The organism is Megasphaera sp. An286, from assembly GCF_002163455.1.
In the GTDB taxonomy this organism is placed as follows: domain Bacteria; phylum Bacillota; class Negativicutes; order Veillonellales; family Megasphaeraceae; genus Megasphaera; species Megasphaera stantonii.
This window is the reverse complement of record NZ_NFIY01000005.1, coordinates 1-57671: the sequence shown is the minus strand read 5'-3', so window position 1 is coordinate 57671 and position 57671 is coordinate 1. Positions and strand designations below refer to the sequence as shown.

Genomic DNA, 57671 nt, shown 5'->3' with positions numbered 1-57671 from the left:
ATCGGCAGCCTGACGGCCCTGCTGCCGACGGCGGAAGGAGCCGGCGCAGAGGAAAAAGAAAGCTTGCCCGTTGCTGACGAGGAAGAAAAAGAATCTCTCGGCTGCATGAAGGCCCTGGCCGTAGCGGAGCTGCAGAAAGCGGCGGCTATTCTGAACGGCACGGCGGCCGAGCCTGAAGAAGAACCAGAAGAAGACGCGGCAGACGAGGATATGCCTCGACGGCCCAGGGGCCTGTCCCTGCGGCGGCGGCGCGACCAGTCTGCAGCTTGGCGACATTATCGCCGATAGGAGTTCCTATATATGTTGAAACGAGAATGGAAAAATTTAGATAAAGTGCTGCTCATCATAAGCTTCCTCATCATAGGCGTCAGCTTATGCATTATCGGCAGCGCCACGCACATTAACAAAGGCATCATCAATTACGATTTCGTCATTCGTCAGGGCATAGGGTTTATTATCAATTTAGCCCTGGTCCTGTTTTTCTGCCACTACGATTACACGCGGCTCAAGCGCTTCGCCAAGCCCTTGTACGTCGTCAACCTGCTCATGCTGCTGGCCGTCATGTTTGTCGGCACGTCGGCCTTAGGGGCCCAGCGGTGGATTCAGGTCGGGCCGATTACGGTGCAGCCGTCGGAATTTGCCAAGATCATCATGATCGTCTGCACAGCGGCCCTGCTGTCGGAACGGGTCGGCCAGCTCAATACGTTCCGCAGCGTCCTGCCTGTCGGCTTATTTATCGGCATCCCCTTCCTGCTCGTATTGAAGCAGCCCGACTTGGGGACGAGCCTCGTCTTTTTAGCCATCGGTTTGGGAATGGTATTTGTATCGCGCATCAATCTGTCCCTGCTGCGCAATATCGCCGCCGTCGGCGTCATCCTGGCGCCTATTGGCTGGCACTTCCTGAAGGATTACCAGAAGGCCCGCATTACCGTATTTTTGGACCCCAATGCCGACCCCTTCGGCGCGGGCTATCATATCATCCAGTCTAAAATTGCCATCGGCTCGGGCATGCTTTTCGGCAAGGGCCTGTTTCAGGGCTCCCAGAGCCAGTTGAACTTCCTGCCGGAAAACCATACGGACTTCATCTTTTCCGTTATCGGCGAAGAGCTGGGCTTTTTAGGCTGCGTATTTCTGCTGTTTTTGTATTTCGTGCTCATTTACCGCGGCCTCATGATCGCCAAGGAGTGCAAGGACCCCTTCGGCATGCTTTTGGCTACAGGCGTCATTTCCATGTGGACCTTCCAGATTCTGGTCAACGTCGGCATGACCTGCGGCATCATGCCGGTCACGGGGATTCCGCTGCCCTTTATGAGCTACGGCGTCAGCGCCCTGACGACTAATATGGTAGGCCTGGGTATTTTGCTCAGCGTGTACATGCGCCAGCAGACTATGATTTTTTAGCGATTAGGAGGAAATTCAGTGTCCCGTACTGTTTCGATAGATCCGATTTTGCTCAGCAAGGTCAGCAAGCCGGCTCGATACGTCGGCGGCGAATGGAACAGCGTCGTCAAGAACCACGACGACGTAAAGCTGACCGTTGCCTATTGTTTTCCCGACGTATATGAAGTAGCCATGAGCCATTTAGGCCTGCGTATTCTCTACGCCCTGCTCAACGAGCGGGACGACGTGGCGGCCGAGCGCGTCTACGCGCCGTGGCCCGACATGGAAGAGGTCATGCGCCAGAAGGGCTATCCCCTCTTTTCCCTGGAAACGAAGACGCCTGTCGTCGATTTCGACATGGTCGGCTTCACCCTCCAGTATGAAATGAGCTTTACCAATATCCTGAATATGCTCGATTTAGCCGGTATTCCCCTCTTTTCCAAGGACAGGGGAGAGGATATGCCCCTCGTCGCTGCCGGCGGCCCCTGCGCCTACAATGCCGAGCCTCTGGCCGATTACGTCGACGTTTTCTTCCTCGGCGAATCGGAAGAGTCGACGCAGCTGACGGCCGATACGATCATCGCCTGGAAAGAACAGGGCAAGCCCGGCGGCAAGAAGGGGCTGCTGAAACAGCTGGCCCAACAGCAGGGAAACTACGTGCCGGCCTTTTACGACGCCCGGTATGACGAGCAGGGGAATTTCCTGGGACTCGTGCCGACGGAGCCGGAAGCAAAGGAACACATTGAAAAATGCGTCGTCGCCGACATGGAGCACGTCTTTTTCCCGACGAAACCCCTCGTTCCGAATATCGACATCGTTCACAACCGGGCCGTCCTCGAACTGTTCCGCGGCTGCAGCCGGGGCTGCCGGTTCTGCCAGGCCGGCATGCTGTACCGTCCCGTCCGGGAAAAATCGCCGCAGCGCCTCGTACAGCTGGCAAAGGAAATCGTCGCCAACTCCGGCTATGACGAAATCTCCCTCATGAGCCTCAGCTCGGCCGACTATTCCTGTCTGCCCGAGCTGGTCGACATGCTGCTGGATGAGTTTAAGGATCAGAAGGTCAGCGTCAGCCTGCCGTCGCTGCGCGTCGACAGCTTTTCCGTCGATATTGCCAAGAAAGTCCAGCAGGTCCGCAAGAGCGGCCTGACCTTCGCGCCCGAAGCGGGGACGCAGCGCCTCCGCGACGTCATCAACAAGGGCGTGACGGAAGAAAATCTCCTGAAGGCCTGTGAAAACGCTTTCCAAAACGGCTGGTCTACCGTCAAACTATATTTCATGATGGGTTTGCCGACAGAGACGGACGAAGATTTGGCCGGTATTGCTGACCTGGCATATAAGGTGCTGAATTTGTACCGCACGGTGACGAAGAAGAACAACGGCAAGGTCACCGTGTCCGTGTCGAGCTTCGTACCCAAGTCCCACACGGCCTTCCAATGGTTCGGCCAGCTTCCCGTTGAAGAAATTCAGCGCAAGCAGGCCTATTTGAAGAGCCTCATCCGGGATAAGCATATTTCGTACCACTACCACGACGCCAAGACGGGCTATTTGGAAGCGACCTTCGCCCGCGGCGACCGCCGCATGGGTCAGGTGCTCTACGAAGCGTGGAAGCTGGGCTGTAAATTCGACGGCTGGACGGAGCTGTTCGACTACGACAAGTGGATGGAAGCCTTTGCCAAAGCCGGCGTCGATCCTGATTACTTCGCCGCCCGCCAGCGCGATGTGAACGAGCCCCTGCCGTGGGACCACCTGAGCAACGGCGCGTCCAAGGCCTTCCTCCAGCGGGAATGGCAGAAGGCCGTCGGCGGAGAGCTGACTCACGACTGCCGTCATCTGAGCTGCACGGGATGCGGCGTATGCCCGAATTTAGGCGTAGAAATCATCGACAGAAAGGAAGGTGCCGGCCGTGGAAAGACTGCGTTTAGCTGTTAAGAAGGACGGGGCTCTGCAATTTTTGTCCCATCTGGATTTTGCCCGGGCCGTCCGCTACGTCATCATCCGGGCCCGCCTGCCCATCGCCTATTCCGAAGGCTTTAATCCCCATATGAAGCTGAGCTTCGCCTCGGCTCTCGGCGTCGGCGTAACGGCCGACGAAGAATATCTGGACATGGAGCTGCGCGAGCGCCTGCCTGTAGAAGACGTCGTCAAGCAGATGAACGCCCAGTCGCCGGACGGCTTTGTCGTCCTGGGCGGCAAATACGTCGACGCCAGGGCGCCTAAGCTCATGGCGATGGCCAATTATGCCGTGTACCGCCTGACCGGTCCCGTACAGGCCGGATACGGCGACGACGCCCTTCAGAAGGCGCTGCAGGCCTTCAACGAGGCTTCCGACGTCATGTACGAGAAGGTATCGCCTAAGGATGCGCGCAAGGTTCGCCTTATCAACGTGAAGCATCACGTCGTCGAACCTCTTTCCGGAGAGACCGACGGCGAAACGCTGACCCTGCGCGTCGGTATCCTGCAGACTGACGAAGGGGCCGTTAAGCCCCAGCAGGTCTGGGAAGTGCTGGGCAAGCAGTTCGGCATTCCCTTGGATGCGGATATGATGCTGGCCCGCCGCATCGGCATATACCACCGCCGGGGCCGCAAAAACCAGTCCCTCTTTGAAACGATATAACCTCATGAAAAAAGCGCCCTGCCGGCAGCTCCGATACGCTGCGGCGAGGCGCTTTTGCCTATTTATATCTATGTCATTTTGCTTGAAGAACGCCGTGCAGTTCGGCGACGGACAGTCTGTCTTCCGTTTCTTCCGGTGCGGCGTAGAGGATAGGCGACGAGAAGGTGTTGCCGTTTTTGAGGGCTTCTTTCCCGTAGGAGCCTCTCGTTTCGATGATGAACTGCGTGTCCTCATGGACGGCCTCACAGCTGTGCAGGCATTCCATGATTTCCGCCAGCTCTTCGTCCGACTGGGGAGAGCAGATGATGTGGTAGGCGAAAATATCTTCCGATACGGCGGAGAACAGCTTGTCGGCAAAATCCGATTCTGAGAAGGGGCCGTCGCAGCGGATGGTGAGGATAGGCATGATGTCGGCTTCCGTCGCTTCGTCGGCCAGCTCGTCGATCTTGTCTATGTCCAGCGTCGATTCGATTTCCACGGCGTCGATGAGGCCCGTGCGGATGGCGAAAAATAAGATGTCGTAGTAGTCGTCCTGGGTCTGGTAATATTCCGGCAGCTCGGCCATGGGGCAGGAGAAGACGACCCGCTGGTCGCGGAGCGGACTGGTGATGAGGAGCAGGGCGTTGCCGATTTGAGAGAAATTGCTGACGCCGTTAAAGGTTGCGGCATTGAATTCGATGACGTCGGCCGGATATTCCGACAAGGCGCGGACGGCGTCGCTGAGCTCTTCGATCGTTTCGCCGCGCAGGGTGAGGCAAAGCTGCGGATGGGACTCGCGCAGGTGCAGGCCCGGTAATTGAGACATGACGATAACCTCCTTTTAAATGGCGGGATATACAAAAAGCAGCCTTTACGGCTGCTTCATAGGTGGTGCGCCTAGTAGGATTCGAACCTACGCACCCGGTTCCGGAGACCGGTGCTCTATCCCCTGAGCTATAGGCGCATGTATGGCTCTCGGCGAATACTTTACTAGTCTATCACGTTTTGCCGGAAAATACAAGAGACAGATTTGTTTTTTGCAGAAACTGTCATTTTTACGGTTGAATACCTAATATATCTGCAATAGTAAAAGGTTTAACTTAATAATTTTTTGTAAAATTTAAGAAATTCCCTTGCCAAGACGTTTTTCTTGTGATAACATACACATCAACAAGTCAAAATAAAAAATGCGTTGAAGAGAAATAGTAGGTTCCAGAAAGTTTGCAGAGAGCTGCTGGCCGGTGAGAAGCAGCAACGGAATGGAAGTGAACTCGTCTCTAAGCAGCTCGCTGAAATGACAGTAGGTGGAGCCGGGGCCTGGCCGTTAACAAACAGGAGGGTATCGACGATATGTCCGTACCTATAGAGAGCATGCCTTTGGGCATGAATGAGAGTGGTAACGCGTAAGGATATCTTTCGTCTCTTAACGAGGCGGAAGATTTTTTTATTTTGATTATGTTATATTTGCCGTATGTATTTCATGATCAAGGAGAGATGGAAGTATGAGAAACGTAGAACATTACAAAAAAGGGTATTACATGCCCCCTGTCGTCGATATGTCGTGGGCATACAAGGATTGCCCCGACAAGGCTCCCGTGTGGTGCAGCGTCGATTTGCGCGACGGCAACCAGGCCCTCATCATTCCTATGAGCCTTGATGAAAAAATCGAATTTTACAAGACCCTCGTAGCCATGGGCTTTAAGGAAATCGAAGTAGGCTTCCCGGCAGCGTCGGAAACGGAATACGAATTCCTGCGCTACCTCGTCGAACACGACATGATTCCTGATGACGTGACCGTCCAGGTACTGACACAGGCTCGCGAGCACATTATCCGCAAGACCTTCGAGGCCCTGCAGGGCGTCAAAAACGCCATCGTCCACGTCTACAACTCGACGTCCTTTGCCCAGCGGCAGCAGGTCTTCCGCATGTCCAAGGAAGAAATCAAGCAGATTGCCGTCGACGGCGCAAAATTGCTTCAGCGCCTGACAGACGAAGCCGGGGCCGACTACCGTTTCGAATATTCGCCGGAAAGCTTCACCGGCACCGAGCCGGAATACGCCCTGGAGGTATGCAACGCCGTTCTGGACGTATGGAAGCCCACGGCCGACCGCAAGGCCATCATCAACCTGCCGTCGACGGTGCAGATGTCCATGCCGCACGTTTTCGCCGCCCAGATTGCCTACATGTCGCAGAACCTGAAATACCGCGACAACGTCGTCTTGTCCGTCCATCCGCATAATGACCGCGGCACGGGCGTAGCCGACGCGGAAATGGCCCTCCTGGCCGGGGCGGACCGCGTCGAAGGGACATTGTTCGGCAACGGCGAACGGACGGGCAACGTCGATATCGTCACCGTCGCCATGAACATGTTCGCCTTGGGCGTCGACCCGCAGCTGGATTTTTCCAATATGCCCAAGCTCGTTGACACGTACGAACGGGTGACGCGCATGCATGTTCATCCCAGACAGCCCTACGCAGGCCAGCTGGTCTTTGCCGCCTTCTCCGGCTCCCATCAGGACGCCATCGCCAAGGGCATGCATTTCCGCGAAGAAGGAAACGAGCAGTACTGGACCTGTCCGTATCTGTATATCGATCCCCACGACGTGGGCCGTACCTACGACTCCGACGTCATCCGCATCAACAGCCAGTCCGGCAAGGGCGGCGTAGGCTTCATCATGGAGCAGAACTACGGCATCGACATGCCCAAGAAGATGCGCGAAGATTTCAGCTATTTCGTCAAGAGCGTATCGGATCACAAGCATCAGGAGCTCAAGCCGGCTGAAATCTATGACGTATTCGAGCAGAATTACTTGAACGTAGGCTGGCCCTTGAAGGTTGAAAATTTCTTCGTACAGAAATTCGGCGGCCAGTGGGTCGGCAAGATTTTAGTCAAGGCTGACGAAGAAGAGGTCATCCTGGAAGGGCGGGGCAACGGCCAGCTCAACGCCATCAGCAACGCCATCTGCGAGGCTTACGGAATCGAAATCGACAACCTCGTGTACAGCGAACACGATTTGGACCGCGGTTCCGACTCGCGCGGCATCGCCTACTTCGGCCTGACAGACAAGCAGGGCCGCACGACCTGGGGCGCCGGCGTCGATACGGATACGATGACCGCTTCGATTTTCGCCTTTATCACGGCAATCAACCGCATGGAAGGCATGGCCCAGCGCGTCCGCTTCCGCCACCTGACGTCCGATCCGGCGGCGGTCAGCGAATTCAAGGCTATTGCAGGACAACACTAAACCGACAACGCAGGGGTGCGCCGGCGACGGCGCGCCCAATATATTGATATCAGAGGAGGAATAGACTCACATGGGAATGACGATGACGCAGAAGATACTGGCAAAGCACGCCGGCCTTCCTTCTGTCAAAGCAGGAGATTTGATTACATGCAAGTTAGATATGGTACTGGCCAACGACATTACGGCGCCGCCGGCCATCGCCGAATTCAATAAAATCGGCCGGCCCGTTTTCGACAAGGATAAAATCGCCTTGGTACCGGACCACTTTACGCCGAACAAGGACATTAAATCGGCAGGTTTAGCGAAAATCGTCCGCGATTTTGCCAGGGAACACGAAATTACCCATTACTTTGAAGTGGGCCGCGTCGGCATCGAGCACGTCCTCTTGCCCGAACAGGGCATCGTAGGGCCGGGCATGCTGACCATCGGCGCTGATTCCCATACCTGTACGTACGGCGCATTAGGCGGCTTTGCCACAGGCGTCGGCTCAACTGATTTGGGCGTGGCCATGGCCACGGGCGAAGCGTGGTTCAAGGTGCCCGAAGCCATCAACGTCCACCTGACGGGACAAAAGCCCGATGACATTACGGGCAAGGACGTTATGCTGACTCTCATCGGTATGATCGGCGTTGACGGCGCGCTGTACAAATCGCTGGAATTCACCGGCGAAGGCGTGGCGGCCCTCACCATGACCGACCGCCTGACCATTGCCAACATGGCTATTGAAGCCGGTGCGAAGAACGGGATTTTCCCCGTCGACGAACAGACGATAGCCTACGAAAAAGGCCGCATCGCCTACGAATACGACGTCGTCACAGCAGACGAAGACGCCGAATACTGCCGGACCGTCGACATCAACCTGTCCGAACTGAAGCCTGTCGTAGCTTTCCCGCATCTGCCGGGCAATACGAAGGTCATCGGTACCTTCGGCGACATCGCCATCGATCAGGTCGTCATCGGCTCCTGCACGAACGGCCGTCTGGAAGATTTGGAAATCGCCGCGTCGATCCTGAAGGGACGCAAGGTTCATCCCCGCGTCCGCTGCATCGTCATCCCCGGCAGCCAGCAGGTCTACATGGACGCTATGAAGGCCGGCTATATCGAAACCTTCATTACGGCGGGCTGCGCCGTGTCTACGCCGACGTGCGGCCCCTGCCTGGGCGGCTACATGGGCATCCTCGCCGCCGGCGAAAAATGCGTGTCCACGACGAACCGCAATTTCCGCGGCCGCATGGGCCACGTCGACAGCGAAGTATATCTGGCAGGGCCGCAGGTCGCCGCTGCCAGCGCAATTCTCGGCAAGATAGCCGCACCGAAGGAGGTTCAGTAACATGAGTTTAGAAGGAAAGGTTTGGCGCTACGGCGACAACATAGATACGGACGTCATCATCCCGGCCCGGTATTTGAACAGCTTTGACCCGAAGGAATTGGCGTCGCACTGCATGGTGGACATTGACGAATCCTTTGCAGATAATGTCCGGGAAGGGGATATCATGGTCGGCGGCCACAACTTCGGCTGCGGCTCGTCGCGGGAACACGCGCCCATCGCCATTAAGGCCTCCGGCGTGCCCGTCGTCATCGCCGCCAGCTTCGCCCGCATTTTCTACCGCAACGCCATCAACGTCGGCCTGCCCGTACTGGAAATCGGCGACGACGTGGAGAAAATCAAGGCCGGCGACGTGCTGGACGTCGACTTGTCCACGGGGAAAATCGTCGATAAGACGACAGGAGACGTCTTCCAGGCGCCGCCCTTGCCGGGCTTTATCCAGGATATCGCCAAGGCCGGCGGATTAATCAACTATGTGAAGGAGTATAAATAAGCATGTCTAAGCATATCGTAGTCATTCCCGGCGATGGGATAGGCAAGGAAATTACCGACGCAGCCGTCAAGGTGCTGCAGAAAATAGACGACAAATTTCATATCGGTCTGACCTTTGAAACGAAGGACGCCGGCGGCACGGCTTATGATGCATGCGGCACGCCCCTGCCGGAAGATACGGTCGAAGCGGCGAAGAAGGCCGACGCCGTCCTTTTCGGAGCCGTCGGCGGCGACCAGTGGGACAACGTGGAGCCATCCCTTCGCCCCGAACGGGCCGTCCTGGGCCTGCGCAAGGCCTTGGGATTGTACGTCAACCTCCGTCCCGTCAAGGTATCTCCCGTATTGGCCGAGTATTCGCCCTTAAAACCTGAAATCGTCACCGGCACGGACATCGTCATCGTCCGCGAGCTCATCGGCGGCATTTACTTCGGCGACAAATGCGAATCGGAAATCCATAACGGCGTCGAACGAGCCTGGGACTTGGAAAACTACAGCGTGCCCGAAGTACAGCGCATTACGCGCTTTGCCATGGAAGCGGCGCGGAAACGGCGCGGCAAGGTCACGTCCGTCGATAAATCCAACGTCCTGGCTACGTCCCGCCTGTGGCGGCGCACCGTCGTAGACGTCGCCAAGGACTATCCCGACATCGTCCTGAATCATTACTACGTCGACAACTGCGCCATGCAGCTGGCCCTGAACCCGACGCAGTTCGACGTCATCGTCACGGGTAACCTCTTCGGCGACATCCTGAGCGACGAAGCAGCCGTATTGGGCGGCTCCATCGGCATGATGCCCTCGGCCTCCATCGGCGAGCTCACCAGCCTGTACGAGCCCATCCACGGCTCGGCGCCGGACATTGCCGGCCAGGGCATAGCCAATCCCTGCGCTACCATCCTGTCGGCAGCCATGCTCCTGCGCTATTCCTTAGACGAAGACGCCGCTGCCGCTGCTATCGAAGCCGCTGTCGACAAAGCCCTGGCCGACGGCTGGCGTACAGCCGACCTGTATAAAGAGGGCTTCAAAAAAGCAGATACCCATACGATGACCGACGTCGTATGTCAGTATATCTGATATATCATCCCCAGTAGACAAAAGGGAAACGACCTGTTCGCAGGCGTTTCCCTTTTGTTCTATATACCTTTATATGGGCTTTTTAAAACCACTGGTCGTGCTGCTGGCAGGCCTGAATGACGGCTTGCAGGGGCGGCGTGATGAATTTGTCCTTGTGGCGGACGACTTTGAAGATGCGCTTGAAGGCGACGCGGTCTACTGGCAGGAGGGCGAGGCGCCCGGCGGCGATGTCTTCGTCTACGAGGCGGCGCGACAGGATGGTAGCGCCCAGGCCGGCCATGACGACCTTTTTCAGGGCTTCCGTATTGTTGAACGAGCCGGCAATGTGCACGGCGGCGTGGTGCTGCTCCATGGTCTGGAGAAAGAGGTCCCGCGTGCCGCTTCCTTCCTCGCGCAGGTACATGGTCAAGCTGCACAGCTCTTGTACCGAAAGGGAGGTGCGCTGGGCCAGGGGACAGGACGGCGGCGCGACGACGACCAACTCGTCGACCATGAAGGGCGAAGACAATAAATAGGGCGACGAAATGTCCCCTTCGACCAGGGCCAGGTCGATGTCGTCGCGCAGGAGCATGTGTTCCAGCTCGCTCGTGTTGTGGATTTCCGACAAGATTTCCTGCGCAGGATGACGGCTTTTTAGCTGTTGGAGCAGCTCGACGAGGAATATTTCGCCGATAGTCACGCTGGCGCCGATGCGGACGGGAGCCGTGCGGCTGAAGGAGTGGAGGGCCTGTTCGGCCTGGGCTGTCAGCGACAAGATTTGCCGTCCATAGGCCAGGAGGCTCTGTCCGGCCGGCGTGATGTGCAGCCGCCGCCCCAGCCGCTCGAAGAGGCAGACCTCGTAGGCCTCTTCCAATTCCTTGATAGTTTGGCTGACTGAAGGCTGGGTCATGTGCAGCCGTTTGGCCGCGCCGGTCATGCTGTTTTCCTCGCAGACGGCGAGAAAGACGGACAGATGGCGCAGCGTCATAGACATATCCATAATGAATCACCTATTAAAACGATAAAATAATACAATTTTACATATACATAATACCATGATACACTTCTTTCATGACGTTTTCAAATACGATATGAAGGAAGTGTATCTGCATGAATGTATGGAAAGGCTTGGCCTTTACCCTCGTGTTTGCTGTTCCGGCCTATTTTCTGGGCCAGTATTTCCCCATCATCGGTGGGCCCGTATTCGGGATTCTGCTGGGGATGGTCTTCGCCTCTGTCCGGCGGCCTGCTGTGCTGGAAGAGGGTATTGCCTATACGGGCAAGAAGGTGCTCCAGTATTCGATTATTTTGCTCGGCTTTGAAATGAACTTATACCATGTGCTGGATACGGGAGCAAAATCGGTGTCGGTAATGGTATGCACCTTGGCAACGGCCTTTCTCGTAGCCATCGTCGTCGGCAAGCTTCTCCACCTGGAATTTAAGACGACGACCCTCATCGGCGCCGGCACGGCCATCTGCGGCGGTTCGGCTATCGCCGCCGTAGCGCCGGTCATCGAAGCCAAGGAAAAAGACGTGGCCTTTTCCATTTCGACGATTTTCCTGTTCAACATCGCTGCCGTCTTTATCTTTCCCTTTTTGGGCCACCTCATGGGCATGAGCGACGCCGGCTTCGGCATGTGGGCCGGCACGGCCATCAACGACACGTCGTCCGTCGTCGCCGCCGGCTATTCCTACAGCGACGCCGCCGGCAGCCTGGCGACCATTACGAAGCTGACCCGGGCTCTCATGATCGTGCCGGTCTGCCTGGTCATGGCGATTATCGTAGCCCGCCGCAAGCGCGACGCCGCCCAGGGCAGCACGTTCAGCTTGAAAAAAGTATTTCCGTACTTTATCGCATGGTTTGTCGTAGCCTCCGTCGTCAATACGATCGGTATCCTGCCGGCGGACGTATCTCATTTTCTGGGCCAGCTGGGGAAATTCATGATCATCGCAGCCATGGCGGCTATCGGTCTGCGCACCAACCTGCGCTCATTGCTTCGCAATGGCCTTCGTCCTATCCTGCTGGGCTTGGTCTGCTGGTTCAGCGTGTCTGTAGTCAGCCTCATCGTGCAGCATGCTGCTGGGCTGATTTAAGGTCTTAACGGCCTATCGTTATGAAAATCTGTCTTCTTGTCAGATAGCCTCTGCAAGGAGACAGATTTTTTGCGTTGCGGCAGCTTCCGATGTGAGCCTGGCCTTTGGCGATGCGCCGTTTGTATATTATATGTGAAACGCTACCGGTAGAAATCGGCAGATTTCTGTTATAATACAGGTATAGACCGAATGCCTGCAGGGGAGGGTATGGATATGAAGATTGTATTGGCATATGATAGACTGGACGATATACGGCAGCTGTTTTGCGAATATACGGCTATGCTGGTCGAGACAGACGAGACGGTGAAATCCTGTCTGGCAGCGCAGGGCTACGGCGATGAGCTGGACCATGTAGAGGAAAAATACGGCCTGCCCGACGGGCGGCTGTACGGCCTGTGCCGTGACGACGGGCAGCTCGCAGGCTGTGCGGCCATTCATCGTCTCGACGAAAGGTGCTGTGAGCTGAAGCGGCTGTATGTCCGGCCGGAATACAGGGGACAGGGACTCAGCCGGCTTCTCATGGAGCAATGTATCGGCGATGCCAGGCGGATTGGCTACCAGTACATGCGCCTGGACACCTTGCCGTTTATGACGGCGGCAATGAGCCTGTATAAAGAATATGGATTTTACGAAATCCCGCCGTACTATGACAATCCTATTCCGGCTATTTTCATGCAGAAGGACTTGTAAGAAACGGCTTGACTTAAAGTGGACTCTATATGCTATGCTTACAACATTAGGAAAGGATATAGTCAGGAGGTAGGATAGGATGAAATACAGAGTATTAGGACGGACAGGCCTTTCCGTCGGAGAAATCGGTTTTGGCTGTGAAGGCATGGTAGAGCATCCCGAATGGACAGAAGACTTTATCAATGTTATGGAAGAACAGGGGGCTAACTGCATCGACTTGTATGCGCCCCATCCGGCATTTCGCGACGCGTTGGGCAAGGCCTTGCAGGGGCGGCGAGACAAGTTCGTCTTGCAGGCTCATTTGTGCACGATTTGGAAGGATGGGCAGTATAAGCGGACCCGTGATATAGAAGATGTCAAAGCAGGCTTTGAAGACCAGCTGAAGCGGCTGAAGACGGATCATCTGGAAATCGGCATGGTTCATTACGTCGATTCCCTGTCGGATTGGCAGCGCATTCAGGAGGGAGACGTCATGGCATACGCCTTGGAGCTGAAAGCAGCCGGCGTCATCGGCAGCATCGGCCTGTCGAGCCATAACCCGCAGGCGGCCCTGGCAGCTGTTGAAAGCGGTCTCATTGACGTGCTTATGTTCAGCGTCAATCCCTGCTACGACCTGCAGCCCGGCAACGAAAACTTGGAGCTCCTGTGGGCTCCCGAAAGCTATGAAAAGCCCCTGCTCAATATGGACCCGCAGCGGCAACTGCTGTATGAAACGTGCCAGCGGCTGGGCGTAGGCATTACTGTCATGAAAGCCTTCGGCGGCGGAGACTTGCTCCGCGGCGATATTTCGCCGGCCGGAAAGGCGTTGACCCCGTTCCAGTGCATGAGCTATGCCTTGGACCGGCCGGCCGTGGCGTCTATTATGAACGGCGCGCGGACTGTAGAGGAAATGAAGCGGAATCTGGCCTATGAAGACGCGTCAGATGAAGAAAAAGACTATGCCGCGGCCTTGGCGTCCTTCCCGAACATCAGCTGGAAGGGCCAGTGCATGTATTGCGGCCACTGCGCACCCTGCCCTCAGGGGATTGACGTGGCGGCAGTGACAAAATTCCTCAACCTGTGCAAGGCTCAGGGCGATATTCCTGAAACGGTACGGGAGCATTACGCCGTACTGCCTCATACGGCATCGGAATGCATCCAGTGCGGCGCCTGTGAAACGCGATGTCCCTTTGCCGTCGATATTCGGCAGAATATGGCCGACGCGGCGGCCTTGTTTGGCAAGTAATCGTCCTTCATGGTATAATGAACCCTGATTATACCATAGGAGGGGTTATGAATTGGAAAGTGTATACAAGCTTGCCGAAAAATATCATTTAGAAGGAAATAACTGTGTCGAATCGGTCGTCAAGGCCTGCAATGACAGCATGAATCTGAATCTTCCCGACGTGGCCATCCGCATGGCCTGCGGCTTAGGCGGCGGTATCGGCCGCTCAGGCTGCGTATGCGGCGCACTGAGCGGTTCCTGTCTGATTATCAGCTCTCTGGTCGGCCGTCTCGACCCGTCGGAAAAGGAATTGCCCGAAGTATATCAATATACCCATGAATTTCACGACCGCTTTAAGGCTCATTTCGGCACGACGTGCTGCCGCGCTCTCAACCGCCTGAGCTTCGGTACGCCGGAATACCGCAAGCAGTGCATCCGCATTACGGCGACGGCTGCCGATATGGTGTCGGATTTTATTGAAGAAAAGGGCCTGCTGAAATAAAAGAGAAAAAATACTAATATAGTGAGCGTAGTTTCTTCAGAAGCTGCGCTCTTTTTTTATAGTATTTCCGCTGGCTGGTAAATATACGAAAGTATATTTATGTGTATTAGAGATGGGAATTTTTCATAGGGGATATTGCCAAATAATGGGGTGGTGATATATTATATATCTGTAATTATTTATTAATGATCATATTTTATATGGTATTAGAGGGGTGTATTTATGACAAAAACTCTTCATTTGACGATTGTCTTAGGACTGCTGATGAGTTGTTCGGCTTGGGCCCAGTCGCCAATTCCGACGTTTGATAAAGAAGCAGTGACGACCCATCCATATTATCGGACGGGCCGGCAGGACGTTGTCGTAGATCAAGCTGTGCCGGACGGCTATCAGCCCGGTAATACCGGTACAGAAGAAGTGCCGGCTTTTTATGTGCGGAAAATTACTCTGACAGGATTTATTCTGCCTGATAAGCAAGGGCAGTTGCAAGAAATATTACAGGCATATAGCAACCGCAGCGTAAAGGTATCGGAGCTGCAGAAGCTGACCGATGAGATTACGGCTTACGCGAAAAACAACGGCTATACCGTAGCGCAGGCCGTCGTGCCGCCGCAGGAGATCGCTGACGGCAGCTTGGAGATTAAAGTATATGTAGCGAAATACGATGAAATCCGCGTGACCCAGAACACGTCCGACGTGGCAGATTCCGTTCTCGAGGGATATCTGCACAAGCTCAAGGCCGGCGACGTTATGACCGACCGCAATCTGGAACTAGCCATGAACAACCTCAACGATCTGCCCGGCGTGACGGCCCGCGCCGTTCTCCGTCCCGGAAAAGAAGCAGGGACGACGGCTGTCGACGTACAGGTACAAGACCGGCCGGTGTGGAACAACTATGTCTTTGTTGATAATGGGGGTGGCTACTATTCAGGCCGCTACCGTTACGGCTTCAACACGGAAATCAACAACCTCAGCCATAACGGCGACAAGATTACCCTGAGCGGCATGCTGTCCAGCCATGACGTCAAGAGCTACAGCGTCCGCTATGAAACGCCTGTAGGCTACGACGGCACGCGCGTCGGCATCGCTTACAGCCAGAGCATGTACGAGCTCCATACGAATGATTTTTACAATTCCTTGGGCAAATCGAGAGGCATCAGCATCTACGGCATGACGCCTTTGTACCGCGACCGCATGAACCGCCTGACGGCTATCTACGGCTACGATCGCCGCCGCATCGAAGACCGGTTAAATTTCAATAACTGGTTTAATGCGCCCGAATATAAGACGGAAAAAGACGCCGACGTATGGCATGTCGGCATCAGCGGCAGTCAGTATTATCCCAATGAGTTCACTCAGTACGACCTGATTTACTGGTACGGCGATATTCAGAGCGATGGCGACGGAGCCGGCGCATACTACGACGGAGCCTATCACAAGCTGACGGGCAGCGTCCTAAAGATATGGTACGACGGCCTGTGGAACTACCGCGTCCGCTTCCAGGGGCAACTGGCGAACCGCGCTTTGGACGGCAGCGAGCAGTTCTACCTCGGCGGGATTAACGGCGTCCGGGCCTACGGGAACGGCGAAGGCTACGGCGACGCCGGCTGGCTTGGCAGTGCCGAAATTCGCCGCCAGACAGGCATCGAAGGATTAGAAGCTGCGGCCTTTATTGATGCTGGCTATGTCAACAATAAAGCAAACGATTTTGCCACGGAGCACCTGTACGGCTGGGGCTTGGGCCTGCGCTACAGCCTGCCTAACGATTGGCACGCTCAGCTCGACTGGGCCCGCAAAATCGACGGCCGCCGCGACCTGTCCGAGCCGACGGACCACGACGACCGCATTTGGTTCCAACTCTATAAGATGTTTTAACCAATACCATAGACCAACGATGGAGGAATATACATGAGTAAACATGAGAAATATACACGATTAAAACGGCAAATCGGCCTGTGCCTCGCCATGGGGGTGGCTTTATTTTCTGCTGCGCCGATGGCTTTTGCGGCGACGTCTGTCGTGGCGAATAATCAGTTGCCGACAGGCGGTACGCCGATGCATGATACTACTACTATAACGCCTAAATTACCCGCTGGAAGTACTATGCCGCAAAATCCGGTAATGGACATAACGCAGACGGTACAAAATGAAGTCATAAAGTGGCATGACTTTAGTATCGGTGGAAGTGCTACTGTTAACTTTAAAGGCCCAGACAGACATAATACGCTGAATTATGTGGTTGGTACCGGGAATATATCTCAAATTTACGGTACAATTAACGCCAATAATAACGGTAATATTTATATCGTAAACCCGGCAGGCGTACAAATCGGCAACAGTGCCCAGATCAACGTGGGCAGTTTGTATGTGTCGACAAATACGTTGGATGACAATGTATTGAATAATTTTTATCAATCCGCTGGGAATCCAGGTTTCAAATTAGGTGGTAAGCCTAATATAGATGCCGAACTCATGAGTCTTGGCAATATCAATGCGAATAATGTCACCTTTGAAGGCGACGGCCGTATTGTCATCGATACGGAACGGCTGAAAGACACCAGCGGCCATGACAAATTGACGGCTGATAAGATTATTGTAAATACTGGTGATACCGGCAAATTAATCGTAGGCTACGACGCTTATGATAAAACAAATGGAAGCTATGCTGGCAAAAACAACACTGACGCTATTGCCATAGTCAATGGTAAAGGCTTTACGAAAGCGAACGGCTATATGTGGGTCGAAGACGTAGACCAACTCCAAGCTATCGATACGAACCTCGGCGGTAACTACGCCCTGCGCAACTCTATCGACGCGACGGGAACGGCAAGTGGAACTGGCTTTAAGCCTATTGGATTAGATATCAATGGCAAAGTCAGCGTTGAAAATGGAAAATACGGTTTTTATGGGAAATTCGACGGCATCGATTACAATATTTTTGGCTTGACCATTAATCAGTCTGATAAAGTGAATGTCGGTTTATTCGGCGTTGCTCATGATGCGACTATCAACAATGTTACCTTAGTCGGCGGCTCCATTACCGGCGGCAGTTTCGTCGGCAGCGTCGTCGGCGCGGCTATCGGGAATACCCATATCAGTAATGCGACGAACAGCGCTGCCGTAACCGGGAACATGGACGTCGGCGGCATCGTCGGGTATACAGGTGATGAAATAGATAATGTTGGTGATTCAGGTGTTTCGGAATCAGTAACAACAGATGCAATTTTTGAAAACTTGATCAATACGGGGACGATTACAAGCAACGGTAGCAGTGATGGCAAGGGCGGTACTGTCAGCAACGTCGGCGGCCTTATCGGGAATATGTATAATGGTACATTGCAGGGCAACAGCTATAACCTCGGCAACGTATCTGGTGACGGCTATAACGTCGGCGGTTTAGTAGGCTATGCGCAAAAATCCACGATTGGCAATGAAACATCGAAAGATAAAACCAAGGAAACAGAAATTGTCTATAACGTCTTAGATGTTACGGGTGCCTATAACGTCGGCGGCATCGTCGGCAATATGGAAAACAGCACGGTTCAAAATGCCGAAAACAGAGGCAACGTAACGGCTACGGGTTCTACTATAGAACCGTATAAATATCATAAAGGTCAGGTTGATGATCCGACAATAAAGGATAATCAGAATAAAGAAGTAAATTCAATTGAGGCTCAGGAAAATGTACAAGTTGCTAATGTCGGGGGGATTGTTGGCAACAGCCTTAATGGTACTATTAACGACGTACTTAACGAGGGAGACATATCAACAGTTCAAAACACTATAAATAATGACACATATTACATTGCAGGAAACGTCGGCGGCGTAGTCGGCAGGGCGGAAGATACGAATATCACCAATGCCACGAATAAGGAAGCCAATATCCGCGGTGCGCATAATGTAGGCGGTATTGCCGGTTATTTCGGCAACAGTGATACTACTACTGAGCCGTCGTATACAGTAACGAACGGAATAAACAACGGCGGCGATATCCTGGCTACGAGTGCTAGAGATGCATTAGGTAATGTAGTAAAAGAATTAGTCAGAGGGGATAGCAATAAAGAAAACTTTAATATAGGTAATATGGGCGGTATAGTCGGTTATATGTACGGCGATAAGACGCATATTACAGGTTCCGCAAACAGAGGTACAGTTCATAGTGCCGATATAGAAGACTTTAGAGATATAAAAGACAGTAGTAAAGCAGCAAATGTAGGCGGCATCGTCGGCAAAATTGACCGAAGCAAAACGAATGACTTAAGTAATATAAAAAAAACAGATGATGAAGGCAGGGAAGTATTAATTACAGAAAACATAGCCGTAAGCAACTCATATAATACGGGAGACGTAAAAGGTTTTACGGGTATCGGCGGCGTTGTCGGCATGATGTATAACGGTGAAGTAGCAGGTTCATATAATCTGGGGGCGATTGAATCTACGCGAATTGCAAATGATGGTGATAATAATAATATAGACCCGCTCAATATGGGTGGTGTTATCGGTGACGCAACCGAACGTGCCGGTGCTAGTGCGCTGATATATGACGTTTACAATAAAGGTCAAATAGGTCGAGCCGATTTTGAAACGTACGGTCGCCATGTTGGCGGCGTTGTCGGTCGGCTGTCCGGTAATATAGAAAAGGCGTATAATAATGGAGCTATTTATAATGGTTATACTACTACCGGCGGTATAGCCGGCTGGTGGGTTGACGGCAGTATTACTAACGTATTTAACACAGGTAATATTACGGTTTATGATAAAAGTACGAATACTGGTACAACTTCTCAAGTCGGAGGTATTGCCGGGGCTGTGGAACTTGGAACGAGGACTGAACTGAGGAATGCTTATAATTTAGGCACGATCAGGAGTATTAAAGCAGGGAATACAGAGAATTCTTTAGGAGGTATAATAGGTGATATACGGGATTTTTATGAGCAGGGTAAGGGCAATTTAAATATAGAAAATGTTTATACAATGGGGAACTTATATGTTGATAGTGGTAATATAGGTAGCATTATTGGAAAGAATGATTATGCCAGCAAAGTTACTAAAACAAATACCTATTATATCAAACCGGAAAATGGCAGCGGCTTTAAAGACCTTAGCGATGTGAACAAGGACGATTACAATAAGGCGATTGAATATGATAAGAGGACTAATCAGGAGGAATATAAATATCAAGATGATTCGTTAAGTTTTTCTAATCAAGAAGGCAATAGTATAAATGGTAATGGAGACTGGCGTATTTATGAGGGTAGAACAACACCGATTTTAAATGCGTTTATTCCCAATACGGAAAAGTATTTCTCTACACATACAAATAATGATGAAAATAACATATCCTCTATTCAGTATGGCACGGCATATGACCCGTTGTTGACAATAGTCAATGCAAAAGGCGATGTACAATTTGACTGGCAGGAATTAGGGATGAGCGGCGATGCTGGTCTGGCCGTGTATGATGGCGGTCTTACGCTTAATAATTTTGCTAACCTTGGCGGAACGGGATTTTTCGGCGGGATCATCTATACGGACAAAGCGTTGAATATCAACGGCAACACGGATATCCGATTCGGTAGCAGTTCGCAGATTTACGGCTCGTCTGTCAATATTAGCACGACTGGCGGCGACATTGAAGGTTATGGCAATATCATCGCGACAGGGAACCAACAGGACAGTGGTAATCAGGATCTAGGAGATATTTCTCTTAGTGGTAATAATATTAATATTTACGGAACGTTGCAGTCTTCCCAAAAAGGCGATGCGACGACTATCGCGGGGATTGAAAATAAAGCCCATAAACATTCGGACATACAAAGTACAGATAAGCCAGACGATATTAAAAGGCAGGACAAAGATATGGTTGCCGTTGAAGACAGATACGCTCATAAGGTTACATCAAGTGTAAACGGCAATATCACCATAACAGCAAATAACGGTGACGCCAACATTTATTACGGCAACGAAGGAAAAGGCATCGTCGACACGGCAGGCGATCTAACTGTCAATGCTGAAAACGGCAATGTATATATCGACAGCGACATGGTAATAGGCGGTGATTTGAATGCAAAAGCCAACGATGAAATCGTAGTCGATATATCCAATGTTGGCAAAGTCGACGATTCGCAGACGGTACATGATTTTCTGCACGGTTTTTCAGGTAGAGATGGCGATAAGTTTAATCTCATCAGTAATACGGATAATGCAAAGATTACCGTTGATTTATGGGATAGCGAAAATGGTCAATATGATTTCAGAAAATATGATTATGACGGTCATGTATTAACAAATGAATTTAACGGCTTAAATGTAACGACAAAAGACCATGTACAAGATATTGTTTATATCTGGGTAGCCGACGGCGAACAGATGAAAGCAATCCAAGACGCTGTTAAAAATAATGATAAAGCCCTCGGCTACAATTACGCTCTTATGGGCGACATCAACGCTAGCGGCATAGAAGATTACGTAGCCATCGGCACGGGAAGTGCTGGTTTTACAGGTACTTTTGACGGCCGCGGCAACCGCATTATCGGTTTGAACGTTGAATCTGGCAACGCCGGCATTTTTGATACAGTTGGAGAATACGGCACGGTGAAAGACGTCAATATTTACAGCGGCAACTTTACTGGCAATAATAATGCCGGAGCCGTTGCCGGCGTCAACGAAGGCCGTATTGAAGACGTCGTAACCTTTGGCAATACCGTAAAATCTAATGGTAACGCAGGCGGTATAGTTGGTGAAAATGCTAGCGGTACGTTTAAGCCGAATGAAAAGGGTGACGATGAACTGATCGATGGCATTTATGATGTTGAAAGCACGGGCAGCGTTATTGCCGGCAGCAGTGATGCTGTCGCCGGCGGCCTCGTCGGTACGAATACGGGTGGCCTTGCCAACAGCTTCAGCGACAGCGCCGTAACCGTTCAGAGTAGTGTGAAATTAAGTGATACTGCTTTGGGTGGCGTCGTCGGCAGTAATACAGGAAATGTGCAGTTTGTTGACAGTCTCGGTGTGACCAATGGCGCTAACAGTAGCCAAGTCGGCGGCATTATCGGTATCAATAAAGGCAATATGTACAGCGGCTACAACGAAAGCATCGTCAGCGGCCAGGACGATGTCGGCGGCATCATCGGCGTAAATGGAGATGCGAATACTGTTGAAAATGTCGTCAATGCTACGAGCGTAGACGGCAACAACTACGTCGGCGGCCTCGTCGGCTCTAACGGTGGCAGCGTGACCAACGGCCGAAACAACGGCGAAATTAATGGCCACGACTACGTTGGCGGCCTTGTCGGCAGCAATGCCAGCGCAGATTCTGTTTTGACCAATCTCGTCAACGACAGCTCCGCGTCCATTACGGGCGAAAATTTCGTCGGCGGCATTGCCGGGACGAACGCCGGCAAGATTACGGCTGCTAACCAGGAAACGCTGATCAACCGCGGCGATATTACGGGACAAAACTACGTCGGCGGCGTGGCCGGTGAAAATGTCGGCACTATCGAATACGTCAAAAACGACGTTACTCTTCATGTAGCCGATAAAAACAACGATGCCCAGTTTTTCGGCGGTGTTGCCGGTATCAACGGCCGTGTAAATGATCCTAGTACTCCTGAGAATGAAGCAGTAACAGGGACGATTACTAACGCGACGAACCGCGGCGACGTCATTGCTGAAAACGCTGATTACGTTGGCGGTATTGTCGGCTGGAATACGGCAAACGGCGACCTTACGGGCATGGGCAACAGCAATGAAGGCCGTGTCGAAGGGAACACCTACGTCGGCGGCGTAGCCGGCTTAAATGATGCGGCGATTACGGGGACGGCTGAAGAAATGGTCGGCATTACCAACTCCGGCGTCGTCATCGCCCATGGCGGCGGAGCCGGTGGCATCTTCGGCGTCAATGCAGGAAAAATCGAATATGCCCACATTTCCAATACAGGCATCGTTTCCGGCACAGATTCTAAGGACAGCGCTACTGCCGGTACAGGCGGCCTGATCGGCGTCAACAACGGCGAAATCATCCATTCCAGCTTGACGAACGAACTTTCCGGCCAGGTCATGGGCACGCAGAACGTCGGCGGCCTCATCGGCATCAACAGAGGTAACGTCAGCGGCGGCCGCGACGCAGCAGACAGCTACTATACGTATCAGGTCTACAACAACGGCGTCGTCAATGCCGGAAGGTGGACAGATAAGGACGGCGACGGCATCGTCGACGCCGACGAATTTACGGCGGCTCCTGGGGAGAACATTGGCGGCCTCGTCGGCGAAAACGGTGGCGTGATCACGGCAGCGTATAACACGGGCGTTGTCAACGGCAATGGCAGCACGGCCGTAGGCGGCATTGCCGGCACGAATACAGGTACGATCGACCAAGTATTCAGCACGATCTTCGACGCCAACGGTAAGGCCGGCAGCGTTTCCGGCGGTTACGGCAGTTCTCAAGTCGGCGGCCTCGTCGGCGCGAACAGCGGCACTTTGAGCAACGCCTACAATACGAGCGTCGTTTCCGGCACTAGCGACGTAGGCACACTCGTAGGTGTGAACAGCGGCCGGGGCTATGTAACAAATGCCTATACGACTGTTAGCGGCTCTGTCGGCAGCGGCTCTGTCGGCAGCGGCTCTGGCTCTAGTTATGAACACGTATACAGCGTTGACGGAAGCGATACGTGGAAAGACCACGGCGAATACGACGGCTTTGACTTCGATACGGACGGAAGCGGCATCTGGAAGAACTACGACGGCTACGGCAACCCCTTGCTGAAAGTATTCTTGACGAAGGTCACGTATGATCCCAATGCGGGCGCATTGGGCTTCCCCTACACGGGTTCGGACATCGTCCCCGACGTTGACCAGCTCATTCACGACGGCTTCCTGACGGCGCCGGACGATTTTAAGGCTCATTGGAATGCGATCGGCCGCTTGATCTTCAACGACAACGTCCCGGCAGTCGATGTCGGCACGTATTGGGAATACTTGTGGTCCAAGCAGATTGCTTTCGGCAACGACTCGCCGAACTGGCTCGGCTACGACTTGCAGCCCATCTCGTATGAAATCGTTCCTCGTCCAGACGGACAACAAAGCGGCGAAAACTGGTCCTTCCTGTATAAGGACGCGCCATTCGACCGCAATCGCGATTTCCGCGAACGCAAAGCGGAAATCAACTTCGCCGACGGCGGCATGGAACTCTAATTTCATATGGAAGTACAAACAGACGCTCGCAGTGCGGGCGTCTTGTTTGTAGTACGTAGATATATGTTTGGTTATATTATTTTAGCACTGGCAAATATGATAAAATGCTGTATAATACAATTATAAAATATAGGGGCATAAAATAAGGGAATTTATGACCCTATCATATGAAACAGGAGGTAGCCATATGGCAAAAACATTCAATATGAAAATGAAAGCATTATTTGCTATGATCATGTGCGGCCTCTCGACATTTTCTCTTTTTCCGCAAACGGATTATTCAAAAGGGATGCATGAAGATGCACAGTCTATTACCAATGACAGTTGGCATAAGACCGGACAAATATTATGGAATGTCATAGGAGAGGCAGGAGGAAAGATTGAGCAAAAAAGAAACGGAAATTCATAAGCACCCCATTTCAAATCATTCCATTCCAGAAGAGACAGTGAATGGAAAAACAACAGAACATCCATCTGGAGTTTCTGTTGTTCATCAAGAATCGTATCAAGGGCCGATTCCTCCGCCAGCAATGTTAGAACAATACAAGCTGATTTATACGCAAGCACCAGAAATTATATTGCGGGAATTTGAGGAAAACTCTAAGCATATTCGTCAGCGAGAAATATTAGAAATACAAGGGAACATAGATAGAGATAAACGTGGTTAATGGATGGCATTTGTGATATGTATAGCTGTTCTTTTAATCGTATTGTATAGTTTGTACCTAGGAAATATTACGTTTGCAGGATTAAGTGGATTAGGTTTTATTGCATTAATGGTTAAGGGATTTTTTAAGAGGTAATATATGCATTTAGTAAAACAGGCGCTCGCGCTGCGGGCGTCTGTTTTTCAAAAAATGCTGCTTAGGAAAATGGACGGCCTATTTTTCCAATTGCAGCGCCGAAGAAACGGAGGAATTAGCCATGAGCGACCCGGTTATGAAGGAAGTCGTCAACGCCGAAATGGCTTTTACAGAAGACGAAATCATGCGGCGGCAGTACGCACAGCGGGAGAAAGCCCTGCGGGATTATCGCAGCGACATGGCCGAGGCCCGACGAGAAGGAGAGCAGAAGGGAAGACGTGAGGGAGAGCAAAAAGGAAGACGTGAAGGGGAACAGAAAGGGCGACGTGAAGAAAAAGTTTCTATTGCTGTCAATATGCTGCGGCTGGGTATAGATGTGTCTCACATTACCGCGGCAACGGGCTTGTCTATAGCCGATGTCGAGCTGCTGAAGGCGAAATTGACTTGACACAGGCGTTGTTGTCAGCAGCGATGCCGACAGCTGTGGAAGAAAGTTTTGTAACATACGAAAACCCAGCGTCATGAAAGGTGTATGCGCTTCATGACGCTGGGTTTATATTTTTTGTATTAAAACGACCGCCTTCCCAAGGTGGGATGGGCGCATGATTTTAGGGTCAGGTGGTCGACGAGATAGCCTGCTTCTTCCAGAGTGACGTCTTCCTTTGTGCCGTCGTGTTCGAAGACGCAAAGGGGATTGTCTGCGCCGACTTCGCCGCCGGGCAGGTAGATGTACTCTCCTGTTTCGGCGTCGCCGAAGATGATGCCGGCCAGGAGGTGTTTTTGGGCGATTTGGCTCATATTCCTTCCTCCTCGTCAAAGGTGATTTCCAGGAGCTTGCAGTCCCGATAGTCTGCCGATACAAGGTGGAGCAGGGTGCCGTTGTAGCGGCGGGGGAACATCGTATTGGGCTGCATGCCGTGGAGATGGCCGAAGATGCACAGGGGTACCTTGTATTTTTCCAGGAGCTCCGTAAAGCCGCTGGGCTTGGTCAGGTCGCAGACCGGCGGGTAGTGGAGGAGCAGGATGGTGTGCTTGCAGCCTAGCTTTTCCGCTTCCTGCAGGGTGCGCTCGACGCGCAGGAGCTCGCGGCGGTAGGGCTTGGCGTCCCGTTCTTCCTTGTAGTGGATGTCGCCGGGGCAGACCCAGCCGTGGGTGCCGCAGACGGCGATGCGCCCTTCGTCGAGGGTGACTGTCGTGCCGTAGAGGTACTGCATGTTGTTCTCGGCGTCCATGCGGTTGAGCTTGCCGGCGCTTTCCCACCAGAAGTCGTGGTTGCCGCGGATGATGAGCTTCCGGCCCGGCAAGGCTCGGATTTCGTCCAGGTCTTCTTGGGCGTCCTTGAGGTGCATGGCCCACGACGTGTCGCCGGCGATGAGTACGGTGTCGTCGTCGGTGACGCGGCTGTTCCAGTCTTCCTGGATACGGCTCCAGTGGTCTTTCCAGCGGGGGCCGAATATTTCCATTGGCTTTTTAGGCGGATGGCCTGATAAGTGTAAGTCTCCGATTGCAAATAAACGCATGTATCTTTCCTTTCTATAGGGGATTGGTGAGTTAAGGCTGGGCGAACTGCCCTTTCATCGCTTCGATGAACTGGGCCCGATGGCCTGGATTGGATATTTGGGGAATCATGTATCCGACGAACAGGGGGTTGGTCAGGAAGCGGGGCATGATCTTGACGTACAGCTTGTCGTCGCCGGGGAAGTCGTAGAAGAAGATGTTGTAGCTGTCGTTGCTGCGGATGAATTTGAACATGAAATAGTCCGCCGTGCGTTGCATATAGCGTACGAACTGGGGAAGCTTTTCCTCGTCGGAGAGGATGAGGTTGATTTCATAAAATCCGATGATGGGCCGCAGGGACAGGTTGACTTCTATGCCTTCTTCACAGAGGATGGGCGTGCCGGAGAAGTGGCAGGACTGAATGTCGTCGTGGTAGTCGTAGTGCTCGAAGCCGACGATTTGCGAGTGGGGATGGTGAATCGTCCCGCCCGACATGTAGCCGTGGTTGCGGTAGAATACGACGGAGCCGCGGCGGAAGCGTTCCATGGCCTTGACCTGACACCATTTTTCCAGTCCGAAGCGGATGAGGTCGACGGCGTAGGCGGCGTCGTAGGTGGAAAAGTCGCCGTTGCAGTCGTCCGTTTCGATAATCAGGGTCTGCCAGGAGTCCTTCAGGACGGGGTAGGCGTTTTCCAGCCAAATCATATGGCCTCTGGTATCCATGATGTTCTTCAAATGGGCTACGTCGCAGAAGGGGCAGTACGATTCGTCGCGGTGGACCGTATCGGGCTTCGTTTTCCCTATGTCTAAATTGTATTCAAGAATATGGTGCAATGGATTCTGTTCCATAGTGTATGCTCCTTTTTTATTCATTATATATTGTAGCATACGGACTGCCTTTTTTAAACATGATGCGATATAATTATAGATACAGCTTTTCCGGCGACGGGGAAGCTGCGAAAGGATGGTAGATATATGAAGGATAACGATATGAAGGACGGGGCCTTGTGGTCGCCGGTGCTGCTGCAATGGTTCGACGCCTACGGGCGGGACCTGCCGTGGCGGCGCGACGTGCCGCGGGACCCGTATAAGGTATGGGTGTCGGAAATCATGCTGCAGCAGACGAAGGTCGAAGCGGTGCGGCCCTATTACGACAGCTGGATGGACCGCTTTCCCGATATTCCCACGCTGGCGGCGGCCTCGCAGGACGACGTGCTGCGCCAATGGCAGGGGTTGGGGTACTACTCGCGGGCCCGCAATCTCCACGAGGCCGTGCGCGAGGTCGCGGCGTCGTACGGCGGAAAGGTGCCGAAGAATAAGAAGGATATACTGGCCTTGAAGGGCGTCGGAGACTACACGGCCGGGGCGATCCTGAGCATCGCCTACGGCGAGGCCGAGGCCGCCGTAGACGGCAACGTCCTGCGGGTCTTCGCCCGACTATATAATATAGACGGCAACATCTTGTCGGGGCCGGTGAAAAAAGAAATCACGGCCTTGGTGCAGGCTCAGATTCCCCAAGGCCGGGCCGGGGCGTTCAACGAAGCGCTGATGGATTTCGGGGCCATGATCTGCATTCCCAAGCATCCCCGCTGCGGCGAATGCCCCTTGGCCGATATATGCATGGCGAAGCGGGCCGGCCGGGAGCAGGAGCTGCCCGTGCGCATCGTAAAGAAAAAGGTGCCGACAGAGCCGGTAACGGTCGTCGTCGTAGAGGACAATGGACGCTGGCTCATCCACCGCCGGCCGCCGCAGGGCTTGCTGGCGTCGATGTGGGAATTTCCCAACGGGACGGATGGTTTGGACGGCGTGCGGCAGCTGACGGAAGGCGTCGGCGTGACGATTGCCGTCGACGATGAGCCCATAGGGACGCTGAAGCACGTCTTTTCCCATAAAATATGGCAGATGACTATTTACGAAGGCCGCCGGATTGGCGGGGAGCTTATGGAAAAGGAGGATTGGCAGTGGCTGCCGAGGCGCGACGTGACGTCGGTCCCCTGGGCGGGGCCTCACGGTAAAATCACTGCTATGGCGAGATGAAGGGACCCTTTTTTATCAACTTCATGATCATCATGTCGTGCATCTGCGTGTGCTCCGCCGTACTGTGGAACTACATCTACCGCCGCAGCCGCTGGCTGGCTCTGGTCGTCTTCGTGGCGGCGGCGACAGTTATCGCCGGCGCAGGCCTGTCTTACTACGGGAGGGTGTTTCCTGCTGTACAAGGGACTGCCGAGGGGATGCTCCTCATGTACGGCTCCCTGGGGGCTATCAGCTGGTTTTTCCTGTTTTTCCTGGCTTTTCCCGTCTTAGTCGTCGCCTCTGCCGCCGTCTTTATCGAGCGGCGTCTGCGGCGGCGAAAGCAGAAACGGCGCGGCGTGACGGCTATGCCGCCTGTACCGCCGGAAAAGGGGGAGGGACGGGGGATTACGCGGCGTTCCTTCCTGCGCGGCGCAGCAGCGGCTATTCCCGTAGCGGCAGCCGGTACGAGCGTGCTGGGGAATTTCGTCGGCGAGAGCTATCTGGCCGTAACCCGTCACGACCTGCACTATCCCGGCCTTCCGGACTACCTCGACGGCTATAAAATCGGCCAGATTTCCGACGTCCACCTGGGGCTGTTCGTCAGTCCCGAGCGGCTCCGCGAGGCTTTGGAGGCGCTGGCGGCGGAGGGAGTAAACCGCGTGGAAATTACGGGCGACCTCATCGACGAGCTGTCTCTCCTGCCGCAGTGCGGCGACGTGCTGCGGGAGATGGCGGCGAAATTTCCCGACGGCATAGATTACTGCTACGGCAATCACGAGTATTACCGCGGCCTTGAGGCGATTACGGCCTTGCTGGAAACGACACCGGTACGCATTTTGCGCAACAGCGCCGTAGAGGCGTCGGCCGGGCGGGGAGAGGGCTTGGCCGAACGGTCCGGCCAGGATGCCGCTCCCTTTTACGTTGCCGGCGTAGACTACAGCTTTGCCCGCGGCGACGAAGCCTTTACGGCCCAGCGGCGGGAGTACGTGGCTCATGCTTTGGACGGCGTGCCCGAATCGGCCTTCGTCGTCATGCTGGCGCATCATTCCGATTTCATCGACGAAGGCTTTGAACGGCGCATCCCCCTGACGATGTGCGGCCACACCCACGGCGCCCAGTTCGCCCTCATCGGGCCCGTCGTCGAATCCGTTGGCTTCAAGTACCTGCGCGGCATGTACCGCCAGGGCGGCTCATACGGCTACGTCAACCGCGGCACGGGCCATTGGCTGCCCTTCCGGGTATTCTGCTCCCGCGAGGCGACGGTCTTTACCCTGCATAAAGGATAAACAGGAGGAAACAACAGATACGTATGATGATACAAAAAGCGATTTTACATATATTGGATTTCAATACGAACATGTGCATCTTGTCGCAGAAGGACCTCGATTTCAGCAGCGACGTCGTGTACGAATATGTGGACAAGCGCATGAGCCGCATCCTGCAGGATGCAGGCCAGCAGACAGGCGTATTTTACGCGACGAGCTCCTATCAGGCTCTGCTGCAGCAGCTCGTCGGCGGCCAGATGGACTTCGACGAGTTCGCGTCCCAGACGGCGCGGCAGCTCTACGACATCTTGTTGCACTGCGACGGGCCGGCGTCGCTGGACGTCCTCGTCGTCGATTTCAATGACGACGCCGACGTGCGCTGCATCGGCGTACTCCTGCTGGACAACAAGACGGCCTATACTCATCAGATATTGGACGACGACGGGGCAGTGTACAACAAGCTCATCAAGCATTACGCCATCCTGCCCGGCGCGTCCCAGAAGATAGAGGCCTACGCTCTCATACACTGCGGCGATTTCTCCATCCGCTTCGTCGACAAGAAGCGGCAGATGGACGGGGAAGACGTCTATATCCTGCCGGAACGGCTCCTGCAGTGCACGTCGGTCATTTCGGCCAGGGACGCCGTCAAGCTGGTCAGCAAGATTGCCGCTAAGGTGGCTGAGGACCACGGCGGAAATACGGTGGAGGTCTTATCGAAGGCCAAGAATTACCTTGTCGAAAACGCCGAGACGGCCGAAGCCTTTTCGCCGCAGGATCTGGGGGCCGAGGTGTTCGCCGGTTCGCAGGCCATGCGGAATGAATTTGCCGCCCAGCTGGAGGAGGCCAAGCTGCCTGCTGACGTGCCCATCGCCAAGGCTTTTGCCGAACGGGCCGGCCGCAGCCACAAGATCAAGACCGATACGGGCATTGAAATCATCTTCCCGTCGGAATACATCGAAAACACGGATTACATCCAGTTTATCAACAATCCCGACGGCACCATTTCCATCGAATTGAAAAATATCGGCAAGATCATCAATAAATAAACGAGAGAGGGCTTTTTCCCATCGGGGAAAGGGCCCTTTTTCCTTGAGCTGCTCTACGATTGAATTTTATGGGGAAAAATGATACGATTACATATATTTTAAGAATGGCCTTTAACGTTCGAGAAACGTCTGCTGAAAGGGGAATAGGACATGGAACTGCGCGTGCTGAAGTATTTTTTAGTCGTTGCCAGAGAAGAGAATATTACGAAGGCGGCCAAGATGCTGCACATCACGCAGCCTACCTTGTCGCGCCAGCTCATGCAGATGGAGGAAGAGTTCGGCGTGTCCCTGTTCAAGCGCAGCAAGCACAGCATCATACTGACTGAGGAGGGCATGATACTGCGCCGCCGGGCCCAGGAGCTCGTCGACCTGGCCGAAAAGACGGCGAAGGAAGTGTCGCGGCAGGACGAGGTCATTTCCGGCGAAATCGCCATCGGCTGCGGCGAGACGAAGAATCTGGAGCCTATGGCCAAGGTCATGGCGGCCTTTCAGCAGGCCTATGGAGAGGTGCAGTTTACCTTGTATACGGGCATTGCCGACGACGTGAAGGAGCGCATCGAGCAGGGAACCCTCGATTTCGGACTACTCATTGAGCCCGTAGACGTGAGCAAGTACAGCTACCTGCGCATGCCTCTCAAGGACCGCTGGACCGTGCTGATGCGGCAGGATCATCCCATGGCGGCGAAGGAGGCCGTCGAGCCGCAGGATCTGGCCGGGCAGCGCCTCATCATGCCGGCCCGCTTGTCCGTAAAAAATCAGGTCGAAGCCTGGCTGGGGCGATGGCAGTCCGACGTGCGCCTGGCCGTGTACATGAATCTGTCGGCATACAACAAGATGGTCCTGACGGACAACGGCGTCGGCCTGGCCTTGGGGCTGGACTTCGACACGGTCTTGCCGGGCTTGTGCATGCGCCCTATGAAGCCGTTCATCGAAAACGGAAGCTACATGGTCTGGAAAAAGAACCAGTTCTTGTCGCCGCTGCTGGAACGGTTCATCGAATTTAGCGAAGCATATCTGCAGGAGCACTATGGAGCGCAGCGCGGCGAATAGGTCGTCGGCGTCTGGACAAGGCCGTTTCACCGGGCGGGCTTTGCTTTTGCCGTCGTCTTACTTGTTTTTTTCATTCCATCGTAGTATGATATATATGTAAAAAATACATAATATATTTACATTAATATATTTAGTCTTTGAGGCAAGGTGAGAAAGGGAAATCCTTTCAGAGTCCTGACCGGCGGTGACAGTCCGCAACCTCCTGAGGGAGCTGACCCGGCGAAATTCCGGGACCGACAGTATAGTCTGGATGAGAAAAGACTTCGGGCGCGGCGCAGGTGTGTTTGCCGTGCCGTTCTCAAGTGCGAAAAGGCTGGATGTATTCCGGCCTTTTTTTGATTTGCCGCAAGATAGAAGGGCAGGTAATGGATATGGAAAAGAAATATTATTTGGGATTTGACGCCGGGACGCAGAGCGTAAAGGTCGCCGTGTACAGCGAGGACATGGAATGCGTAGCTATGGATACGGCCAAGACGACGCTGTATTATCCTCATCCCGGCTGGGTGCAGATGGACGTAGACGAATATTACCGCCTCATCAAGCAGTGCATGGCGTCGTGCAGCCGCCAGCTGGAAGAAAAGGGGATTTCCCCGGCGGCGGTGCGGGCTATCATGGGCGACGGCATCATCTGCGGCATTGCCGGCATCGACGCCGAAGGAAACGCCGTGACGCCGTACGTCAATTATCTGGACAGCCGCACGGCCGACGACGTAGAAGGGCTGAAGGCCTTGAAGCTGGATATCTGGGCGGCCGAAACGGGCAACGCCGAGCCGAACGTCATGTTCCCGGCCATGTTTGCCCGCTGGTTCATGAAGCATATTCCGGCCTTTAAGGAAAAGGGCGTCAAGTTCGTCCACAACTGCCCGTACGTCCTCATGCATCTGGCCGGATTGCAGGGAGAAGACGCCTTTATCGACTGGGGCGCTATGTCCGGCTGGGGCCTGGGCTACAACGTCGTGACCAAGGAGTGGTCCGATGAGCAGCTTCGCATCCTGGGCATCGACAAGAAATACATGCCGCGCATCGTCAAGCCCTGGGACATTATTGGCCGTCTCTGCGAAGCCGACGCCCTGGAAACGGGCTTTCCCGCCGGCATTCCCATCTGCGCCGGCGCCGGCGATACGATGGAATCCATGATGGGCAGCGGCATTCTGGAAGCGGGCAAGGCCGTCGACGTAGCCGGCACGTGCGCTATGTTCTGCGCCGCTACGGACGGCATCATCCCCGAATTGTCCGTGCCGGGAAGCGGCCTCATCTTCAATTCGGGCACCTTGCCGGGGACGTATTTCTATTGGGGCATGGTGCGGACCGGCGGCCTGGCTCTGCGCTGGTTTAAGGACTCTGTCTGCCGCCGCGAAGACGACGAATACTACGCCGAGCTGGACAAATTAGCAGAACGCCATCCAGCAGGCTGCGACGGGGCGATGTTCATTCCCTACCTGACGGGCGGCAACGGTGATTTCCCCCATGTGCGCGGTACCTTCACGGGCCTGACACTCGACTCGGACCAGGGGGCGATGTGGCGCTGCGTCCTCGAAGGCATCGGCTACGATTACATGGAGGTCACCGACCGGTACCGGGCGGCAGGCATCGACTTGACGACGCTGACCATTACGGAAGGCGGCAGCCGTGACGATTTGTGGAATCAGATCAAGGCTGACATGCTGGACACGCAGGTATCGACGCTGCGCGTCGCCGGCGGGGCCGTGCCGACAAACTGCATCGTAGCCGCCTACGGAGCCGGCGATATTGCCGACCTCAAGCAGGCTCTCCAGCGGCAGCTCGCCGTTCACAAGACCTTTATGCCGAATAAGGACAACACGGCCATGTACAGGCGGCAATACGAACAAAGACGCCATATCTTGCAGGCCTTAAATGTCGGCGAAGGGCAAAAAAATGAATTGTGAAAAATTACATAATCTGGTATGACCAACGTTCATAATATAACGTAGTAAACGGCGCTTTTGGTATCGAATGATGAAATAAAAGTATTGGACATGGTTTGTGTATAAAAAAAACGTATACATAATATGCAGTTTTTTGGAAAAATCGCGTTTTTTCGGTAGATTTTTTTGGAAAACGTGATATACTATGAGTGTAAGCAGTGAAACTTATTTTAATATCGCGCGTGAGTTTTCGAAAGAGACTCGTGAAAAAAATCACGCGAAATAAGGAGGAGTTTAACATGTTTTGTAAAAAGGTAATGGTTATTGGCGCAGGCACCATGGGTTCCGGTATCGCTCAGGTATTTGCTGTTAACGGTTGCGAAGTCGTTTTGAATGATATTAAAGACGAATTCATCGCCGGCGGCAAAGCTAAAATTGATAAAGCCTTAACGAAATTGGTCAGCAAGGAAAAAATGACGCAGGAAGAAAAAGACGCCGTAATGGGCCGCATTTCCGGCTTCGTTACCCGCACGGCCGACAACATGAAAGACATCGACCTCGTTGTTGAAGCTGCTATCGAAGATCTGAAAATCAAATCGGCTATCTTCAAAGAATTAGACGAACTCTGCCCGGAACACACGATCCTGGCCAGCAACACGTCCTCTTTGTCCATCACGCAGATCGGCGCAGCTACAAAACGTCCGGACAAAGTTATCGGCATGCACTTCTTCAATCCGGCTCCGGTCATGAAATTGATCGAACTCATCAACGGCATCGCTACTTCTGAAGATACGTTCGCAAAAATCAAAGAAGTATCCGAAGAAATCGGCAAATCCCCGGTTAAAGTTGCAGACTTCCCGGGCTTCGTAGGCAACCGCGTCGTTATCCCCATGATCAACGAAGCTATCCAGGCTTTGATGGAAGGCGTAGCATCCAAAGAAGATATCGACTCCGTATGCAAACTGGGCTTCAACCATCCGATGGGCCCCTTGGCTTTGAGCGACTTGATCGGCAACGACGTTGTCCTTCACATCATGGAAGTTCTCTATGAAGGCTTCGGCGATCCGAAATATCGTCCGTGCCCGCTCCTCAAAACGTACGTCAACGCCGGTTACCTCGGCCGCAAGACGGGCAAAGGCTTCTACGACTACACGAAATAATAGGCGAGCAGTACAAACACAACTCTATAAGCAAGCAATGTAAACTCAAGCGATTTATATTTGTCAGGCAGTGGGCGTGAGTATTCACGCCCCTTGTTTGCACGTCCTACGTGTGAATATATTATTTTGGGAGGGTTCTAATTATGGACTACAAAAACATTCTTTACTCGGCAGAAAACGGTATTGCAACGATTACGATCAATCGTCCGAAAGCTCTGAACGCCCTGAACACGGAAACGGTTTCGGAATTAAGAGACCTCGTCGGCAAAATCGCCGCTGATTCCGAAATTAAAGTCGTCGTTATCACGGGTTCCGGCAGCAAATCCTTCGTAGCCGGCGCAGATATCGTTGAAATGTCCACGAAGAATGCAGTTGAAGGTCGCGCATTCGGCAAAATCGGTCAGGATACGTTTACGGAAATCGAAAACATGCCGCAGCCGGTTATCGCTGCTATTAACGGCTTCGCTTTGGGCGGCGGCTGCGAACTGTCCTGCGCTTGCGACATCCGTTATGCTTCTGAAAACGCTAAATTCGGTCAGCCCGAAGTTGGCCTCGGCATTACGCCGGGCTTCGGCGGCACGCAGCGTCTGCCCCGTGTCGTTGGCCGCGGCTACGGCAAAGAACTGATTTTCACGGCTGGCATGATCGACGCTCAGGAAGCATATCGTATCGGCCTCGTAAACAAAGTTGTTCCTCAGGAAGAACTGATGGATACCGTATATGCATTGGCTAAGAAGATCGCGAAAAACGCTCCGATCGCCGTACAGCTCTCCAAAGCAGCTATCAACCGCGGTATAAACTGCGACGTTATCACTGGTATTGCTTATGAAGACGAAGTATTCGGCCTTTGCTTCGCTACGGAAGACCAGAAAGAAGGCATGGGCGCTTTCGTTGAAAAACGTAAAGCTACGTTCACAGGCAAATAATATCCTTGATATTGCCATATGAATAAGAAAAAACCGTATCCTCGTCAGAGGGTACGGTTTTTTTGATAGGCGAATTAGTCTTTAAAATAGGGCTTGAACACGGAGCGGTTCGGCTCCTTACGGACCTTCTTTTCGCCGCTGCGGCGGAACGTTCCCGACGCGTTGTCGTTTTGCTTCCGCGGCGCGAAGTGACGGCGTTTCGTATTGCCGTTCCGATAGTCTCCGCTGCGTTCGCTCCGGTCATTTCGTTCGGAACGGTCGTTCCGGTCGCTGCGGTCGTGACGATAGTCGCGGCGGCGGTTTTTGTCGCCGTAGGGACGGCGGGAGCGGTGGACGCGCAGGGGCGCTTCTTCCGTAATGTTGACCGGCGTCGTGTCCGGCTCCTTCGTGAGCAGCTTGATGGCTGCTGACAGGAGGGCGACAGAGTCGAAGTGGGTGAGAAGCTCTTCGGCGTTGGCCCGGTAGATGCTGTAGTTGTCGTCTTCTGTTGCGGCGACGAGACGGCGGATAGCCGCCTGCTGGGCTCCTTCCAGGGCTTCCGAGAAGGTCGGGGCCTTGCGGCGGGCGATGCGCCGTTTGATGAGCCGTTCGATGGCCCGCAGGTGGTCGATTTCGCGGGGAATGACGAAGGTCGTCGCTTCGCCGCTCTGGCCGGCCCGGCCTGTACGGCCGACGCGGTGGACGTAGCTTTCCGGGTCCTGGGGTAAATCGTAGTTGAATACGTGGGTGACGCCGCTGATGTCGAGGCCGCGGGCGGCGACGTCGGTGGCGACGAGGATATCGATAGTCTTTTCGCGGAATTGGCGGATGACCGTGTCCCGTTTAGCCTGCGTCAGGTCGCCGTGAATGCCTTCGGCGGAATAGCCACGCTTTTTCAGGGCTTCGGACAGCTCGTCGACGCGGCGCTTGGTACGGACGAAGATGATGGCCAAATCCGGCTCCTGCAGGTCGAGAAGGCGGCAGAGGATGTCGAATTTCTGGCGGTCCGGCACTTCGATGTAGGACTGCTCGATGAGGTCGATAGTCACTTCCTTGGCCTTCATGCGGACGATCTGCGGGTCATGGAGGAAGGTTTCCGCCAGCTGCTGAATGGGCTTGGGCATGGTGGCCGAGAACAGCAGGGTCTGACGGGTGCTGGGCGTGGCGGCCATGATGAGGTTGATGTCTTCGATAAAGCCCATGTCCAGCATTTCGTCGGCTTCGTCGAGGACGATCGTCGAAATATGGCTCAGGCTGATGGTGCCGCGCTTCATGTGGTCGATGAGGCGGCCCGGCGTGGCGACGACGATCTGCGGCGATTTGCGCAGGCGGCGCAGCTGTCGTTCCATATCTTGTCCGCCGTAAATCGGCAGGGCCTGGATGTGGGTGAATTGGGCCAGGTGGTTGAGCTCTTCGGCGACCTGCATGGCCAGCTCGCGCGTCGGCGACAGGACGACGGCCTGTATTTCCTTCGACGGCTCGGACGCTAATATTTTTTCTAATACGGGAATGCCGTAGGCTGCCGTTTTGCCCGTGCCGGTCTGTGCCTGGCCGATCATATCGCAGCCCGACATGGCGACGGGGATGGCGTTTGCCTGAATCGGCGTCGGTTCTTCAAAGCCCATTTCGTTTAAGGCGTTGAGAATGACGTCGCTAATTTGTAAGGTTTGAAATTTTTCTAACATGTATGCCTCCTTTTGTATAACTTATTTATTATATCATTAGATAGATTAAAAGAATAGAGGGGGGCTGCGTTTTTGCGGCAGGAGAAATGGCTGGATTTCGTATTGAGCGGCGGCGGAATTCCTGTTATAATGAAAGAAACGAATGTTCGCAGAAAGGGAGGATACGATGATGGATTTGCTGCAGGGGCTGAACGACGCCCAGCGTCAGGCCGTGACGACGACGGAGGGCTGCGTGCGGGTCATCGCCGGCGCCGGCTCGGGCAAGACGCGGGCCTTGTCGCACCGGTTTGCCTTTTTAGTCAACGAGCTGGGCATCTTGCCGGGCCACATCCTCTGCGTCACCTTTACCAACAAGTCGGCGGCGGAAATGCGCCGGCGCATCCACAACCTGACAGGCGACAACGACACGGGCTACGTCAATACGTTCCATGGATTCTGCGTATCGGTCCTGCAGGAAGACAGCCACGCCGTCCAGTATCCCAAGAATTTTCTCGTCCTCGATAATGCCGATATCGACGCCATGCTCCAGATGATTTACGAAGAACGGGGGCTGACGCTGCGCAATATGACCTTTTCCGCCGCCCGGGATATGATAGAAATGCGCAAGCTCGTCCAGGAACCGGAATATTACGCCGACATGATTACGATGTCTCTGGAGCGGCTGAAAAAGAAGTACGACGAAGCCTCGTCGGCTGCGGACATCATCTTCTACGGCTATTTGTATCAGGAAAAGAAATGCTTCGGCCTCGATTACAACGACCTCATCAAGTTTTCCCTGTATATTTTCAAGGAGCACGACGACATCCGGCTGAAATGGCAGCGGCGGCTGGAATACATCATGATCGACGAATTTCAGGATATCGACCTGCTTCAATACGAGCTCATGAGCGTCTTGTGGGGCTATCACAAGAATTTGTTCATCGTCGGCGACCCGGACCAGACGATTTATACGTGGCGCGGCGCCAACGTAAAGTATCTCCTCGAGTTTGACAAAGCTTTCCCAGGGACGAAGACCATCGTAATGATGGATAATTACCGCTCGACGCCTCAGATTTTGGCGGCGGCCAACGCCCTCATCGACAACAACGTGTGCCGTATGGCCAAGTCGCTCCGGCCGACCTTGCCTGACGGTGACGCCGTGGTCTGCCATTTTGCCGAAAATCCCCAGGCTGAAGGGCAGTGGATAGCCGGGCGCATGAAGGCCTTGCGCGAACGCGGCGTGCCTTACAAGGACATGGCCGTCCTGTACCGGGCCCATTACGTGACGCGGACTGTGGAGGAAGCGCTGTTGAAGGAACACATACCCTACGTCATATACAGCGGCGTCCAGTTTTTTAGCCGCAAGGAAATCAAGGATGCTCTCAGCTATTTGCGCATCATCGCCTATAAAGACGACCTGTCTTTCCAGCGGATCGCCAACGTGCCGAAGCGCAATCTGGGCAAGCGGCGCATGGCCTTTCTGCAGGAATACGCCGACACCCGCGGCTGCTCCCTGTACGAAGCGCTGGTCGAAACGATGGACGACGGCCTGTTTAAGGGGACGAAGGCCCGCCAGTTCGCAGCGCTCGTCGAGTCCTTTGCCGCCGAGTACGAGGGCCGGCCTGTATCGGAGGTCCTGTCGGCAATTCTCGACGCCAGCGGCTATGAGAAAGCGCTCCGCACCGAAGGCAGCCAGGAGCGGCTGGACAACCTGGCCGAGCTCAAGCAGGCCGTGTACGAGTATGAAACGACATGCGGCGAGGAAGTCACGCTGGAGCATTATTTGTCCCACGTGGCCTTGCTTACCAACGCCGACGCCGCGCCGGATGACGACAAGGTCAAGCTCATGACGGTTCACGCCGCCAAGGGGCTGGAATTCCCCTACGTATTCCTGTACGGCCTGAACGAAGGCATTTTCCCGTCGCGGAAGGTGCGGACGATGCAGGCCATGGAAGAAGAACGGCGGCTGGCCTTCGTAGCCCTGACGCGGGCTGAAAGGGGCTTATATTTGTCCGAAGCGGACGGGCAGCATTTCGACGGCGCAGTCCGCTATCCGTCGCGGTTTATCCTGGATATGGGCCCGGACGTGCTGGCGTATGATAATCCGCCGCCGGACAGCCTCGTCCGGGCGACTCGGGACTACATCGAATACAGCGGCAAATACTGGCCTGACCGGGAGGGCAAAACGACCTTTGCGTCGGGCCAGCGGATACGGCACGCCGTCTTCGGCGAGGGAACCGTCATCGACGCCAATATGGACCGGCAAGCCTACGTCGTGCAGTTCGATGCCATGGACACGGCGCGGATGATTTCGTTCCGCGTGAAGCTGGAAGCGATATAACATAGGGAGATTATGCAATGAGGCAGAGAAAAAGGACGCGCCGCCAGATTAAGATGACGCGTCCTTTTGTATGATACATAGTATTGGGTCAAGTATAGTATTAGCCCTCTATGCCGAACAACTCGACAGCCTTAGCCGCCATGCGTTCGCCGTAGGTCAGGAAGGTTTCCTTGCTTCCGTCCAGATCTTTGCTTAAGGCTACAGGGCCCAGATGGATGACAGGCGCGCCACATGAGCCGCCGCCGGAATAGGTCATCATGCCGTAGACCATCATATGGTCGAGGATGAGGCGAATGCCCAGGTCGCCGCCGCCGTGGAGATAATCCATCGTTGCGAAGGCTCCGCCCAGCTTGCCGGCGAGCTGGCATTTCTTGCATGGCCCTTCGAGCCAGGACTTGACGTCGGCGCAGACGCTGGCGAAATAAATAGGCGAGCCCAGGACGATGCATTTGCTTTCGGCAGCCCACGCTTCGTCCAAATCGTCGATAGAGCAGGCTTTGGCCTGGACGCCCTGTACCCGTTCCATGCCCTGGGCGATGATTTCGGCCATCTTCTGCGTGTGGCCCGTTTTAGAGTAATACAGTACCATTGCTTTCATACTTCATGCCTCCTTGTTGCATACGTATATATACATCTTACTCATACGGCCCTTTCTTTGTCAAATCCGGCGCTGTATAACATAACCCAGACCATGGCAGGTTCTGCTGCGGTCTGGGTTATATCGTATCTACTTATTTTTTATTTTTCTTGCGCGAGGCGAAGTCGCCGCAGGCCTGGATGAGGTTGACGCCTACGATGAGGATGATGATCGTCGCCAGCATGACGTCGGCGCGGAAGCGCTGGTAGCCGTAGCGGATAGCGATGTCGCCGAGGCCGCCGCCGCCGATTGCGCCGGCCATGGCCGAAGCGCCGATGAGGTTGACGATGAGGACCGTAATGTTGTTGATGATCGTCGGCAGGGCTTCGGGAATGAGGACCTTGCGGATGATCTGGAAGGGCGTGGCGCCCATGGATTCCGCGGCTTCGACGAGGCCGAAGTCGACGTCGCGGATAGACGTTTCAACGAGGCGGCTCAAAAAGGGAATGGCCACGATGGTCAGGGGCACGCAGGCCGCCGTCGTGCCGATGGACGTGCCGGCGATGATGCGGGTCAGAGGAATGATGGCGACCATGAGGATGATAAAGGGAATCGAGCGGATGATGTTGACGATGGTGCCCAGTATCTGATTGATAAAGCGGTTTTCCAGAATATGGCCCCGGCTGGTCGTGACCAGCGTAATGCCGAGGGGAATACCGATGATAGCGGCGATGATCGTCGCGACGGCGACCATGAAAACAGTTTCCTGAATGCCTTGGAGCATTAAATTAATGATTTCTTGGGACATATCCTAAAACCTCGCTTCCAATAGGTAATTCTTTAATATATTCAAATGCTTTTGCCTGTTGTTCCATAGAACCCATGATGACGACGATGAGATAGCCGAAAGGTTCGTCCTGAATGTAGTCGATGTTGCCGTAGAGGACGCTGACGTAGGTGTGGAAGCGTTGTACGACCGATGCGACGACAGGTTCGTTCGTAGCGGCTCCCTTGAAGCGCAGGCGGACGAGCATATCGTAGCCCGGCGCAGGCTGATCCGTAATGCCCATCTTGGCGATGCCGGCGGGCAGCTCCATGTTGATAACCGATTTGACGAAGTCCTTCATCGTCTGGGACTGGGGATTGGTAAAGACGTCGACGACGCGGCCTGCTTCCTTGATGACGCCGCCTTCGATGACGGCGACGCGGTTGCAGATTTCTTTGATAACCGCCATTTCGTGGGTAATGATGACGATGGTAATGCCAAGGCGCTGGTTAATGTCCTTGAGCAGCTCGAGGATGGATTTCGTCGTCTGCGGGTCCAGGGCCGACGTGGCTTCGTCGCACAGGAGGATGTTCGGGTCGCTGGCCAGGGCCCGGGCGATGCCGACGCGCTGCTTCTGGCCGCCCGACAGCTGGGCCGGGTAGTTGAACTGCCGGTCCGTCAGTCCGACTAATTCCAAAAGGTCGGCGACTTTTTTCTGGATGGCTTCCTTCGATGCGCCGATGAGCTCCAGGGGGAAGGCGATGTTGTCGAAGACCGTCCGCGACGAGAGCAGGTTGAAATGCTGAAATATCATGCCGATATGCTTGCGTTCCGCCCGCAGCTGGGCGTCGGTCATGTTCGTCAGGTTCTTTTCGTCGATGATGACGTTGCCGCTCGTCGGCCGTTCGAGCATGTTGATGCAGCGGACGAGGGTCGATTTGCCGGCGCCGCTCTTGCCGATAATGCCGAAGATTTCGCCGTCTTCAATGGTCAGGTTGACGCCTTTGAGGGCGTGGACCTGGGCCTTGCCGTCGTAGGTTTTGGTAATGTTTTCCAGTTTTATCACAATATCAACTCCTTGATTCAGTACGAGTTCAACCCGGTGGCAGTACAACTAAAAAAGCCGTCAAACAGATGACGGCTCGGTATTTCGTGTATGTCGCTTCATCTGCCGGAATACTCCGTTGGAATTGGCACCTTCCCTGACGGGGGTTGCCGCAGCGTCATGGGGCCAGTCCCTCAGCTGCTCTGGATGAACTTGTATATTTGGTTGTTGCTTAACATATTATCACTAAGGGACGGGTGTTGTCAAATACAAGAGATATTTCGCCGTGTAAAATATGCGAAAGCAAAGGACATGGGCGCGGCCTGCGGCCTGGGATTTTCGTAAAAATGCAGAACATCCACAGGAAAATCGGAATATTTTTCTAAAAAATATAGTTGCATTTTAAATGTATTAAGCCCATCAATCGGATACCTGCTGCAGAAAAGACAAGGGCACGGAGGTTTTATGAAGAATTTTTCCTTCGTTTAATTTTTGTTTATCTTTTCCGCATACACTGCAATAAGTATAACTATGCGAACGTATCAAGATATCTGCGGCGGCGTGGTATAATAGAAGGCAAGGCGCGTCATGCGGCAGGAAAGCGGGGAGAAGGACAGATGAACCTGAGAGATATACCTATTGGAAAACGATTGCTGTTGTCTAACTTTGTTATGATAGCCATTCCCGTGGCCTTTACTCTCGTCGTCAGCATCGCTATTTTTTTAGGCCTCCATTTCGGCAACATCAACAGGGCGGCGGCCATTTCCTTTCTCTGGCCGGAGAGCAACGGCCCGACCTTATCGGTGCAGTTTGAGCTGAGCCGCCTCTGCGTCCGCGCCGACTGGTATACCGGAGGCATGGGCCGGCTCATGCAGACGAGCGACCATTTGGAAGATCAGGGCCTTACGGTGGCGATTTCCCAGAAGGGACAAATCCTGTATGCGACGGAGCATACTGATCCCTGGGCGACGATCGGCGAGGCGTACCGGCGCAGCCCGGGCAGCGGCGCGGCCCTCAACTGGTCAGACGAAGGCATCGCCTTCCATTATACGTCGCCTGAGACGGGCGTAGCCGTAGCCGTCATCGGGCCGGTACAACTGCGCAAGCACGGCGGCATTTGGGACCTCAGCTCGAAGAATATCGTGAAGGTCGCCTTTGTCGTCTTAGCCATATTGGCGGTCCTCGTGACGATTGCCGTAGGGCTTTTCTTAGCGCGCCTGCTGGCTCGGCAAATTGTCCGGCCTGTAGAGGAGATGCGGAACATCGCCGAAGACATCAGCCGGGGAAATTTGGATCATCCCGTCGTTGCCGAGGGGAACGACGAAATCAGCCAGACCTGCAGGGCCTTTGAGACGATGCGCCGGGAACTGAAGGCGTCGCGGGAAATGAGGGACGCCTACGACAAGAACCGCAAGGAGCTCATCGCCGGCATTTCCCACGACCTGGCGACGCCCCTGACCCGCATCGAAGGCTATGCCAGCGGCTTGAAGGACGGCATCGCCGATACGGCGGAAAAGCGCCGCCATTACCTGGCCATGATTTTGGATACGTCGAGGATGATGACCCGCCTGGTGCGGACGCTGTTCCTCTTTTCCAAGTTTGACCTGGGACAGGTGGAATTCTGCTGGGAAAACGTAGATCTCTGTGGCTACTTGGAAGATTATACGAGCGAGCAGGCCGAACATTTCCGCAGACAAGGGCTGGATATTTCCTATACGGCGTCTGTGGATACGGCAGTCGTATCGATGGACCGGACCCATTTCCAGCGGGTCGTGGAAAATATCATCGGCAACAGCGTAAAATATAAAGACGGCGACGAAGGCCATTTGACCATATCCCTGGATGCTGCCGGAGACGACGCCGTGCGGCTGACCTTTGCCGACGACGGCCGCGGCGTAGGCGAAGACGACCTGCCCAAGCTGTTTGATTCGTTTTACCGGACCGACAAGGCCCGCAGCAACGTGGCCAAGGGAAGCGGCCTGGGCCTGGCCGTAGCCAAGCAGATCATCGATGAAATGAAAGGGAAGATCTGGGCCGAGCAGACCCAGCCCAAGGGACTGACCATTTGTATCGAATTGCCTATACGGAAGGAAGGAACTGACGATGAAATACATATTGATCATTGAAGACGATAAAGGCATTGCCGAGTTGGAAAAGGATTATCTGGAAGCCAACGGCTTCGCCGTGTCCATCGAGACCGACGGCATCAAGGGGCAGGAGCAGGCGCTGCGTCAGCCCTTCGATTTGATTTTGCTGGACATCATGCTGCCTGGCCAGGACGGCTTCCAGATTTGCCGCCATATTCGGGAGCACAAGAATATCCCCGTCCTCCTCGTATCGGCCAAGCAGGAAGACATCGACAAGATACGGGGACTGGGGCTAGGCGCAGACGACTACATCGTAAAGCCCTTCAGCCCTAACGAGCTCGTCGCCCGCGTCAAGGCCCACCTGGCCCGCTATGACAGGCTGACGGCCCGGGAGACGTCGAAGAGCGTCCTCCAGTACGGCGACCTGGAAATCGACGAGTCGGCGCGGCGGGTTTTCATCGCCGGCAAGGAAATAGCGCTGGCCAATAAGGAGTTTGAGCTCCTCTTGTTCCTGGCGAAAAATCCCGACATGGTATTCAGCAAGGAGACGCTCTTTGACCGCGTCTGGGGCGCAGAATCCCTGGGCGAGACGGCGACCGTATCGGTCCACGTGAACCGCATCCGCGACAAGATAGAAACGGATTCGGCTAAGCCGCAGTATATCGAAACGGTGTGGGGCGCAGGCTATCGGTTCCGCTCGCGATAAGGTATAACAGAAAGGGAGATGAAGTACTATGTGGGCGCTGTTAGCTTTGGGATCGGCCGTATTTGCAGCCTTGACGACTATCCTGGCAAAAATCGGCATCGAAGGCGTGAATTCCCATGTGGCGACGGCTATTCGGACGGCCGTGGCCTTAGTCATGGCCTTCGGCATGGTCAGTCTGACGGGAAACTGGGACAACATTAGCGGCATCAGCCGGAAGGGCTGGCTCTTTCTCATCCTGTCGGGCCTGGCGACGGGGGCGTCGTGGCTTTGCTATTACAAGGCTCTGCAGCTGGGCGACGTGTCCAAGGTCGTGCCCATCGACAAGCTGAGCGTCGTCATTACCCTGCTCCTGGCCTTCCTCCTGTTTCATGAAACGGCGACCCTAAAGATCGTCGCTGGCGCGGTCCTCATCACCATAGGGACGCTGCTCATGGTACTATAACTGCATATGGCATATGTGAGAACTGTCGTGCTTCGGCGCGGCAGTTTTTTGCGTTTATGTTCCGGGAAATTTCTTTACCCTCTGTTTATGCTTTCGTAGCTGTTCGTTCAAACTTTGTTTAAGTTCTCTCCGTATACTTGAGGCAAATGATAAAGACCTGAGCAATAGGAGAAAGAGGGAGCATTATGAACATACTCGTCACCGGCGGAGCCGGCTTTATTGGTTCGCATCTCGTACGCAAGCTGTTATCTATGGGGCACGACGTCCTCGTCGTCGACGACCTGCGCGGCGGCCTGCGGACGAACGTACCTGAAGGAGCCGGCTTTGTCTGCCTGGATATCAACAGCCCGATGCTGCTGGACGTCATGGATAGAGGGCGGTTTCAATGCGTCGTCCACCTGGCGGCCCAGACCCGCGTCGACGTATCCATCAAGGACCCCTACGGCGATGCGAGGGACAACGTCATGGGTACGGTCAACGTGTTGGAATGCGCCCGCAAGACCGGCGTGCAGCGCATTGTCTTCGCCTCGTCGGCAGCCGTGTACGGCAATCCGCCGGAAAAGGATCTGCCCCTGTCGGAAGACTATCCGCTGTCGCCCTTGTCCTTTTACGGCCTGAGCAAGGTGACGATCGAATCGTACCTGCGCCTGTATCACAAGTGGTATGGACTGGATTACGTCGTCCTGCGCTTTGCCAACGTCTACGGCGAACGGGCCGAAGTCGGCGGCGAAGGAGGCGTTATCAACGTATTTGCCAAACGGGCTGCCCGTGACATGGACATTACGGTCTACGGCGACGGCAGCCAGTCGCGGGATTACATCTACGTCGGCGATATTGCCAACGGCATCGTCTGCGCCTTGACGACGGAGCAGGCTGACGAAGTATACCACTTGAGCACGGGCCGGGAATCGTCGCTCCTGGACGTACTGGCCGAGCTGCGCCGCGCGTCGGGAAAAGAGCTGACGCCGAATTTTGCCAGAATGCGAAAAGGCGACATTTACCGCTCCGTATTATCGAATGAAAAAGCCCGCCGCCTTCTAGGCTGGGAGCCGTACATGAAACTGAAAGACGGCATTATCCTGACATATCAGTATGCTGCGGGACAAGGGGGACGATGAGATGGAATGCTTACATCGCAGTGAAGAACGCTTGCTGAACGCCGCGCCGGCTGCTGCGCCGAACCTGCTGCAGCGGCTGCTGGACGACATAGGATACGTTCCAATCCTGCTGGCTGCGGCCGTCCTCGTCTGCTTTACAGGCAACGCCCTGATCAAAATTACCGACCCTGTCGAATCGAATTACGCCCTGACGGCGATGGAAATGCTGCAGTCAGGCGATTACGTTTCACCGCGCATTTTCGGCAATTACTGGTACGACAAGCCCGTCTTGTTTTACTGGGAGCTCATGGCGGCCTTTTCCCTGTTCGGCACGACGGAATTTGCCGCCCGCTTTTTCCCGTCCGTCTTCGGTCTCATCGGCGTCGTCATGGCCTATGGTTTCGCGTCTCGCCTGTACGACAAAAAGACGGGCTTCGTCGCGGCCTTGGTCCTCGTGACATCGCTGGAATACTTTTACCTTTCCCACGCCGTCATTACGGATATGACCTTGTTCGTCTTCTTTTCAGCGACGCTCATGCTGTTTTATCTCGCCTACAGTGAAGGGCGGCCGCGCCTGTATTATGGAGCTTATGCCTGCGCCGCCCTGGCCGTCCTGACGAAAGGGCCTGTAGGCCTCGTCCTGCCGGGGCTGATTATCGTCCTGTTTTTACTGTGGCGGAGAGATTTCAAATCTGTTTTCCTGCACATCAAGCTGGGATCGGGGCTGCTGCTGTTCTTTGTCATCGCCGGCCTGTGGTACGTACCCATGTACATGATGCACGGCGGTGATTTCATCAGCCAGTTCATCGGCGTCCACAACGTCCTGCGGGCTACCGTGTCGGAGCATCCCAGGGATAACGTGTGGTATTACTATACGGCCGTGTTTCTGTTAGGCTTCTTTCCCTGGGTATTCACGCTGCCTCTGGCCGCAAAGAAATATAAACCGGTTCACAAGCTGAGAGCTTGTTTAAGAACGGGAGGCTTTGCTGGCCTGCGCCGCATGGCAGATTCCCTGTCCATGAAGGAACAATTCCTCGTGACCTGGGCCGTCGTCGTCTTCGTGTTTTACCAGTGCATGGCTACGAAATACATGACCTATACGTTCCCGTACATGATTCCTGTTGCCATCGCCTTTGCTGCGTACCTGCGCCATCATAAGCGCCTCGTCGCTGTTCTGACGACGGTTGGCGTTACTTTCTATCTGATCGTGACCCTCTTCGTCGCCGTACCCCTGTGCCGGGAGGCGTCGGCTTATGATGCCGCCCAGGCCGTACAGCGCATGGCCGACGGCCGTACCTGCGTCGCCGTCTACGGCGGGCGCTATCCCGTATCGCTGGCCTATTACTCCGGCTATGACGCCAAGCGGCTGAAATGGGCCGATGAAATAGAAGACTCCCTGCCCGGCGGCATCAACTGGAATGCCAAGAACATCATGCCCTTCATGGCAATCGAAGACTTGGCGCAGCACGACCACGTAGTGCTTCTGGTCCATGAAAACGAAGACGCCAACTTCCACAAAGCCGGCATTCCCGGCGACTGGGTCGGCGTGAAAAAGGCCGGCCGCTGGCTCATCTATGAAAACCAATAATATCGGACAGAAAAGAGAGGACTCATCGTGTATGACTATATTATCGCCGTCGTCCTGGGCATCGTCGAAGGGGCAACGGAATTCCTGCCCGTATCGTCGACGGGCCATATGATTCTCGTCGGCCATCTGCTGGGCTATGACGGCCAGCAGGCCGGCGTATTCGAAGTCTTTATCCAGTTGGGAGCTATCATGGCCGTGGCGGTCATATATAAGGAAAAAATCCTGACCATGCTGCATTTTAATGGCTGGCGGCCCTTGCTGCGGCGGGAAAACTGGCGGCGCTCCGATACGGGCCTGACGCTGGTTCACATCGCCGCCGGTGCAGTCCCCGTCCTGCCCGTCGGGTATTTGCTTCATCACTTCATTAAGACCTATTTGTTTTCCGTAGAAACGGTCCTCGTCGGACTCGTCGCCGGCGGCGTATTCATGATGGCAGCTGAAAAAGCCCATGGCAAAACGCTGTGCGACAATGTGGACAAGCTCACCGTCGCCCAGTCCTTCGGTATCGGCCTGTTTCAGATCCTTGCCCTGTGGCCGGGCTTTTCCCGTTCCGGCTCGACCATCTCCGGAGGCCTGTTCCTCGGCGTCGGCCGTAAGGCGGCGGCAGACTTTTCCTTTATCATGGCCGTGCCGGTTATGTTGGCCGCCTGCTTCTACGACTTGCTGAAAAACATGTACGTCCTGACGGACAACGACTTCGACATGATTACCATCGGCTTCTTCGTCGCCTTCGCCGTGTCCTACGCGTCGGTCTACTGGTTCCTGAACTTCCTGAACCGCTCGACACTGACCACCTTCGCCGTCTACCGCTTTATCATCGCCGCCTTGGCCGCCGTGTATTTCTTTGGGTGATATGATTTCAAGCAGCCTGTTGCTGCTTACTGTATGAAGCGGTGATTAGTTCTTTGGACATCTTTCATCCGTCTATCCGTCGTAGTAGCTTGTCAAGAACGCAGGGAATTTGGGGAAACATACCCTGATGGCGAATTAGATAGAACATAGTATGGCATAAGCAAGGATAAAAATGAACGATAGGCAGGCTTCATCTGGTATAATAAGGATAAGAATACGAATAGTGGGAAAACAAATGCAGCCTGTGCGAATCGAAAGCATGCGGCAGTTTTCCCTTGATTTCGCACTAAAATGTATGGAAATATGCTGTTTGTTGATGCGGAAAAACGGTACGCAGTGCCGTATATAGCTGCCAATACCTGCATTTGCTGAAGTAGCTTTCATGATATACTAAATGCAGCAGTCCCTTCTCGTACGAAGGTGTGGATTGAAATCCCATACGTCGTATGGTTCATTGTCTTCTTGGCAGTCCCTTCTCGTACGAAGGTGTGGATTGAAATAAGTTGCGGCTGGCCCGCCAGCGTTGTTTTTGCGCGTCACTTTTCGCACGAAAGTGCGGATTGAAATATTTATGTCTGTGTATTAGGGCTGTTTTAACGCTTGTCACTTCTCATACAAGGATGTAAATTAAAATCTCGTAGACCATAAATGGTGCTGGGCGAAGCCTCGTCATTTTTCGTACGAAACTATGGTTTGAACTGCTTGATTTGTCAGATAAGGACGCCGCATTCCTTTGTGGAGTATTTCTTCAGTTATCACCGTATCAGCATACTAGAATTTACTATCAATGGGAGACTTTACATGGACGATAAAGACGATACAAAGAAATTCATTGGCCATAAAAATCAAGAGACGGGAGAAGTACAGCCGTTGCCCGTTCATTTAGAGAACGTCGGAAAAATTGCCGAAGCCTTCGCCGCGGTGTTTGGTGCAGGGAAAGCGGGACGGATAATAGGTACCTATCATGATATCGGAAAATACGCAGAGCCGGTGCGGCGGCGTATGGAGACAGGCCAGGGGCGTCCGTATGATCACTCGACGGCCGGTGCGAAAGAATTATATCAAGCCGGCTTGTTTCCGGAAGCTGTTTGCGCAGCGGGACATCACAGCGGCCTGCTCGACGGAGGCAGCCGCGTCAGCAGCAAATATGACGGGACCTTTTTAGGAAGAATGAAAAAAGAAGTTCCCGACGATATTCCCGATTACCAGGCCTATCGGCAGGATTTTCCCAAGCCCCAGGCCGCGGTATCGACGGACGTGTGCGAAGAAATACAAAGGTCGGCATTTAGCACCATGTTTTACATCCGCATGCTGTTTTCTTGTCTGGTTGATGCGGACTTTTTAGATACGGCAGCCTTTATGCAGGGACGCCGAGCTGCTGAAACGGATATGTTTGACCGATTAGATACGCTGAAGGAGCGATTTGATGTTTATATACAGAAGTTTTTGAAATCGCAGCATACAGAAATTCAGCGCAAGCGTACAGACGTGCTGCATCAATGTATCGCCATGGGCGAAACGGCTGCCGATACGTTGTATACGTTGACGGTCCCGACGGGCGGAGGCAAGACGATTTCTTCTATGGCCTTTGCGCTGCATTATGCTTGCCGGATGAAAAAAGGGCGCATCATTTATGTGATTCCCTATACGAGCATTATCGAGCAAAATGCCGCCGTGTTCAAAGAGATTTTGGGAGAAAAGAACGTCATAGAACATCACGTGAATGTCATGTATGATGATGCAGACGAAAGCAGTACGATGAAGCGGCTGGCAGCAGAAAATTGGGATGGGCCTGTTATCGTGACGACTAACGTGCAGTTTTTTGAATCCCTGTTTCATAACAAGCCGTCTAAATGCCGAAAGCTCCACAATATAGCGGACAGCGTAATCGTGTTTGATGAAGCGCAGATGATACCTGTCGGATTTCTGAAACCGTGCATGCAGTGCATTGACGAGCTGACGGCAAGATATACATGCGCCGCCGTATTGTGTACGGCTACGCAGCCGCCGTGGCAGCAATTTTTTGGCGGCAGGCATATTCAGGAAATTTATGGTCAAAGCAGGGAAATGAATCCTTTGGGGCAGCGAGTGGCGATACGAGTTATGCCCAAAGCTATGTCGGTCAAGGAATTGGCCGCGGCATTAGAGACACATCATCAGGCTCTGTGTATTGTAAATCTTAAAAAGACGGCCCGCAGGGTGTTTCGGAAGATGCAGGGGGAAGGTATATATCATTTGTCGACAAATATGTATCCGGCGCACAGGATGGCCGTGCTGAAGGAAATCCGCGAGCGGCTGCGGCGCAGGGAACGATGCATTGTCATCAGCACTTCATTACTCGAGTCAGGCGTTGACATCAGCTTTCCTTATGTGTATCGGGAAATGGCTGGCTTGGACAGTGTCATTCAGGCGGCGGGGCGATGCAGCCGTGAAGACGAATGGACGGCTGAAGAAAGGGGCGTTTTTGTTTTTTCTTTTAAGGCGGAGGAAGTCAGGCCGGCTTCCTATATGCGGCAGGAACGGGAAGCGGCGGAACGAATTTGTTCTGTCTTTGCCGGCGATATCCGTTCGCCAGAAGCTGTTCGGGCGTATTTTGAGTTGTTATATACTATAAAAGGCGATGGATTAGATAAAAATCGGATTATGAAACTGATCCAGGAGAGAGTTCTTCCCTTTGCGCAAGTCGCTGATGCGTTCAAGATCATTGAATCTGCAGATATGGCAGTGCTGATTGCTCATCGTGATGAAACGGCTAGGCATATTGCCGAGCGATTGCGGAACGGCGAACGGAGTAAAGAACTGCTGCGTGAAGCGGGCCGGTATTCGGTACGTACAGCGTGCGGTTCTCCTGATGCAGCGTATGAACTGCTGTGCGCTCGGTCGCAAATAGAAATCTTAGATGAAGGTATCAGCATATTGACAGATGCAGACGCTTATGACGAACAGATGGGCTTGCTTGCAGAGGATATATGCCGGTAATATTAGTTTTATACAGCAAAAATGGGCAGCCGGAGCTGCCCTATTTTTGTGTCCTAAAAAGGAACTATTTCAACCCACATTGTATTTTGAATCATACAACGACTTACTTTATCATATCAGAAAAAGAATTCGTTTGACAAATAATTATTGATTTATTTTTAAATCTCATGATATAATTTATATAACTAAAAAAGAACTGAAAAAAGAAGGTGAAAAAATGAGCTATGGAGTATGCGTAGAGGTTTGGGGGGAATACGCTTTGTTTACTCGCCCTGAGTATAAAGCGGAGAGAGTTTCTTTCGAAATTCTCTCGCCGTCCGCTGCGCGAGGCATATTAGAGGCCATTTTCTGGCATCCTGGGATGACATGGGTCATAGACTGTATCTATGTGTTAAAGCCCATCCAATTTGCTGCTGTCAAGAAAAACGAAGTGCGGTCAAAGATTAATGCCCGGACGGTTTCGGCAGCGATAAAGAAGGAACAGGGTTCGCTGTATTTAGCGGCTTCAGAGGATCGACAGCAGCGGGCTGCTGTCATGCTGAAAGACGTGCATTACGTCATTAAGGCCCATTTCGAACTGACGGACAAGGCAAATCCTTCCGACAACCACGGGAAATTTTCCGATATCATCAAGCGGAGACTGCGGCGCGGGCAGTGCTTTCATCAACCCTACTTTGGGCTCAGAGAGTTTCCAGCCCATTTTCGGGAATGGGGTGGCACGGAAATTCAAACGGCCTATCCTAATGAGACAAGGGATTTGGGATATATGCTGTATGACATGGACTATTCGGACTCGATGAATATTAGGCCTATCTTTTTTCACGCCGTATTGAAGAACGGCATTTTGGACCTTCGGGACTGCGAGGTGCAGCGATGATATTGCAAGCGTTGGTTCAATATTATGAACAATTAATAAAAGAAAATAAAGTGCCTCCCATGGGCTGGGCCAAGGCAAACGTTTCCTATGCCTTGGATATAGGGACTGACGGGCAGTTGCTGCAAATTTACACGCTGATGGAGTCCCGGGCCAGAGGGAAAAAGGTAATCGATGTGCCTCGGCTGATGACGGTGCCGCAGCCGCTGAAACGGTCTTCCGGCATTGCGCCGCAATTTCTATATGATAACGCGGCCTATCTTTTAGGCATCGACGGGGCTAAGCTGGAACGGGCGAGGCAGTGCTTTGCTCAGGCAAAACGCCTGCATGAAGACCTGCTGAGACCATATGCAGGAACGGCTGCAGAGGCTATCAAGCATTTTTTTGCTTCGTGGAATCCTGAGACGGCGACAGAGCATCAAGCCGTGGCTGCTCATTGGGAGGGCCTCGTCAAAGGCGGCGGCATCATATTCTTCGTCAATGGCCGTAATGTGATGCAGGACGCAGAACTAACGGCGGCCTGGAATGAGCGGAAGCGTCAGGATGAGGCCGTCGTCATGCAGTGTCTGGTGACTGGCGAGCAGGCTCCCATTGCCAGGCTGCATCCAAGCATCAAAGGCGTGCGGGGAGCCCAATCCAGCGGCGCTTCCTTGGTTTCCTTTAATGCGCCGGCCTATGAGTCCTATGGTCATGACGACGAGCAAGGCGTAAATGCTCCCGTATCAGAATATGCTGCCTTTGCCTATTCGACAGCCCTGAACTATCTGTTGTCTGGAGAAATGAACCGAAATACCCAGTATATTGGCGATATGACGATCGTGTATTGGGCTGAAAGGCAGTGCGAGGCATATCAAAATGTATTCAGCGAATTTCTATGTGCCCAAAGGCCCGATGAAGAAGGGATGAGCGACGAGGTGCTGCGAAGCGTTTTCGACGATATAAAACGGCAGGGCTGGTTTGATTATAAAGGCTTGCGAATGGAATACAGCAACCCTTTTTATATCCTGGGATTGTCTCCTAATGCAGCCCGCCTTTCCGTACGGTGCTTCCTGGCCGGGACATTTGGAGATTTTATGATCCATATTGCCAATCATATGGAACGAATGGCGATCGTCAAGCCTTTTTTTGAAACTGGCGAATGCGTGCCCCTTTGGGTCTTGCTGCAGGAAACGGTATCTCCAAAATCACAGCATAAGGCCGTTTCGCCGGCATTGGCCGGAGCCGTTTTACAAGCCATCTTAACGGATCAGGCCTATCCGGAAGCCTTGTATCAGGCGATTATCCTGCGGATTCATGCCGACCAAGGTTCAGGGAAAGTGAATTATCGCCGCGCGGCCTTTATCAAGGCCTATCTCATAAAAAATAAAGGGAGGAATATGACTGTGGGACTGAATGAAGCATCGACAGACAGGGCATACGTTTTGGGGAGATTGTTCGCCGCACTGGAATATGTGCAATACCAGTATGATTCCAAGATCAATACGACGATTAGAGACAGCTACTTCGATTCGGCCTGTACCCGGCCGGCCGTTGTATTCCCTGTACTGCTAAAGCTGGCCAATCATCACTTGGCAAAACTAAGAAAAGAAAAAGCCGGAATAGCGAGAGATATGGACCGCCTGATTTGCAGTTTGCTGAAAACATTGCCAGGCGGGGAACAGGTCATACCGATGCATGTATCGCTGAGTAAGCAGGGAGAATTCATTTTAGGGTATTATCACCAGCGAGAAGTCCTTTTGGCAAGACATAATAAGGAGGAAGCGTAAATGGCTGACGTAATTAAAAACAGATATGAGTTCGTCATACTTTTTGACGTGGAAAACGGAAATCCTAACGGCGACCCCGACGCAGGCAATATGCCCCGCATGGATCAGGAAACGGGACACGGCATCGTAACAGATGTCTGCCTTAAGCGAAAGATTCGCAATTACGTAGAAATCGCTTGCGAAGACCAGGAAGGGTACCGAATTTACGTAAAAGAAAGAGTTCCCTTAGAGCGAAATGACACGGAAGCATTTAATTTTTTGGGGATACAAAAGAATAAAGATCAATTAAAAAAGTTGAAGAAAGACAATCCGGAACTGGATATGCAAATCCGGGATTTCATGTGCCGGAATTTTTATGACATCCGTACCTTTGGCGCCGTCATGACGACCTTTGTAAAAAATTCGCTGAATTGCGGACAGGTTCGCGGACCGGTGCAGATTGGCTTTGCCCGAAGCATAGACCCCATCATTCCGCAGGAAATAGGAATTACCCGCGTCACGCATACGACGGAAGCTGACGCAGAGGCCAAAGATGCGCCGGGAACGATGGGCCGAAAGTATGTTGTACCCTATGGATTGTATAAGGCCGAAGGCTACGTGTCGGCTAACTTGGCCCGCAGGGTAACAGGATTTACAGAAGAAGACCTGAAGCTTCTGTGGACGAGTATTATCAATATGTTTGAACACGATCATTCGGCAGCTCGCGGTAAGATGACTGTACGGGAGCTCATCGTATTTAAACACGACAGCGAATTGGGAAATGCGCCGGCCCATAAGCTGTTTGAAGCCGTTTCGGTTCAAAAAAAATCTGACGAAGCCGTTCCGCGTTCATATGATGACTATGAAGTGCGCATACATGAAGATAAAGTGCCGGCAGGCGTAACCTGTATGCGAATGATATAAGAAGCCAGCAGATTCACTGATAGTAAAAAGCGCAATCTTGCAGTGGCAAAGGAATACGCCCTAGAGAGTAAGACTGCAGCAGGTAAAAGTGCGAATGCAAAGCAGGGGCTGTTTCGCCAGTGCATTCGCACTCAAAACCTTTAATGGTGTTAAGCTTTGCGGCCATTTGTTATGGTCAGAAGCAAGCATGCTGCATAAAGATATCTATATTTGCTGTATGGAAAACTGTAGTATACTAAATGTAGCGGTCATCCTCCGTGAGAGGATGTGGATTGAAATTTCCCGCAGGAGAACGATGACAAGTCTACGAACGTCATCCTCCGTGAGAGGATGTGGATTGAAATGGCGTATGGGGAATGGCGCTTTCCCCGGATTTTTGTCATCCTCCGTGAGAGGATGTGGATTGAAATGTTATAAGGAAGGCCGTACCCTGCCACTGCTTCCAGTCATCCTCCGTGAGAGGATGTGGATTGAAATATACGCACGGCGTACGGCGCAAGGCCATGCGCGATGTCATCCTCCGTGAGAGGATGTGGATTGAAATTCGTCTATCAGCTGGACCGCTTTTCCCGGAATCGTGTCATCCTCCGTGAGAGGATGTGGATTGAAATTTGACCGGGATATTCAATAGCTCGTCTTTGCTCAGTCATCCTCCGTGAGAGGATGTGGATTGAAATTAACTTAAAAAATGAGCCGACCTTTAATTGCTCGTGTCATCCTCCGTGAGAGGATGTGGATTGAAATGGCTGTTGCCGCCGGGCGGCCATTGCCGTATCGTGTCATCCTCCGTGAGAGGATGTGGATTGAAATGCGATACTAGGACGGCCGTACACGAAGAAAAATAGGTCATCCTCCGTGAGAGGATGTGGATTGAAATTCGTTGAAATCCAGATACGCAGACAGTGCGCCACCGTCATCCTCCGTGAGAGGATGTGGATTGAAATCTATAGGTATCGTAGGCTAATCCCTTGTATTCACGTCATCCTCCGTGAGAGGATGTGGATTGAAATGTCAGGAAAGAGCATGGGAATCGTGAGCTTTGCGTGTCATCCTCCGTGAGAGGATGTGGATTGAAATCACGTCGATTTTTACGACAACGATATGACGCTGCAGTCATCCTCCGTGAGAGGATGTGGATTGAAATCCAGTTTCCGGAAAAGACGCCTGTGATAAAGGTAGTCATCCTCCGTGAGAGGATGTGGATTGAAATAGTCTTTCGCCCAGAACAACGCCAGCGGCATCGGGTCATCCTCCGTGAGAGGATGTGGATTGAAATAGAAAATATATGGCCAACGTAGTAAGGCAGATTAGGTCATCCTCCGTGAGAGGATGTGGATTGAAATCATATATATCACCTACCCCATATGAATAATCTCTGTCATCCTCCGTGAGAGGATGTGGATTGAAATGCAAACCTGTCAAGATTTTGCGCCGGGCCGTGGGTGTCATCCTCCGTGAGAGGATGTGGATTGAAATTTCACAAATAGTTGCTAAGTAATTCCCGCTGCTTAAGTCATCCTCCGTGAGAGGATGTGGATTGAAATCTGCAACAGCTCGCCCAGCTTATCACGACAGATAAGTCATCCTCCGTGAGAGGATGTGGATTGAAATCTTGGTAGACACGCAGAATAAAGCTTGATACCGTGTCATCCTCCGTGAGAGGATGTGGATTGAAATCTTGTGAACTGCCGAGTCCAGGACATTGACCAATAGTCATCCTCCGTGAGAGGATGTGGATTGAAATTGAGCATGTTATGATATGGCTTCATGTTCTTTCCGTCATCCTCCGTGCGAGGATGTGGATTGAAATATCGTCCGTATGTAGTCGTTTCCGCCGTTGATAAAGTCATCCTCTATGCGAGGATGTGGATTGAAATGCCGTCATCCGTCTCGATTTGATAACCGTAGCAGTCATCCTTTGTGCGAGGATGTGGATTGAAATATGCCATAGCCTGCCGTAAAGGCAAATGCAGAGAACCATCCTTTGTGTGAGGATGTGGATTGAAATTGGTACTCCTCGACAAAGCCTACCGTATCGAGCTGTCATCCTCCGTGTAAGGATGTGGATTGAAATGACCACAACGTTACGGGCTCGACGCACTTTGCTGGGTCATCCTCCGTGTGAGGGCGCTTTGCTGATTATTTTCACATCAAGAGCATACAAAAAGACATCCGTTTGAGTAGATTCAATAATTATGTTGTATACAGCAGATATTAGTTAGATTTTTCTGGACATCAAAAAAAGCAAGACGGTACAGCCAGTGTTATCCAGATATTTCACAGAGCAGGCGCTGCAGCTTATGAAATCAAAGGATTGGGTAGCGCGATTACTGTGTATTCAGATGTACAGTATTACGAGCCGTACTCCATTTAGATTGTTCAGGACGAAAATTGAATTAGGAGAAAAACATAATGTTGAAACCTATAGATTAATTAAGGCCTAATTCCGTAATACCAGAATTTTAACCCAAATAAAATAGGGGTAAATTGCAAGTTGAATTTGAACAACCATAATCAGGAAACACACTCACTAGCATAAACTTCATCGAGGAATGCATCAAATAGCTCTGACGGCGTATGGTAGCCC

Annotated in this window: 44 protein-coding genes, 1 tRNA gene, 1 CRISPR repeat array, 2 riboswitches and 1 other annotated feature (1 of these 49 running past the window's edge); of the genes, 35 read left to right on the top strand and 10 right to left on the bottom strand. The window is 53.2% G+C overall.

What is annotated here, in order from left to right; genetic code table 11:
- The 4 genes in view from B5F80_RS03790 to B5F80_RS03775 are tightly spaced (at most 18 nt apart) and all read left to right on the top strand, a layout consistent with a single transcriptional unit that may run on beyond the window.
- On the top strand, window positions 1–288 hold the end of the coding sequence (locus B5F80_RS03790; protein ID WP_087477491.1) for an AAA family ATPase. Its footprint begins 717 nt before the window's first position; only the last 288 of its 1005 coding nucleotides appear in the window; its start codon lies beyond the left edge, outside the window; it ends in the stop codon at window positions 286–288.
- Between the two features lie 12 nt (window positions 289–300).
- Window positions 301–1401: a rod shape-determining protein RodA gene (gene rodA / locus B5F80_RS03785; protein WP_087477490.1), complete on the top strand. Its 1101-nt coding sequence runs from the start codon at window positions 301–303 to the stop codon at window positions 1399–1401.
- An 18-nt stretch (window positions 1402–1419) separates the two neighbouring features.
- The gene (locus B5F80_RS03780; RefSeq protein ID WP_087477489.1) at window positions 1420–3309 is read left to right on the top strand and encodes a TIGR03960 family B12-binding radical SAM protein; all 1890 of its coding nucleotides are present in this window, start codon (window positions 1420–1422) and stop codon (window positions 3307–3309) included.
- Entirely contained in the window at window positions 3284–3994 is a 711-nt protein-coding gene (locus tag B5F80_RS03775; protein ID WP_087477488.1) for a TIGR03936 family radical SAM-associated protein, read from the top strand. Before B5F80_RS03780 ends, B5F80_RS03775 begins: the two co-directional genes overlap by 26 nt.
- Window positions 3995–4067: 73 nt before the next feature.
- Here B5F80_RS03775 and B5F80_RS03770 read toward each other — a convergent pair whose 3' ends face one another.
- Both B5F80_RS03770 and B5F80_RS03765 read right to left on the bottom strand, forming a co-directional pair.
- Window positions 4068–4799: a type I 3-dehydroquinate dehydratase gene (locus tag B5F80_RS03770; RefSeq protein WP_087477487.1), complete on the bottom strand. Its 732-nt coding sequence runs from the start codon at window positions 4797–4799 to the stop codon at window positions 4068–4070.
- Window positions 4800–4862: 63 nt separating this feature from the next.
- Window positions 4863–4937: transfer RNA gene (locus tag B5F80_RS03765), tRNA-Arg, on the bottom strand.
- Window positions 4938–5156: 219 nt separating this feature from the next.
- Window positions 5157–5400 (top strand) — a binding site (T-box leader).
- 75 nt (window positions 5401–5475) lie between these two features.
- On the opposite strand from B5F80_RS03765, the gene B5F80_RS03760 reads away from it, so the two are divergent.
- From B5F80_RS03760 to leuB, 4 genes are all read left to right on the top strand, one after another.
- Entirely contained in the window at window positions 5476–7218 is a 1743-nt protein-coding gene (locus tag B5F80_RS03760) for a 2-isopropylmalate synthase (protein WP_087477486.1), read from the top strand.
- Between the two features lie 70 nt (window positions 7219–7288).
- A complete protein-coding gene (leuC, locus tag B5F80_RS03755) occupies window positions 7289–8548 on the top strand; it encodes a 3-isopropylmalate dehydratase large subunit (RefSeq protein ID WP_087477485.1) in 1260 nt (419 codons plus the stop codon).
- Between the two features lies 1 nt (window position 8549).
- Window positions 8550–9038, top strand: a complete 489-nt coding sequence (locus B5F80_RS03750) for a 3-isopropylmalate dehydratase small subunit (RefSeq protein WP_087477484.1) — start codon at window positions 8550–8552, stop codon at window positions 9036–9038.
- 2 nt (window positions 9039–9040) lie between these two features.
- Complete coding sequence (gene leuB, locus B5F80_RS03745; RefSeq protein ID WP_087477483.1) at window positions 9041–10108, top strand: 3-isopropylmalate dehydrogenase; 1068 nt, start codon at window positions 9041–9043, stop codon at window positions 10106–10108.
- Window positions 10109–10190: 82 nt separating this feature from the next.
- Here the strand turns inward: leuB and B5F80_RS03740 are convergent, their stop codons facing one another.
- Window positions 10191–11087 carry a LysR family transcriptional regulator gene (locus B5F80_RS03740; protein WP_239386298.1) on the bottom strand — a complete coding sequence of 299 codons (897 nt, stop codon included), beginning with the start codon at window positions 11085–11087 and terminating at the stop codon, window positions 10191–10193.
- A 110-nt stretch (window positions 11088–11197) separates the two neighbouring features.
- Between B5F80_RS03740 and B5F80_RS03735 the strand changes: the two genes are divergently transcribed.
- The 9 genes from B5F80_RS03735 to B5F80_RS11335 all read left to right on the top strand — a co-directional run bounded on the left by B5F80_RS03735 (window position 11198) and on the right by B5F80_RS11335 (window position 25020).
- Window positions 11198–12181, top strand: a complete 984-nt coding sequence (locus tag B5F80_RS03735) for a YeiH family protein (protein ID WP_087477482.1) — start codon at window positions 11198–11200, stop codon at window positions 12179–12181.
- A 213-nt stretch (window positions 12182–12394) separates the two neighbouring features.
- Window positions 12395–12871, top strand: a complete 477-nt coding sequence (locus tag B5F80_RS03730) for a GNAT family N-acetyltransferase (protein ID WP_198947416.1) — start codon at window positions 12395–12397, stop codon at window positions 12869–12871.
- Between the two features lie 79 nt (window positions 12872–12950).
- The gene (locus B5F80_RS03725; RefSeq protein ID WP_087477480.1) at window positions 12951–14096 is read left to right on the top strand and encodes an aldo/keto reductase; all 1146 of its coding nucleotides are present in this window, start codon (window positions 12951–12953) and stop codon (window positions 14094–14096) included.
- A gap of 52 nt (window positions 14097–14148) precedes the next feature.
- Complete coding sequence (locus B5F80_RS03720; protein WP_087477479.1) at window positions 14149–14577, top strand: C-GCAxxG-C-C family (seleno)protein; 429 nt, start codon at window positions 14149–14151, stop codon at window positions 14575–14577.
- A 222-nt stretch (window positions 14578–14799) separates the two neighbouring features.
- A complete protein-coding gene (locus B5F80_RS03715; protein WP_087477478.1) occupies window positions 14800–16452 on the top strand; it encodes a ShlB/FhaC/HecB family hemolysin secretion/activation protein in 1653 nt (550 codons plus the stop codon).
- A gap of 597 nt (window positions 16453–17049) precedes the next feature.
- The gene (locus tag B5F80_RS03710) at window positions 17050–23769 is read left to right on the top strand and encodes a hypothetical protein (protein ID WP_239386297.1); all 6720 of its coding nucleotides are present in this window, start codon (window positions 17050–17052) and stop codon (window positions 23767–23769) included.
- A gap of 187 nt (window positions 23770–23956) precedes the next feature.
- Window positions 23957–24178 carry a hypothetical protein gene (locus B5F80_RS03705; protein WP_087477476.1) on the top strand — a complete coding sequence of 74 codons (222 nt, stop codon included), beginning with the start codon at window positions 23957–23959 and terminating at the stop codon, window positions 24176–24178.
- On the top strand, window positions 24150–24437 hold the full coding sequence (locus B5F80_RS11255) for a hypothetical protein (protein ID WP_158099952.1): 288 nt from the start codon (window positions 24150–24152) through the stop codon (window positions 24435–24437). Before B5F80_RS03705 ends, B5F80_RS11255 begins: the two co-directional genes overlap by 29 nt.
- Window positions 24438–24612: 175 nt before the next feature.
- Entirely contained in the window at window positions 24613–25020 is a 408-nt protein-coding gene (locus B5F80_RS11335) for a PD-(D/E)XK nuclease family transposase (protein ID WP_204246340.1), read from the top strand.
- A 119-nt stretch (window positions 25021–25139) separates the two neighbouring features.
- Here the strand turns inward: B5F80_RS11335 and B5F80_RS03695 are convergent, their stop codons facing one another.
- The 3 genes from B5F80_RS03695 to B5F80_RS03685 are packed head-to-tail and all read right to left on the bottom strand — an operon-like array spanning window position 25140 to window position 26918.
- Window positions 25140–25370: a hypothetical protein gene (locus B5F80_RS03695; RefSeq protein WP_087477474.1), complete on the bottom strand. Its 231-nt coding sequence runs from the start codon at window positions 25368–25370 to the stop codon at window positions 25140–25142.
- Window positions 25367–26092, bottom strand: a complete 726-nt coding sequence (locus tag B5F80_RS03690) for a metallophosphoesterase (protein WP_087477473.1) — start codon at window positions 26090–26092, stop codon at window positions 25367–25369. Before B5F80_RS03690 ends, B5F80_RS03695 begins: the two co-directional genes overlap by 4 nt.
- A gap of 31 nt (window positions 26093–26123) precedes the next feature.
- Window positions 26124–26918, bottom strand: a complete 795-nt coding sequence (locus tag B5F80_RS03685) for a DUF4931 domain-containing protein (RefSeq protein ID WP_087477472.1) — start codon at window positions 26916–26918, stop codon at window positions 26124–26126.
- 126 nt (window positions 26919–27044) lie between these two features.
- Here B5F80_RS03685 and mutY point away from each other — a divergent pair, with 126 nt between their 5' ends.
- The 7 genes from mutY to B5F80_RS03650 all read left to right on the top strand — a co-directional run bounded on the left by mutY (window position 27045) and on the right by B5F80_RS03650 (window position 35418).
- Complete coding sequence (gene mutY / locus B5F80_RS03680; RefSeq protein WP_233127913.1) at window positions 27045–28106, top strand: A/G-specific adenine glycosylase; 1062 nt, start codon at window positions 27045–27047, stop codon at window positions 28104–28106.
- Complete coding sequence (locus tag B5F80_RS03675; protein ID WP_087477471.1) at window positions 28103–29371, top strand: metallophosphoesterase; 1269 nt, start codon at window positions 28103–28105, stop codon at window positions 29369–29371. The genes mutY and B5F80_RS03675 overlap by 4 nt, the downstream gene beginning before the upstream one ends.
- 23 nt (window positions 29372–29394) lie before the next feature.
- Window positions 29395–30396 (top strand): nucleoid-associated protein, encoded by a 1002-nt coding sequence (locus tag B5F80_RS03670; protein ID WP_087477470.1) that lies wholly within the window; start codon window positions 29395–29397, stop codon window positions 30394–30396.
- A 150-nt stretch (window positions 30397–30546) separates the two neighbouring features.
- Window positions 30547–31446: a LysR family transcriptional regulator gene (locus B5F80_RS03665; protein ID WP_087477469.1), complete on the top strand. Its 900-nt coding sequence runs from the start codon at window positions 30547–30549 to the stop codon at window positions 31444–31446.
- Window positions 31447–31575: 129 nt separating this feature from the next.
- A riboswitch (FMN riboswitch) is annotated at window positions 31576–31712 on the top strand.
- A gap of 105 nt (window positions 31713–31817) precedes the next feature.
- Entirely contained in the window at window positions 31818–33353 is a 1536-nt protein-coding gene (locus B5F80_RS03660; protein WP_087477554.1) for an FGGY family carbohydrate kinase, read from the top strand.
- A gap of 278 nt (window positions 33354–33631) precedes the next feature.
- On the top strand, window positions 33632–34492 hold the full coding sequence (locus B5F80_RS03655; RefSeq protein ID WP_087477468.1) for a 3-hydroxybutyryl-CoA dehydrogenase: 861 nt from the start codon (window positions 33632–33634) through the stop codon (window positions 34490–34492).
- 143 nt (window positions 34493–34635) lie between these two features.
- On the top strand, window positions 34636–35418 hold the full coding sequence (locus B5F80_RS03650) for a short-chain-enoyl-CoA hydratase (protein ID WP_087477467.1): 783 nt from the start codon (window positions 34636–34638) through the stop codon (window positions 35416–35418).
- A 74-nt stretch (window positions 35419–35492) separates the two neighbouring features.
- Here the strand turns inward: B5F80_RS03650 and B5F80_RS03645 are convergent, their stop codons facing one another.
- Window positions 35493–37082, bottom strand: a complete 1590-nt coding sequence (locus tag B5F80_RS03645) for a DEAD/DEAH box helicase (RefSeq protein ID WP_087477466.1) — start codon at window positions 37080–37082, stop codon at window positions 35493–35495.
- A 166-nt stretch (window positions 37083–37248) separates the two neighbouring features.
- On the opposite strand from B5F80_RS03645, the gene B5F80_RS03640 reads away from it, so the two are divergent.
- Entirely contained in the window at window positions 37249–39402 is a 2154-nt protein-coding gene (locus tag B5F80_RS03640; protein WP_087477465.1) for a UvrD-helicase domain-containing protein, read from the top strand.
- A gap of 100 nt (window positions 39403–39502) precedes the next feature.
- On the opposite strand, the gene B5F80_RS03635 is transcribed toward B5F80_RS03640, so the two are convergent.
- The 3 genes from B5F80_RS03635 to B5F80_RS03625 all read right to left on the bottom strand — a co-directional run bounded on the left by B5F80_RS03635 (window position 39503) and on the right by B5F80_RS03625 (window position 41811).
- Complete coding sequence (locus B5F80_RS03635) at window positions 39503–40000, bottom strand: flavodoxin domain-containing protein (RefSeq protein WP_087477464.1); 498 nt, start codon at window positions 39998–40000, stop codon at window positions 39503–39505.
- Window positions 40001–40133: 133 nt separating this feature from the next.
- A complete protein-coding gene (locus B5F80_RS03630) occupies window positions 40134–40787 on the bottom strand; it encodes a methionine ABC transporter permease (protein ID WP_087477463.1) in 654 nt (217 codons plus the stop codon).
- Entirely contained in the window at window positions 40768–41811 is a 1044-nt protein-coding gene (locus B5F80_RS03625) for a methionine ABC transporter ATP-binding protein (protein WP_087477462.1), read from the bottom strand. The genes B5F80_RS03630 and B5F80_RS03625 overlap by 20 nt, the downstream gene beginning before the upstream one ends.
- Before the next feature lie 95 nt (window positions 41812–41906).
- Window positions 41907–42004, bottom strand: a riboswitch (SAM riboswitch).
- A gap of 403 nt (window positions 42005–42407) precedes the next feature.
- On the opposite strand from B5F80_RS03625, the gene B5F80_RS03620 reads away from it, so the two are divergent.
- From B5F80_RS03620 to cas7c, 10 genes are all read left to right on the top strand, one after another.
- The gene (locus B5F80_RS03620; protein WP_087477461.1) at window positions 42408–43916 is read left to right on the top strand and encodes a HAMP domain-containing sensor histidine kinase; all 1509 of its coding nucleotides are present in this window, start codon (window positions 42408–42410) and stop codon (window positions 43914–43916) included.
- Window positions 43894–44583, top strand: a complete 690-nt coding sequence (locus tag B5F80_RS03615; RefSeq protein WP_087477460.1) for a response regulator transcription factor — start codon at window positions 43894–43896, stop codon at window positions 44581–44583. The genes B5F80_RS03620 and B5F80_RS03615 overlap by 23 nt, the downstream gene beginning before the upstream one ends.
- 28 nt (window positions 44584–44611) lie before the next feature.
- Window positions 44612–45025 carry an EamA family transporter gene (locus B5F80_RS03610; protein ID WP_087477459.1) on the top strand — a complete coding sequence of 138 codons (414 nt, stop codon included), beginning with the start codon at window positions 44612–44614 and terminating at the stop codon, window positions 45023–45025.
- A 185-nt stretch (window positions 45026–45210) separates the two neighbouring features.
- The gene (locus B5F80_RS03605) at window positions 45211–46143 is read left to right on the top strand and encodes an NAD-dependent epimerase/dehydratase family protein (RefSeq protein WP_087477458.1); all 933 of its coding nucleotides are present in this window, start codon (window positions 45211–45213) and stop codon (window positions 46141–46143) included.
- Between the two features lies 1 nt (window position 46144).
- Window positions 46145–47710, top strand: coding sequence for a glycosyltransferase family 39 protein (locus B5F80_RS03600; RefSeq protein ID WP_087477457.1), 1566 nt, complete (start codon window positions 46145–46147; stop codon window positions 47708–47710).
- A gap of 27 nt (window positions 47711–47737) precedes the next feature.
- Entirely contained in the window at window positions 47738–48562 is an 825-nt protein-coding gene (locus B5F80_RS03595; protein ID WP_087477456.1) for an undecaprenyl-diphosphate phosphatase, read from the top strand.
- 801 nt (window positions 48563–49363) lie between these two features.
- Window positions 49364–51541 (top strand): CRISPR-associated helicase Cas3', encoded by a 2178-nt coding sequence (gene cas3 / locus B5F80_RS03590; protein WP_158099951.1) that lies wholly within the window; start codon window positions 49364–49366, stop codon window positions 51539–51541.
- A gap of 217 nt (window positions 51542–51758) precedes the next feature.
- Complete coding sequence (gene cas5c, locus B5F80_RS03585) at window positions 51759–52418, top strand: type I-C CRISPR-associated protein Cas5c (RefSeq protein WP_087477454.1); 660 nt, start codon at window positions 51759–51761, stop codon at window positions 52416–52418.
- Complete coding sequence (cas8c, locus tag B5F80_RS03580) at window positions 52415–54181, top strand: type I-C CRISPR-associated protein Cas8c/Csd1 (RefSeq protein WP_204246336.1); 1767 nt, start codon at window positions 52415–52417, stop codon at window positions 54179–54181. The genes cas5c and cas8c overlap by 4 nt, the downstream gene beginning before the upstream one ends.
- Window positions 54182–55084: a type I-C CRISPR-associated protein Cas7/Csd2 gene (gene cas7c / locus B5F80_RS03575; protein ID WP_087477453.1), complete on the top strand. Its 903-nt coding sequence runs from the start codon at window positions 54182–54184 to the stop codon at window positions 55082–55084. It abuts the gene before it with no gap.
- A 247-nt stretch (window positions 55085–55331) separates the two neighbouring features.
- A CRISPR array of direct repeats spans window positions 55332–57158; the repeat unit is 32 nt; unit sequence GTCATCCTCCGTGAGAGGATGTGGATTGAAAT.
- Window positions 57159–57671 lie beyond the last annotated feature (513 nt).

Bases quoted from the DNA above. Each gene is read 5' to 3' on its own strand.
- B5F80_RS03650 (WP_087477467.1), top strand. From the start codon at position 34,636: ATGGACTACAAAAACATTCTTTACTCGGCAGAAAACGGTATTGCAACG.
- B5F80_RS03770 (WP_087477487.1), bottom strand. From the start codon at position 4,799: ATGTCTCAATTACCGGGCCTGCACCTGCGCGAGTCCCATCCGCAGCTT.
- B5F80_RS03750 (WP_087477484.1), top strand. From the start codon at position 8,550: ATGAGTTTAGAAGGAAAGGTTTGGCGCTACGGCGACAACATAGATACG.
- B5F80_RS03640 (WP_087477465.1), top strand. From the start codon at position 37,249: ATGATGGATTTGCTGCAGGGGCTGAACGACGCCCAGCGTCAGGCCGTG.
- B5F80_RS03630 (WP_087477463.1), bottom strand. From the start codon at position 40,787: ATGTCCCAAGAAATCATTAATTTAATGCTCCAAGGCATTCAGGAAACT.
- mutY (WP_233127913.1), top strand. From the start codon at position 27,045: ATGAAGGATAACGATATGAAGGACGGGGCCTTGTGGTCGCCGGTGCTG.
- B5F80_RS03615 (WP_087477460.1), top strand. From the start codon at position 43,894: ATGAAATACATATTGATCATTGAAGACGATAAAGGCATTGCCGAGTTG.
- B5F80_RS03685 (WP_087477472.1), bottom strand. From the start codon at position 26,918: ATGGAACAGAATCCATTGCACCATATTCTTGAATACAATTTAGACATA.
- B5F80_RS03620 (WP_087477461.1), top strand. From the start codon at position 42,408: ATGAACCTGAGAGATATACCTATTGGAAAACGATTGCTGTTGTCTAAC.
- cas7c (WP_087477453.1), top strand. From the start codon at position 54,182: ATGGCTGACGTAATTAAAAACAGATATGAGTTCGTCATACTTTTTGAC.
- B5F80_RS03635 (WP_087477464.1), bottom strand. From the start codon at position 40,000: ATGAAAGCAATGGTACTGTATTACTCTAAAACGGGCCACACGCAGAAG.
- B5F80_RS03735 (WP_087477482.1), top strand. From the start codon at position 11,198: ATGAATGTATGGAAAGGCTTGGCCTTTACCCTCGTGTTTGCTGTTCCG.
- leuB (WP_087477483.1), top strand. From the start codon at position 9,041: ATGTCTAAGCATATCGTAGTCATTCCCGGCGATGGGATAGGCAAGGAA.
- rodA (WP_087477490.1), top strand. From the start codon at position 301: ATGTTGAAACGAGAATGGAAAAATTTAGATAAAGTGCTGCTCATCATA.
- B5F80_RS03725 (WP_087477480.1), top strand. From the start codon at position 12,951: ATGAAATACAGAGTATTAGGACGGACAGGCCTTTCCGTCGGAGAAATC.
- B5F80_RS03760 (WP_087477486.1), top strand. From the start codon at position 5,476: ATGAGAAACGTAGAACATTACAAAAAAGGGTATTACATGCCCCCTGTC.
- B5F80_RS03660 (WP_087477554.1), top strand. From the start codon at position 31,818: ATGGAAAAGAAATATTATTTGGGATTTGACGCCGGGACGCAGAGCGTA.
- B5F80_RS03740 (WP_239386298.1), bottom strand. From the start codon at position 11,087: ATGGATATGTCTATGACGCTGCGCCATCTGTCCGTCTTTCTCGCCGTC.
- B5F80_RS03730 (WP_198947416.1), top strand. From the start codon at position 12,395: ATGAAGATTGTATTGGCATATGATAGACTGGACGATATACGGCAGCTG.
- cas5c (WP_087477454.1), top strand. From the start codon at position 51,759: ATGAGCTATGGAGTATGCGTAGAGGTTTGGGGGGAATACGCTTTGTTT.
- B5F80_RS03610 (WP_087477459.1), top strand. From the start codon at position 44,612: ATGTGGGCGCTGTTAGCTTTGGGATCGGCCGTATTTGCAGCCTTGACG.
- B5F80_RS03710 (WP_239386297.1), top strand. From the start codon at position 17,050: ATGAGTCTTGGCAATATCAATGCGAATAATGTCACCTTTGAAGGCGAC.
- cas3 (WP_158099951.1), top strand. From the start codon at position 49,364: ATGGACGATAAAGACGATACAAAGAAATTCATTGGCCATAAAAATCAA.
- B5F80_RS03705 (WP_087477476.1), top strand. From the start codon at position 23,957: ATGGCAAAAACATTCAATATGAAAATGAAAGCATTATTTGCTATGATC.
- leuC (WP_087477485.1), top strand. From the start codon at position 7,289: ATGGGAATGACGATGACGCAGAAGATACTGGCAAAGCACGCCGGCCTT.
- B5F80_RS03690 (WP_087477473.1), bottom strand. From the start codon at position 26,092: ATGCGTTTATTTGCAATCGGAGACTTACACTTATCAGGCCATCCGCCT.
- B5F80_RS03665 (WP_087477469.1), top strand. From the start codon at position 30,547: ATGGAACTGCGCGTGCTGAAGTATTTTTTAGTCGTTGCCAGAGAAGAG.
- B5F80_RS03645 (WP_087477466.1), bottom strand. From the start codon at position 37,082: ATGTTAGAAAAATTTCAAACCTTACAAATTAGCGACGTCATTCTCAAC.
- B5F80_RS03655 (WP_087477468.1), top strand. From the start codon at position 33,632: ATGTTTTGTAAAAAGGTAATGGTTATTGGCGCAGGCACCATGGGTTCC.
- cas8c (WP_204246336.1), top strand. From the start codon at position 52,415: ATGATATTGCAAGCGTTGGTTCAATATTATGAACAATTAATAAAAGAA.
- B5F80_RS03675 (WP_087477471.1), top strand. From the start codon at position 28,103: ATGAAGGGACCCTTTTTTATCAACTTCATGATCATCATGTCGTGCATC.
- B5F80_RS03670 (WP_087477470.1), top strand. From the start codon at position 29,395: ATGATGATACAAAAAGCGATTTTACATATATTGGATTTCAATACGAAC.
- B5F80_RS03605 (WP_087477458.1), top strand. From the start codon at position 45,211: ATGAACATACTCGTCACCGGCGGAGCCGGCTTTATTGGTTCGCATCTC.
- B5F80_RS03715 (WP_087477478.1), top strand. From the start codon at position 14,800: ATGACAAAAACTCTTCATTTGACGATTGTCTTAGGACTGCTGATGAGT.
- B5F80_RS03600 (WP_087477457.1), top strand. From the start codon at position 46,145: ATGGAATGCTTACATCGCAGTGAAGAACGCTTGCTGAACGCCGCGCCG.
- B5F80_RS03695 (WP_087477474.1), bottom strand. From the start codon at position 25,370: ATGAGCCAAATCGCCCAAAAACACCTCCTGGCCGGCATCATCTTCGGC.